We start from the raw sequence: 56860 nt of genomic DNA on the forward strand, positions 1-56860 counted from the left end.
GCGGCAACATGGAAAAATAGCGCGGAAGGACGCCGTCGATCCGCTTGGAGGCCGCCGCATATTTCTCGATCAGTTCCTCCCGGCTGGTCGCATAGAAGCGCGGATCGGTCCGCAGAAAGCGGAGCCAGTCGGCAAAGCTGCCCTTGAAGCCGGTCGAAGCGATCACCTCGTCCATTTCGGCCCGGATCCTGCGCACCTCCGATACGCCCAGCGCATGTATCTCTTCAGCCGTAAGATCCGTCGTCGTGTAATAGCGCAGCAGGAAGTCATAATAGGCCCGCCCGCCCGGCACGCTGGAAATGCCGAGTTCCCGGCGGGCTGTGGCGCGGTAAGGCCCATCGATATAGGCCAGCGCCGCCCGTTGCGCCGGGCGGATCTCGCCCTCGATCAGACGCTGCGCCTCGGCTGCCACGGCAGGAAAAGCCCGCAGCGGCTCCAGCATCGGATCCTCGGCGACTGGCCGGGCCAGCTGGTTGCGCAGGATTGCCACGGCCACGTCCACCACGATCGCCGGCTGCGTCCAGCCGGTCGCGACGCCGCGTTCCAGGTTCGCCTTCTGCTCGGCGAAATAGCGCGGAATGCCGCGCATCCGCTGAAGCCAGGCCCGGGCCTCCGCCTCGTCGCGCAGCTTCAGGCTCCGCGCCAGCGAATAGGGTGTATTGTAGAAGCCCTCATGCGCAACAAAGGCGAAGCGACGTTCGTCGAAATCGATTCCCTCGATCCGCCATCCGATCAACTGGCGCAGATAGGCGCGATTAACCCCCGCTTCCCCTGCCAGGCCCGCCCCGTCCAGGCCATCGAGAGCGGCGGCAATCCGCTGCAGTTCGGCCCGGCGATGCGCCATTCCGGCGGGGGTCTCGTCCGGCCAGCCCTCGCGCGACCGTGCGGGATCCGATCGGCCCGCCTCCATCGGATAGGCCTCTGCAAAGCGCTCATAGCGCTCGATCAGGTCCGGCAGTTCCTGCGCCTTCGCGCCGGTCAGCAGCAGGGCGGCGGCACACAGGGCAGTTGCCCGGCAGAAGCTTCGCGGGATCGCGGCAGAGGTCTCGGCAGCCATCCCGGTCAGTTCGTCAGATAGGCCATGGACATCATCAGCCTCGGCAGCAGGGCCGCGCCGGAATGGAAGCGAACCGGCGACGGCGCGCGCGGACACACCGAAAGCAGGTCGGGGTCGCCCCTGGCCAGCATAAGGGCCACTTCGCTGCCCAGCAGGCTGTTGGTCGCAATCCCCCGCCCGTTGCACGCCTGGATGGCGATCGCGCCATCGCCCAGATCATAGATTTCCGGCAGGAACGAGGTATTCACCCAGGCAAGGCCCCGCCACAGATAGTCGATCTCGGGATCGGGCATGGCTTCGAAATGCTGCCGCACCCGGCGCCGCGCCTCCCGGAACAGGGCCCTGTCGCCCCGGACGAGGAAAGAGGCCGGGAATGCGGAAATCATGTGCCCGTTGCCGTCCAGCCGGGCCGTGAACAGATAGGGCAGCTTGTCGGTAAAGGCGCCGCCGCGGGGCAGGATCGCCTGCCGCTGCGCCGTGTCCAGCGGCGCGGTCGCGAACTGAAGCACGTGCAGGGGCAATGTCGTCCGGCGCATCGCCGGATGCAGCGCCGCATTGCCGCCATTCGCCGCCAGCACAACGCGCCCGGCCCGCACCGCGCCACCCGGCGTCCGGCAGATCCAGCCGCCATCCTGCCGCGCAAGCGAAAGCGCCGGGCTGTCCGCATGCAGTTGCGCGCCCGCGCGCACGGCGGCCCGGGCCAGCCCGCGGACATAGGCCAGCGGGTTCAGGCTGCCGCCATCGGCAAAGTGCAGCGCGCCGCAATAGCGGTCTGCGCCGAACAGTCCGCGTGTTTCCGCGCCATCCACAAAGTTCACGTCAAAGCCGCGCGCGCGCCACTGGCTGGCATAGCCGCGCTGGCTTTCCGCCAGCGCCTCGGTATGGGCAGGCGTGTAGAATCCGTCCTGCCGCGCGTCGCAATCGATCTCATGGCGACGGATCAGGTCGAAGACATGTCGACCTGAAGAGCCAATCATCCGCGTCAGCCGCTCGCCCGGAACAGGGCCCAGCATGGACTGGATCGATTCCGGCGAATGGCGAATATAGTCGGGCGCGACAAGACCGCCGCTCTGGCCTGTGGCCCCGTCGCCCGGCTGTCCCGCTTCCACCAGCACGACGCGAACGCCCAGTTCCGCCAGATGCAGGGCCGTCGTCGTCCCCGCGATGCCGCCCCCGATCACCAGGATGTCGGTTTCGATCTGGCCGGAAAGCGGGGCGAGCTCGGGCCCTGTAGCCGACGTCGCCGTCCACAGCGGGCTGGTCACGCTGTCCCGATGCCCGCCGGCGCGTGCAATGCTTTGCTGCTGCATCACCGCTCCGTCACGGAAGCGAAGGAGGAACATATCGCGCCGGGGGGCTGGAAACCCGCCGCGATGCCCTCGACACGGGACATGGTCATAAACGCGAACTTTCCTGTTCACCCGGCTTGCGGGTGGTGAATCCTGTGTTTCAGATCGTGGATGAAACAGCCTGCTCCGTCCGGCCGACCCGTCGCGCGACGGCGACGAACAGCAGAACGAAACAGAGTGCGACTGGCGTGTTCATGATCATCGGCAGCGACATCTCGTTGTTGCCGACGATGGAAACGGCGATGAAGATGGCGGTGCCTTCCTGCCGCATCAGATGTTCGACCCCGATCGCGACATTCTCGCGCCGCGTGAAGCCGGCAAAGCGCACGATGGTCATCACCACCACCAGCATGATCAGGTTCAGCGACACCGTGATCCAGAACAGCGCGCCCAGATTCTCGCGCAGCACCGGGATCTGGTCATAGAGGATCACGCCGAACGAGCTGAACAGCACGAGGGTCGCCGCATTCTTCAGGTAGCGCTTGATCCAGATCGCGAAGTCCGGCTTCCAGGCGCGAACCGCGAAGCCGACCGAAGCCGGCAGCACGGTGATCGAGAAGATGTCCCAGAAGAAAGAGGCAAGCGGCACCTGCACATCGGCCTCCATCCCCATGAAGTGCAGCAGCGCGAAATGGGCATAGAAGGGGACGACGAAGATGTAGATCATGCTCAGGATCAGCGTCATCGACATCGACAGCGCCAGATCGCCCTTCGCCATGTCGGTGAACAGGTTCGAGAGCATGCCGCCCGGCGTTGTGGCAAGCAGGACAAAGCCGACGGCCAGAGCCGCCGTGGGCGCAACCGTCACCGCCAGCCCGATACCGATCAGCGGCGGGATGATCAGCATCGAACACACGCCGAAAACCAGGGCGCGCCTGTTCCGGAACACCTGGCGGAAATCGTCGGCCGTCAGCGAAAGTCCCATCGAAACCATGATCGCGACAAGCGATCCCGGCAGAAGCCAGTTCCCCAGCAGGGCCATCAGGCTCTCATAAGTCATGCCGGTATCCTCAGGCTGCTTCGATGGTCAGAAGGCAGGCGCCATTGCGCCGGATGGTCCGGCAGTCGGCCTGCGCCTTCGCCAGATCCTCGTCCAGGATGCGGGCGCACACATTTGCCTGGATCAAGCCGAACGGCATCAGCAGCCGGCCTCCCCCGCCATAGAACAGCCCGATGTCGTAGAATTCACCAGGCGGAAGCCCCTTGGTGCTGCCGGCCGCCAGATAGGCCAGAACGATGTCCCCCGCCTCGGGATAGGCAGTTGCGTTCTCGGCCGGGATCGCCGGTGTCGCCATTCCGGCCGGCAGTGCGCCCGCCGGCATCGGCACGGAAATTTCCGGTCCCGTCCATATCGCGTGCATCGCCTCGAACGTCGCCTTGCGTTCGGCCAGGTCCCACAGGAACGCGGTCGAGGCAGGCGCCGCCTCATCAAGCAGGCGGCACCGCGCCGACAGGCCAGACTTCGGCTCAACCAGTCGTATGATGCGCATGTCGCCCTCTATTTCCTGTCCGCCATCGCCAGATATTCCTCCTTGAGGAGCGCGATCGGCACATTTCCGTTCAGCCAGAGATAATCGTGGAAGCGCTTCAGATCGAAATTGCGGCCTTCGCGCACCCGGGCTTCCGCCAGGAATTCGGCGGTCTGCATCTTGCCGATCTGATAGCTGATCGCCTGGCCGGGCGAGGCCGCGAAGAACACGGCTTCCTCTTCGGCCGTGGCGCGGTCCATCGGCACCATCTTTTCCAGATAGTCCGCCGCCTGCGCGATGCTGAACTCGCCCAGCGCCAGCTTCACATCCACCTCGACACGCAGCGCGCGAAGGCGGGCGAAATTGTAGATGATTTCACGCGTCTTGGGGGCATCCGCCCAGAAGCCCGCCTGCAGCATCATCTCCTCGGCGTAGAAGCCCGTGCCCTCGTTGGCGCCGCTGTCATAATAGTGGCGGCGCAGCGGGTTCGGATGCTTCCAGCCAAGCGTCAGCTGGAAGAAATGCCCCGGCACGCCTTCATGCACGATGATCGGACGGGGATCGCGCGTGATGGAAAGGTTGAAATAGCCCAGCTTGGGCGAGGGCTCGGGCAGATAGACCGTCGCATTCTGTCCCACGCGAACCCGGCTGGTCAGATCGAACGTCCGCCCCAGCCAGCCGATCGGCGCCAGATAGGCGGGGAACGGCTGGGCGGTGTAGTGCCCCGCCCAGTCGGGAACGGTCAGCAGATTCTGGTCGCGCAGAAAGGCGCGGACTTTCAGTTCATCCGCCTCCAGCCTGCGGATCACGGCGTCGAGGGAATCGGCAATCGGCAGTTCGGGCAGGCCCGCATTCCGGTTGCGTTCCAGCTCCTCGAACAGAACGGATCGGGCCCATTCCTGCCGTCCCATCACCAGCAGTTCTTCAGGCGAATAGGGATAAAGCGCGACGCTGCCCAGGAAGTAGCGGTAGCTGTCACGCCCAACCGCCGTGCCCGTGGCGAGCCCGGCGCGCTTCGCCAGCAGATGCGCCCTGAAGTCTGCAAAGGCGGAAAGGGCCTTGGCCGAAGCCTTTCTCAACCGCCTGCGCTGATCCGGTGTGGCGTACGGCTCCAGCCCCGCCACCATCCCGTTCAGGCTGGCCGGCACCTCTGCAATCTGCTGCAGCGCCGCATCGACGAACGGACCGCGCATGTCGGTCAGGTTGGTCTTTCCGGCCGCAAGAACGGATGGCGCATTGTCCAGCAGCTGGATCACATCGTCGATGCGGGCCTGCTCCACGGGCGGCGGCGGCAGCAGCAGTTCGAATATGGGGTTCAGCGCCTGCGCCACATAGAAGTGCGGCTGGCGGCGCCATGCCGCCACATGGTCCAGCTCCCACCGCACGCGCGCAAGCGCTGATCCGACGAGCCTGTAGTCGACCTTTTCGGAGACGGATTGCGGCGCGCCGGAAAGCGAATTCCAGCGCGCCTCGAAGTCGGCCAGCTGCTTGCGCTGCCTGTCAACGGCCGCCGGAGACCAGTCCGGAACCCAGTCATCGGGCCGCACGATGCGTGGAATGTCGTCCGAAGTGGCAGGCTGCGTCGTCGCGCGCCATGCCCAGAACTCGGCGCCCAGCTGCTGCACGGCCTCTTGCGCGACCGCGACATGCGCGGTCAGCAATGCCGCCGTTCCGGCCAGAAGGGCAATCGACTGTCGCAACATCCTATTTCCTGTTTTTCACATTGCGGTCGAAGAAATCGATCATCTTCTTGAACGCGAACCGCGCCTGCGGAAGGCTGTCGCTCGCCCAGGCATGGTTCCCGCCCGGGATCGTCACCAGTTCGAACATCTGCTCGCGCTGGATCATGTCTTCGACAACGGCGATCGTGTCGGAATAGAGCACGACGGGATCGCGCGATCCGTGGATGATCATCAGCGGATCCCGGATGCCCTTGGCCTGATACAACGCCGACTGCGCCTCATAGCGCGCCGGCATGTCGGCGCCTTCCGGCGGCCCCATGATCCACATCTGCGAAGGATAGGCGTGCCACACATTCGTCGCCGGCGCCCCGGCGATGCCGGCGGCATAGACACCGGGCTTCTTCGCCAGCGACATCATCGTCATCAGGCCGCCATAGCTGGAGCCCCAGATCCCGATCCGCCTGGGGTCGGCATACCCCTTCTCGACCAGGTGCCTGACGCCGCTTTCCAGGTCGTTGATGTCCATCTCGCCATAGCTGTGATGCTGCGTCTGGTTGTGCTCGCGCCCCTGGCCCCAGGATCCGCGCACATTGACGTTCAGGACGATATAGCCCTGCGAGACGAAATACTGGTCAAGCCCCCAGGTCGGGTGCGCTCGGCGCCCCCCCCACTGGTTGCGCACCGCATCCGAATAGACCGAACCCACGATCACCGGATAGCGCTTCGAAGGATCATAATTGGCCGGCAGGCTCAGCCGCCCGATCAGCGGCATTCCGTCCACATGGCTCGGAAACTCGATGTAGCCGATGTTCGCCCAGGTCTGCTTGTGGAATTCCGGCTGCGGAGAGTTCGTCAGCCGGGTCGCCTTGCCGGGCTTCCCCGTGCTGATCAGGAACAGCTCGGGCGGGGTGTCGTCGTCGCTGAACCAGTCGGCGATGTGCCGGAAGTCAGGCGAATAGACCGGCTGGTGCGTGCCCGCCGCAGGGCCGCTCAGCCGTTCGACCTTCCCGCCATCCACGGCAACCCGATAGATCTGACGCTCGGGAATGTAGGATTCGTTCGCCGTGAAATAGAGCTGCCGCCCCTTGCGATCCACCTCGAAGGATTCGATCTCCCATTTGCCGCTGGTGATCTGCCGCGGGGCTTCGCCCGCCTGCCGCTGGTGATAGAGGTGCAGCCAGCCGTCACGGTCGGTCAGGATGATCAGGCCGTCGTCGCCGGGGGCCCAGGCCACCTTCCAGTCAGGCCTCAGATGCTTCGGCTCGCGGTGCTGATAGAAAGTCTCGCGCGCGCCGGAGGCCACGTCGAAGACATGGATGCTGTGCTCCTTGGCCTCCAGGTCAGAGCCTGAAACGAACAGCCGCTTGCCATCGCCGGACAGGCCATAGTCCCACACATGGTGCTTGGCATCCGGGCGTTCGAAATAGCGGACCTGCCCCGACGCCAGATTGGCAACACCGACTGTCGTCTTCGATGTCTCGTCGCCGGGAAAGGCGCGAATGACGCGGTTGTTCTGCAAGCTGCGCTTGGCATAATAATAGATATCGCGTTCGGGCATCGCCCTGTCGTCAGACTGCTGGAAGGCAATCGCCCCGCTGTCGTCGGACCATTGGAAATCCTGAACATAAATCTTGGGGTCGTCGCTGCCCACAATGCGTCGCGCGGCCTGATCGGCCCCGGCGGCGACATCGCGCACCCACAGCGTCCCGCCCAGGGTCACGCGATTGCGGGTGTCGACGGGATTGCCGGAAATGAAGGCAAGCCTCCGTCCGTCGGGCGAAACGGCCAGCCTGCGGACCGCCTGCTTGTCCGTCTCGACCTTGCGGATTGTGCCGTCCGCTTCCAGCAGGTGCAGTTGTCCGCCAAGGGTGAAGGCGGCCCGGCCACCCGCCAGGGCCACCGCCTGGGCGATGCCCTTCTCCTCCGCCTCGGGTTTGCTGTCCCGCCCCAGGAAGGTCAGCCGGGTCTTCTTGCCGGTCCTGATCGAATAGGACCAGATATCGCGGAAGCTGTAGCCTTCGTCATTCCACAGGAACAGCAGGGTGCCGCCATCCCGGGACCAGTTGTAGCCTTCGGGCGTGGTGCCGATCAGGCTCTTGTAGCGATACAGTTCATCGATCGAAAGCGAGGTGCCCGGCACCTTTGCGCCGCCATGAACCGGCGCATGCGGCCAGGGCCGGTCCTGCGCCACCCCGGGTGCGGACAACAGGGCCAGCGCCAGGGCGGCTCCGGCTGACCGAAGAAGGAACAGCTTGTTCATCTGGCGCAATCCTAGCTTCTCTCGACGTCACGTGCAGCCAGTGGCCGCAGCGAACGATGCCGCTGCGGCCACTGCATTTCCAATCAGAAGTTCGCCCGGAACCCGACGGTGAACCGGCGACCGATGGCGTCGTAGGTTTCCCGCTCATACAGGTAGAAGGGCGGTTCCTGGTCGAACAGGTTGTCGATGTTGGCGTAGAAGGTGACGTTCTTCTGCACCTCGACGCTCGCGCTCAGATCCAGATAGTGGATCGCGCCGGTTTCCGGAACGGCGAGCAGGGGCGGGGTTGCGCCAGAGGCAATCGCGCCGGCGATGCGGCCGTCCTTGGCCGAACCGATGAAGCGATGGCGCAGCGAAACCTGCAGCTGTTCGATGTCCCAGGTCAGACGCTGGGTGAACCGCCACGTCGGGTTGGCCGTCGAGCAGCTGCCGCCGCCGATGTAGCCCGCGCAGTTGACCGGGTTCGCGATCGGGCTGCCCTGCGTGATGGAATCGATCAGGTAGGTGCCCGCCAGGAAATAGCTGAGATTTCCGGCCGTCCCCAGGTCGTGGCGATAATCCAGACGGAAGTCGACGCCTGAGGTTTCCAGCTTCGCGATGTTCGCATTCAGCAGCGGCACGTCATACAGCTGACCATCCGGCGTGCGGTTGCGCAGCGGCTGGCAGAAGATGTTGCTCAGCGACAGGTTGGCGTTGCACGCGTTGATGACCGATTGCAGGCCACCACCGAACGAGCCGATCGCGTTGTCGATCTTGATGTTGTAGTAATCGACCGTCAGCTGCAGGTTCGGCACGAAGGCCGGCCGGATGACGGCGCCCACGGACCAGGTATCGGACGTTTCTTCCTTCAGGTTGGGATTGCCGCCCGTGATGGCGCGGATCTGCTGGTTTTCCTGCTGGAAGACATCGATGACCGTCGAGGGAACGCCCAGCGAGCTGATGCAGAAGTCGCGCTCGGCAGCCGTCCGGCCCGCGCCGGCATTGCAGAAGTCAACCGCTTGCGGCGCCGTGTTCGTCGCACCCGAATAGAGCTCGACCACGTTCGGCGCCCGAACAGCCCGCTGGTACAGGCCGCGGAACTTCAGGCCCTGGATGGGCGAATATTCCCCGCCCAGCTTGTAAGACCACACGCCGCCGGCCGTGGAGTAGTCCGAGTAACGCAGACCACCCTCGAAGGCGAGCAGCTCGATGCCGGGCCGGTCCGCCAGGATCGGCACATAAAGCTCGCCATAGACTTCCGAGACGTCGAACGATCCGGCCGTCGGGCTCAGGCCCGCCGAACGCGAAAGCGCCTTGCCCTGGACATAGAGCTGGTCCGGATCGAAGGACGAGCTTTCCTTCCGGTACTCGGTGCCGATCGAGATGCCGACATCACCGGCCGGCAGCGTGAAGAGCGTGCCGGTCACGCTGGCGCCAAGCTGCCTCTGCCGGATCGTCGTGATGTTGGTGAGATCGGTGGAGATATAGTCGATCATCGCGGGCGTCAGCGAATTCAGCCCGAACGGATTGAGGACGACACACTTGGGATCGGCCACGGCGCATTTGTACGGATTGTTGGGATCGGTCAGGAAGCCGTTGGCGAAGTTCTCGATCAGCACGCCGCCGCCCTGCACGTCGACAACGCGGGTCTGGCCTTCGTTGTAGAAGACTTCCCACTTCAGCCGGTCGGTCAGACTGCCCTTCAGTCCGGCCACGAAGCGATAGAAGTCGCGCGTCTGGTCGCTGGTGCGCGACCCGCCGTCCAGCAGGCGCCGGTTGATGTTCACAGGCACCAGATTGTTGCCGTCGGCATCCATGTTCGCGCTCAGGAAGCTGCGCAGCGTCGGATCCAGATAGGGGTTGCGCAGGTCAAGCTGGAAGCCCGGGATGAAGCCGGAGCTGCTCATCGGAACTGCACCCAGCGTCGAATTCAGCTTGCTGTGGACGTAAGAGCCTTCCCAGAACGCGGTGACCGCGTCGGAAATGTCATAGTGCCCGATGATCGAACCCTGCCAGCGCTGCATCGGCATCTGCAGATTGGTGTAGGGGCGGTCGTTGAACCCGTCGCTCGCGCGGTAGGCGCGCCAGCCTTCGGGCGCAAAGAAGATGCCGGCCGTGCCGATCGTGTTGCCATAGGGATCCCTCAGGCCGACAAGCTGCGGGCTGAAGATGGTGCCCTGCGGCGTCACGCCGTTGCCCGACGGGATCAGCGTCGGCTGGCCGTTCACGATGGCATCGGCCAGATAGACGGTCGCATGGGCCCGCTCGGAGCCCTTCACCTGCGCGCGATCGAAATAGCTGCCGTGGAACACGAGGTTGCCCCGCCCGTCGGCAAAATTGCCGCCGGCGGTGAATTCCATGTTGTAGCGCTTTGCGTCGCCCTTGCCGCTGATCCCCATCGATCCGCCGATTTCGAGCCCTTCGAAATCATCCCGCGTCACGAAGTTCACGACGCCGGCCATCGCGTCCGAGCCATAGACGGCGGACGCGCCGCCGGTCACCACCTCGACCCGCGAAATGAGGGACGGCGGGATCATGTTGAGGTCGACGACGCCATCCTGTGACGCGCCCACGATGCGGCGCCCGTTCTGCAGAACCAGCGTGCGAACGGTGCCCAGGTTGCGCAGATTGACCGTAGCGGACCCGTTGCCAGCGTTGGACTGCGCGCCGGCCCCCGCCACCGCCTGCGGCAGGGCATTGAGCAGTTGCTCCGTCTCGACGGCCGCAGACAGCCGGATTTCTTCCTGACCGATCACGTTGACCGGGCTGTTGGATTCCACGTCCGGCCGCGGAATGCGGGATCCGGTAACGACGATTGCCTCGTCATCGGCCAGCGCCGGCGCCGACTGGGCGTTGGCCGCCCCGATGGCCGCCATTGAAAGCAGCAGCGCCGTGCCGCCCTTCAATCCCGCTCGAATATCTGCAACCCGATTCACACCCATCATTCAATCTCCCTGAACTGGCACGTCCGCCCGAGACACCCATGGCAAGTCGACGTTGGTCGTCAATCAAACCGTGAACAGTCGCGTGATTTTGAGCATATCGTCCGAATGTCGTCAATTCCATTCTGTCAAAAATGTGAAATGGGGCATTTCGGACCTGTCGCGGCGCGGTATCCGCACGGCAGGAAATAACCGATCCCGACCACATTCCGATGCATATGACGTTGAATTAAAAACAATAAAAACTGATCCCGGACGGCGTTCGGTCCGCCTGTTCCGCGCGGTCCTTTGTATCCCCGGCCCCTGCGAACCCCGGCGCATCGGGGTCCGGACAGCCGAATTTAGCGCTTGACCGGGCGAATATGGCGACACATCATAACCATAATCACGCTTTTTTTATTATTTGTGCGGCCAGGAAACAGCTTCAGGCAAGCTGCACGAGGGAGGGATTATCCATGCGCAAGGCATCCATTCTGGCGATCGCGGCCCTGCTCGCGGGCGCTGCCGGCCTTGGTCCCCTGGCAACGGCGGCCGTTGCTGCTCAGGCGGCCGCCCAGCCTGCCGGACCGCCCGATGGAAAGGGCAGCTATCAGGATCTGGTCGCCCTGTTCGGCACGTTCAACAGCTGGAAAACCCCGCCTGCGGTGAACGGCGTGGTGGATTACAGCCCGGCCGCCGTGAACAGGCGCCGCGCCGAGCTGAAGGCCATGCAGGCAAAGCTGCCGGATTTCGCCGTCGCCCGATGGGATCGTCATCAGCAGGTCGACTATCTGGCGGTCCGAGCGCAGATGGACCTCGCCGATTTTACCCTCAACGTGACCCGGCCTTGGGCGCGCGATCCCGGCATGTATGTCGACGAACTGCAACGCCTCGCCTATGTCGATCTGCCGCTGAAGGGCGATGCGCTGACAGCCTATCAGGCGCGCCTGCGAACGATCCCCGCCTATCTTGCACAGGCGCGTGTCAACCTTGATTCGGTGGCCGCCGATTATGCCGATCTTGCCATCCACAGTCTCTCGAACGGCGATGGGGTCGGCCATGGAATGCCCTACCGCGCCACCGAGCCGGAGGGGCTTGTCGGCTGGTTCGATGATCTGCGTGCGCGTGCAGTCGTGCAGCAGCCGGAACTTCTGCCCGAGATCGACGCCGCCCGGCAGGCGATCGCAGGCTTCCGGGACTGGCTGATCGCCTCGCGCCCCGCCATGACGGCGCCGGCAGGCGTCGGCAAGGCCGCCTACGACTGGTTCCTCACCAACGTCCGCCTCATGCCCTATGATTCGGACGAGATCGTCACCCTGGCCGAGCGCGAACTCACACGGCACTGGGCGAACTACACGACAGAGCGGCACCGCAATCGCAACCTGCCCGAACTCCAGCTGCCGAAATCCGCGCAGGAATATGAAGCGCAGCTGGCGGGCACCGACGCGAAGATCCGCCAGTGGCTGCAGGCGGAAGAGATCATCTCCATCCCCGCCTACATCCCCGGCACCTATCAGGAGGTCGGCTTCAACGCGCCGTGGATCGTCCGTCCGAACGGGCCGATGTTCTGGGAGCAGGTGCAGTTCCGCGACGCATCGCCCGATCACCTCCACGCCACATTCCCCGGCCACCGGTTCGACGGCCTCACGGGGAAGCGCGTGACGCACCCGATCCGCCGTTACATCAGCGACAGCGGCCGCACGGAGGGCTGGGGCTTCTACCTCGAGGAAAGCGCCCTCCAGCTGGGGCTGTTCGATGATCGTCCCCGCACGCGCGAGCTCATCTACATCTTCGGCCTGTTCCGCGCCGCGCGCACCATCGGCGATGTCCGGATGCAGCGCAATGAAATGGGCGTCGGGGAAACGATGAAGTTCTGGAAGGAGTGGACGCCCTATCTCGACGATGATGTCGCCCGGGTCGATGCCGGCATCTACCTCCGCCGCCCCCCCGGCTACGGCATGACCTACACGATCGGATCAATGCAGCTGCAGAAGCTCCTCGTCGACCGCAAGCGCCAGCTCGGCGACAAATTCTCGATCCGGGACTATCATGATTACCTCATGAACACGGGGCGCCTGCCGGTTTCGTTGCTGCGCTACGACCTGACCGGATATGATGATGAAATCCGCAACTTCTGGTCGCATGTGCCCTTGGAAAAGGCGCTCGCCTCCGATCGCTAGCGGGCTTTCGCTGCGAAATAGCCACGCGGGAAGCGCCCCGCACAGGCATGGGGCAGGCCGAATCCGGCCACCCTGCCGATGCGGGCGCCCGGAATTCCCGCTGCCCCCCAGCGCCGGCCCCGTGGATGTCGTGCAGCCACAAGTTCCAAAGGGGGCTCAACCGCAGTGTCATATCCGGCGCATATGCGTCCGGGCCGATGGCCAGCTCCGCTTCCCAGCTGCGTGCGCAACGAACCGATCTGCTGCAATATGTCGGGCGGCGGGTGCGTGACCGCACCATGCCAGCACGGCATTGCTGGTGAGCTCGGCGCCATTGTCGCTGACGATCTTTCCGGGCTAGCCGCGTTGGGCGATCAGCCGGGTCAGCTCGCGCACGACACGGTGGCCCGAGATCGAGGTGTCCGGCACCGCTGCAACCATTCCCTGGTCACGTCATCGACTAGGTTGAGAACCCGGAACCGACGGCCCGGCGCCATCTGGTCATGAACGAAGTCGAGGCTCCAGCGCTGGTTCGGCAGGGCCAGCACCGGAGCCGGCGCTCTGGTGCCGACAGCCACGCTTGCGGTTGCGTCCGCCTCGGCCCTCAGCTGGCGGCCTGCTTGCTCAGCACCTGCAACAGCATCCTGCTCCACCCCTGCCAGCTGGCCTCCAGACCTGCCGCATCGATCACCTGTGCGTCGTCGCGGCGGCTGTGGTGCAGGCGGTGGGCGCCGACCGTGCTGATCATCCGGGTATAGCCGCGCTCCATGATGTGACGCGCCTCCCCGGAACTGTTCTCAACCGTGGCCGGGTAGGGGACTTCGTAGCCGGGAAGCCCACGCAGCGTCGGCCTGATCTGGTCGATCCAGCCTTCGGGGGCCAGCAGATAACGCTGGGCGTCGGTGGAAGGCAACGGCATCAACTGAGTGTCGGAAATCTCGTGCCAGTCCCGCGCGGCGAAGCCCGCGCCGATATGCACCCAAAGGCGAACCCGGTCGCGCGGGGGCGCGCGCTCCTGCATGAACTGGTCGCCGCCGACATATTCGCGCTCATGGCCGACAAAACCGGTGAACAACAGGTCGGCATCGGGCTGGGTATCCGCCAGCAGCCTTGCAAGCCGCAGGAAGGCCGCCACGCCCGACCCGCGTTCCCCGGCGCAGGAAAACCAGCCGGAAAGCGGCGTGCTCACGACGATGCTGCGGCCCCGCCCGGGGCGATGCGCGATCAGGTTGGCGGATTCCGCCTGAACCGGGGCGGCATCGATCACCAGCTGCGCTTCGTCCCCGCGCGCCGCCGCCGCGATCAGCGGCCGCGCATCGCGTGGCGCCACCACCAGTGTCGGAACGGCCGAAATCGGATGCTGGATCGGCGCATTCAGCGCCAGCGCGTCGGCGGAGGGGCCGCGCGTGATCAGAACCAGCCCCGCGCAGCCCGCCTCGAGCGCGGCGCGGATCGGCCCGGCCGTGCGGCCTTCGAGGATGGATGAATGGCGGGCATAGGGCAGCCGCACCACCGCGATCCGGCCGCGAACGGGAATCCGCCCGGCCTGATCGTCGGCCAGAACCAGCGGCGCACGCAGACCGTCCTTGCCGGTCGGGCAGGCGGGGTGCTGGGGGATCCCCTCGATCGTCGTGTCGGCAACGCGGATCAGGGCCTGCCGCACCGCATGATCGGGATAGCGGATCTGTTGACGATCGACCTTGAAGCCGAGTGCCGAGAAGCGACCCTCCATCCAGTCCACCGTGCGGAAATTGCCCGGCGAACCCGTGCGATGCGGGCCGAGCGAGGCATAGTGCAGGGCATCTTCCAGCAGGGAGGGCTGTGCCGGGCCGCTAACAGGTGCGGCGGTTGCGGCCCCGGCCAATGTCGAGGCCAGTCCCAGTGCCAGTGTCTGTCGTCGATTGAAATCGGCGGGCATACATCTTCCTTTGCCGGGTATATTCCATCAGGGCGTGACGCGCTTGTCCGTCCTGAAATCGAGGTCGGGCCGCTCGCCCACGAGAATGCTGCGCATCTGCGTCGCAGGATAGCCGCCCTCTGCGCCGGTTTTCGGCCGCGTCGCGGCGAAGGCCTGCATGGCGTCTCGCCAGGATGTGACATCGTCATACCAGGCGACCACGACATGGCTGTAGGCGCGCGGGATGGCCGCCGGATAGATCTCAACGCGGCGGCTTTGCCGCGCATCCGCAAGCGGCGCGGCGAAGGTCTGCCGCACCCAGGCCTCGGCGTCGGTCACACCATCGGGCGCACGGACGAATGCCACCCAGCGAACATAGGGGACGGCCTTGTCCGGCGTTTCTCCATCCTTCAGCTTGTCTGGCGGCAGCTTGACCGTCACCGTCTGCGTTTTCAGCCCCCTTGCCACGGCAGGGTCCGGCGGGGTGGGGGGATGCGCGGCCATCGCTTCGGGCGTGACACCAGCCCGGAACGCCGCGACGCTGGCGAAGCCGATCTCTGTCAGGCGGCCGTGCACCATGTTCAGCTGTCTCGCCTCCTCCGGCGTGACGCCATAGGTGCGGAAGCTGACATAGCGCGTCTGCCGGTTATCGGCGCGCGCCAGCGTTTCGGGCGCATGATAGGTGATGTACCAGCGGTCGATCGCCAGCAGGTCCACGCCATCCTGCGCTTCCACCATCACGAAATGCTGGATTGGCTGATCCTGCGCGCGCAGCGGGGCGGCCAGCAGGGCGATACAGGCGATCAACGCGGATCCGATGCGTTTCATGGTATGACCTTCATCGCGATCAGCCGCTGCGGCAGGCGGCGATAGCCGGTGGAAAACAGCAGATATTGTTCGCCGCCAGCTTCATAGGTCATCGGCGCGCCCAGCATGAAGTCGGGCAGCTCGATGGTGGCGATCACCTCGCCCGTCGCCTTGTCCAGCGCGCGCAGGCGCGGTTCGGCGGTCAGCCGGTCCTGCGGCCCCTCGCCCACGAACAGCAGGGTGCTGGTCGCCAGAATCTGGGCGCGGCCGAACGAGCCTGCATCGCCGGGATGATGGGCGCGGAACGCCGGCAGGCGGCTCATGCCCCGGCCGTTGGGTGTCATCCAGCGATGCTCGCCCGTGTGCATGTCGATGCAGGTGGTGCGGCCATAGGGCGGCTTCAGCAGGGGCATGCCGCGCGGGCCGCGTGCGATCACCCGTGCGCCGGCCACCTCGATCTCGGCATTTCCGGCCGTGCGAATGTCCCCCTTTTCATCGAGAGCGATCTGAAGCGGCACGTTGACAGAGGGAATGAACAGCCGGCCCGTTTCCGGATCGAAGGCCGCTCCGTTCCAGTTCGCCCCGCCGACAAAGCTGGGCATGATGATGGTCGGCATCATGCCGGGCGGGGTGAAGATCTCGCCATGGATATAGCCCGCCAGCGCGGTTTCCGCCTCGCGCCGAAGCTCGGGCGTGAAATCGATCAGATCCTCCGGGCGGACCCCCTGCCTGTCGAACGGCAGCGGCCACACGGGGTGCGGCTGCGTCGGGCTGGTGCGTTCCCCCGGCAGGGTGGAGGGCGGCGCGGGCCGTTCCTCCACGGGCCAGATCGGCTCGCCCGTTTCCCGATCGAACACGAACAGATAGGCGTGCTTCGTCACCTGCATGACGATTTTGCGCGGCCGTCCGCCGATGGTCACGTCGCCCAGAATGGGTGCGGCGGGCAGATCATAATCCCAGATGCCGTGGTGGACGGTCTGGAAATGCCAGCGCCGCTTGCCGGTCTCCAGGTCGATCGCGACAAGGCTGTCGCCGAACAGGCCGTCGCCGGGTCGGTCTCCACCATAGAAATTGTTGGTCGGCGTGGAAACCGGGGCATAGACGATGCCAAGCTCTGGATCGGCGCTCATCGGCGCCCAGACATTGGTGTTGCCGGTGGTGCGGTTGGAGCCGTCCTTCCAGGTGTCGGCCCCGAATTCACCGTCGAGCGGGATCGTGTGGAACACCCATTTCAGCTTGCCCGTGCGCGCATCGAAGGCGCGGATGTCGCCGCGCGGCATCAGCCGCCCGTCGGCGCGATCGTCGATGTATGAGCCGATGACAATCGTGTTGCCAGCCACCAGCGGCGGCGAGGTGACGCCATAGATACCCAACTCATCCGGCACGGGGCGGACCATGCCCACGCGGCGCAGGTCGACTTGGCCACCGGCGCCGAAACTGGCGATCGGCTTTCCGGTGTGAAGCGCAAGCGCCATCAGCCGCCCGTCGCCGGTTGCCAGGATCACGCGCGCGGACCGGCCCTTGCCCCACACCGCGACGCCGCGATGCACGAAGCCTTTCGTCGTCGTCGGGCCGCGCTTCCAGCTTTCCGGATCGAAGCGCCAGACCGTTCGCCCGCTGAGCGGATCGAGCGCAGCGACCTGCGACATCGCCGTGCTGGTGATCAGCAGCCCTTCGGCCAGCACCGGCGTGGACTGGAACTCGCCCGGCTTCAACTGCGGGTTGGCGGCCAGCACCTCCGCATCGGGAGACTCCCATGTCCATGCGACGCCCAGCCGGGCGACATTTGCCGGACCGATCCGGCTGAGGGGGGCATATTTTTGCGCGGCGAGATTGCCTGCGTAATGCCGCCACGGATAGGCCGCTTCCGCCGCGGATGTCCGCGCAGACAGTGGCAGGGCGAGAAGGGACGATCCGGCCAGTGCCCCGGCCAGCACACGGCGGCGGGAGAAACGGCTCTGCACGCCTTAAAGCCTCTCGATCGCGGGCGGCACCCAGTTGCCCGAGCGAATTTCCGCGCGCGGCACATAGGTCCGCAGCGAAACGCGCATCGGGCCATCGGGCATCGGCAACCAGTTGCCATCCGCCTCGCTGACGGGGTCGCGCGACAGGATGATGTCGATGGAGCCATCGGGGCGGCGCTTCAGGCCAGGCGTCCGCTCGGACACGGAATAGCGCCGGATGGGGTTCTCGACATAGAAATAGCGCCCGTCCGGTTCGGCAGCATACATGGTGAGCGACCAGAAGCCGTCGACCGGGATTCCGGCGGGCGGGATGCGGATGCGATAGCGCTTTGCTGCATCGAGCGGATCTCCGTGATTGTCATGCACGGAACTGAAATACATCGCCTCTTCCGGGGGCAGCGCGGCAAGGCCGCTGAGCGCGACGGCGGCGCGCAGCTTGTCGTTGCTGCCGAACGTGCCGACTTCGCCGGTGGATGCGGCCCAGCCGTTCACCTGGCGCACGGCGCCGGTGAATGCGGCGCGCAACCGCTCGATCGCAGCCGGGGTTTCCGCGCGCCACGCCGCCTGCAGAGCGGGCGAAAGCGCCGCGAAGCTTCCGGCGCCGCCGGGCCGCACACCCGCCTCGGCAAAGTCGCGCCAGCGCTTCGCCTCGCCCACCTTGTCGCTTGAACGGCTGAGCATTTCACCAGCGGCATCCAGCACCTGTGCCGGATCCGTGCCATCCACCGCGCGAACTTGTGGCGGGCGGACAGGGCCGCGCCCCGGGGGGGCGATGATCGCAAACTGATCTTGCAGTGCGTGCACGGCAGGCAGGTCTGCGGCCCCGCTGACCAGGATGCGGATCAGCATCCAGACGTCGTTCGTATCCGACCGTATCAGGGTTGCGCCGGCCGGCACCGTGCCGGACCAATCCGGCCCCACCAGCCAGAAATCCCCGCCTTTCCCGCCGGTCGACCGGGTGCCGATGGTGCGGAAATTGTCGGTAAAGGCGTTCATCAGCGTGACGGAGAAATAGCGATCGGTGATATCGGGAACGCGCAGCAGCAGCGGCCCGCCCGACAGATCGAAGAAGGCGGAACTGTAGATCGTGTCGTTGTTCGGCGCCGTCACCTGGCGCGCCGTCGCGTTGGCGAGCACACGGCGGTGGTAAATCCGGTTGAGCCTCTGATCGAGCGGCAGGTCGGGCGTGGCGTTCATGCCGATCCGCTGCATCGCCCGGCTGAATTCGAACAGCGCGTAAACATAGTCGAACGCTGGCGAGATCGGCCCTTGCGCGCTGCCCGCCGCCCATGCCGGGAGCGCAACGGCCAGCGCCGCGCCGCCGAGGAATCCGCGCCGACTGGCCCGCAGCCAGTCGTCGCTGCTGTTTGTCCACTGCAAGAAACGGCTCATTGCTTCACACCTTCTTCCGGATTTGCAGCCTTCAGGGCCAATTGCAGGAATGTCGCATCCGACCATCCGTCGCCCCCCTGCCGCGCCCGCAGGTCATCCAGCGACAGGCGGGCGAACCGCACCACCGTGATGCCCATGCGCTTCGACACATAGAGCCGCTGGTTGCCCGCGCCAGCCGCCATCAGCAGATCCGCGGGCAGTTCCGGCGCAGCGGCGAAATCCAGCCGGCCTGCCGCGCGCGGCAGGGCTGTCTGCCCGCGCAGGTTCGCCGGCAGCCACCAGCCAAGACCATAGCCCGGAAACACGGCAGAGGATTGATGGAACGCCGCCAGCCGTTCAGGCGCGATCAGCCGCTTGTCGCCGGCCGCGCCGTCCAGGCGAACCCATTCGCCAAAGCGCGCCCAGTCGGCAGGGGTCAGCGACAGGCCCTGCGGCATCAGCGGGTTGCCGTCAGGCGTGCGCCGCCACTGCTGCCCATTCAGGCCGATGGGATTGAATAGCCTGCGCGTCAGCCAGCTGGCCGGGTCATCGCCCGGCTGGCGCTCGGCAAGCTTGCGCCGCAAGACTTCCCCGAAGATCTGGAAGGGCGCGGGCCCATAGGCAAACTTCGTGCCCGGCGGCGTTTCCGGCTGCAGCAGGATGGCCTCCGCGAAGGAGGGGGGGAGCCCCACGACGCCCGAGATGCCCGACACGAGCGTCAGCAACTGGCGGATCGTGATAGACTGGCGCGCGGTACCGTCGCGCCATTCGCCGATCGTCTTCGAGACCGGTTCGTCCAGATCGAGCAGGCCATCCTCTGCCGCCAGCACCGCCATCGCGGCCGCGAAGCTCTTGGAGCCGGAATAGAGCGGATGCGCATCGCCCGCCGCCACCCCATCCGCATAGGCCGCACAGACCGGCCGCCCATCCTTCAGGATGAGAACGGCCAGCCCTTTGTGCGCATCCGAATAGGCGGCTGCGGCGGCGCAGGCCGGGCTGCGGTCGGCCGCAACCGCGGGCACTGCCGACACCGCCGCCACCGCCAGCAAGGCCATCCCCTGCACGACGGTGGTCAGCCGCGCGATCACCAGCGATAGCCGAGCTGGAAGCCCCAGTTGCGCGGCGGATTGAGACGCCGCGAACCGGCGGCGCGGAACACGTCATAGGTCGTGTCGAACAGGTTGGTTGCGAACAGGCCCGCCTCGATTCCGCTGAACTTCAGCGCGATCCGTGCATTCACCAGGTCGATCTTGTCCATGTTGAACGGCGCCGGGGCACCGGGCGCGACAAGATCATGAACGCCGCCGCGCTGACCGTTGTAGTTCAGATTGGCAAGCCCATCGACCTTGTCCGACAACGGGATGTTCAGCGTGGCATTGGCCGCGAACGTCCAGCGCGGAATCTGCGGCAGCAACTGGCCGTCGAACGGGCCGGAGGTGACCCTGCCCTTCTGATAGGAGCCGCTGCCGGACAGGTCCAGATTTCCCGCGCCAAGGTCGATCCGGGATGCGATCTCGGCTTCTGCACCCCATGTGCGAGCCTTGCCGGCGTTGGTGGAGAAGGTGACGGGCTGGCTGCTGCACACGGTGCTGCCGATGAAGCAGCCGTTGTTGAGCGGCACGATGATGTCGGAACTGTAGGTCTGGTAAGCGGCGACCCCGAAGGTGGTCGCGCGGCCCAGCCGGCCCTTCACACCAGCCTCGATCGAGGTGCTCTGCTCGTCATCGTAGGCGGCCGGAATCGGGATGGGCTGGGTCGTCGGGCCGAGATCCTGGTTGAAGCCGCCCGCGCGATAGGAACTGCCCACCTTGGCATAGACCGTCATCGCATCGCGAGGGCGCCATGACAGCGTGCCATTGTAGCTGAAGTTGCGCGTCGCCTTGCTGAAATCCACGACAAAGCCCGCCCCGCCAGAGGGCAACCCGGTCGCCAGATCATAGCGGCGGGAAGTCGCGCTCTTGTCGTCCCATGTCTGGCGGACTTCGCCGATTAGGTTGAACTGATCGTTCAGCGCATAATCCAGCGATCCATAAACCGCCCAGCTATCGAACGTCGTGCGCAGGGGCTGGCGATTGCCGGGCGAGGCATTGGCGACGGTGGGTGTGCGCAGGACACGCTGTTCCGAATTGGCGCGAAGCTGAAAATACTCGACGCCCGCCAGCCAGTTCAGCCGGCCGTCCATCGTGTCACCCGCCAGGTTCAGATCCTGGGTGAAGAATTGCGCATCTTCGTTTCGCAGCTGCGCCTGCCCCGGATCGACGGCAGCGGTGATCGTGCCATTCGCCCTCAGTTTCGCCAGAAGGACGGGATTGAGGCCATCCAGATCGAGCGCATAGTCGGCCTTGCGCTGGCGATATTGGGTAATGGAGCGCAACTGGGCGAATCCGAAGCGGTGCGTCACGTCGAGCAGGCCGCTGTTCACCTCCTGTCGGGAGAAGGCGTCGGTTGACCAGGGATAGGTGCGTTCGGGCTGGATATAGCCGACCGGGAAGCCCGCGCGGGGTGGATCGATGTAGGCCCGGAAGGAGATGGCTGGCACGATGCCGCGCCAATGCTCGCCGCGCACGACGATATCCGTATCTTCGTGCTTCCAGCGCAGCTGGCCCCGCACCCCGGTCGAATCGTTGCGGTCGAAATATTTGTCGAGGAAGTCGTTGTAGAAGAAGCCGCCGTCCTGGCGGACATAATCCACGCCCAGCCGGATCGCGACTTCGTCCGACAGCATGGAATTGACCGCGCTCTGGACCTGAAGCTGCTCGTTGCCCACCGCATAGCGCAGGGTGGCGAAGCCGCTGTTCTCGAACTCGGGCCGGGCAGAGACGATGTTGACGGCACCACCCACCGCATTGCGGCCATAAAGCGCGCCTTGCGTTCCGCGCAGCACTTCCACGCGGCCGACGTCGAACATGTCGATCCGCGCGAAGCTGCGCCCGGAAAAACCGCCGCCGCCGATATAGGCGCCGTCGCGGAACAGGCCGACACTGGGGTCGCCAGAGGTGCCGCGCGTGGTGGGCGAACCACGCAGCGAGATCTCGTTGGTCATCGCCGAACCGGTATCCAGAATTCGCACGCTCGGCTGGCCGCCCAGCAGCTCGACCGGTGTGGTCGCGCCGCCACGATCGGCAATGGCCGCACCATCCAGCACTGTCGCGGCCGCGGGAACGTCGATCAAACGCTCGGACCGCTTGCGCGCGGTGACGAGGATGTCCGCGGTCGCATCCTCCTCACTGGCGATCCTCGGCTCCGGCGCGGATTGCCCATAGGACGCCGCTGGGGCGACCAGTGCCGAAAAGACAAACAGCCCCGCACGACGAATCATGTTGTTTTCTCCCCAATGCTCCCTCTGCGCGCTTGGGATCTGTGCCACTTTACACGCAGGTTACCGACCGGTAGGTAACCAACTGGATTTAACTTGTCCAGCCCGGTAAGACAGGAAGCCCCGCGGCCAGCGGGAAGTGGCCGGCCGGATGAGGGAGGCGTGATGGACGGCGCGATGTGGCAAGACCGATTCCGGGGTGCGAGTGTGCCGATCGGTCGCCGGGAGCAAATCTACATCCGCGCAGCCGAGCTGTTCTGTACGCGGGGTTTTGCCGCGACATCGATGAGCAATATTGCCGACGCCGTCGGGATCACGAAGGCCGGCCTCTATCATTTCGTGCAGAGCAAGGAAGAATTGCTCTACACGCTGATGTCCTTCAGCATGGACCGGCTCGAACTTCTGGTGATCCAGCCCGCGAAGCTGATCGATGATCCCGTGCAGCGGTTGATCGCAATCGTCAGATCGCATTTGCAGATCGTGATGCAGGTGACGACACCTGTCGGCAATCCGCTGACGATCATCCTGGAGGAAACCGCCAGCCTCAGCCCGGAGAATGCGGCGAACCTGAAGGCACGCAAGGCAGGCTATTCCAGTTTCCTGCGCCAGACGCTGGAAGAGATTCGGGCAGAGGGAAGCCTGCGCGATGTGGACACGCGGATGGCCACCTTCGCCATTCTGAGCATCATCCTGCGGGTGGCGCGCTGGCACCGGCCGGATGGCCCGCTCTCGGTCGACGAGATCATCGATCAATTGTCGGCAATCGCCCTCAACGGCGTTCTGAAGGAAGAGCGGCTGACGGCACAGGCTGTTTTATCGTCATCAAACTGAACGCATCGCCCCATTCCGCAGGAGACCGGTCAGCTTTCGCCTGGTGAAATATCGGATCTTCTGAACGATTGTGCCCGCCTGGTGAGACCGCATTTGTATGTGGTTTAAGCATGAAGTGCGCGCGTGGCGGAACACGTATTCTGGCAATCCTAAACAGGAATCTTCCAGATCAAAACTGTCCAGGAAACGGGATGCAGGTCAAGTGCCAACTCGGGCCTCATCTTTCCCTCGACTCACGAGGCCCCCAAAAAGGGCTCACTTTCGGCCCAAATAGGGGTTTATTCAGGTGGCTTCCTCGGCAACGTCGAGGCATTTTTGCCATGTTTTCAGTATGTTTGGAAGCGTCGACGGACCCTGCCGGACGCGCTGCTGGTGACCCCTACGGGACTCGAACCCGTGTTTTCGCCGTGAAAGGGCGACGTCCTAGACCGCTAGACGAAGGGGCCGTACTTGCGGGAGGCGGCCGATTAGCGGCGGGCGGCTGCCGCGTCAAGCATTGTTCACGCGGCTTTCACGCCCGCGCCGCATCCTCCAGCTGCAACTGCGCGCGCGCACGGCCCTGCCATTCGTCGGCCGTCACCCGCCCGGCCAGGTGCAGCGGCTCCGTTCCGGCCCCCATCAGCATCTGCCCCAGCTCCCCTTCCAGCGCGCGAAAGGCGATTCCTTCCACCCGGCCGCCGTCCGGGCCGCTCGCCACGAATCGCAGATGTGTCTTCGGCTCCGTCCGGCCGACAGGATCGCACTTCAGCAGCCTGACCGGGCCCACGGCGACCCGCGGTGCCGGCCAGGCCTGGCCGTAGGGGCCGCAGGCTTCCAGCGCATGGGCAAGATCCGGCGTCACCGCGCGGGGCGCGACCGCGAGGTCGATCGAAAGCGTCCGCTCGCTCCCGGCGGCGGCCACGGCTTCCGCCAGATGCTCGGCCAGCCAGCCCGAAAAGCGATCCAGCTGCGCGGCCTCCACCGTCACGCCGCAGGCCATTGCATGTCCGCCGCCTTCGCGGATCAGCCCGTGTGCCTTCGCCGCCAGGATCGCAGCGCCCAGATCAACGCCGGGAATCGATCGGCCCGAACCCTTGGCGATCCCGTCCTCGCCCAGGGTCAGCACCAGCGCCGGCCGATGCAGCCGCTCCTTCACCCGCGCCGCCACGATGCCCACAACGCCGGGGTGCCAGCCCTGGCCGGAAACAACCGCCACCGGGCTGTTCGCCTGCGTCTCCAGCGCCTGCGCCAGTGCTTCCGCCGTCACGGCGGCCTCGATGGCGCGCCGTTCCTGGTTCAAACGGTCCAGCTCCAGCGCGATGGCGCCCGCCTCGTCCCGGTCTTCGCTCGCCAGCAGGCGCACGCCAAGGTCCGCCTGTCCCACGCGGCCGCCCGCATTGATGCGCGGACCCAGGTGAAAGCCAAGATCATCCGCCTTCGGCGCCCGGTCCAGCCTTGCCACGTCGGCCAGCGCCGTCAGCCCCACCGATTGCCGGCCGGCCATGCGCCGCAGCCCAAGCGCAACCAGCGCCCGGTTCAACCCCAGCAGCGGCACCACATCGGCCACCGTGCCCAGCGCCACGATATCCAGCCATTCGGAAAGATTGGGCTCAGCCGCGCCCGCGAAATGTCCGCGCCGCCGCAGTTCCCGGTTCAGCGCCACACCCACCAGAAAGGCAAGCCCGGCGGTGCACAGCATGCCGTGCGCCGAGGCGTCCGCAACTTCGTCCAGCCGGTTCGGGTTCACGATGCCCAGCGCCGGCGGCAGCGCGGTGGAGGCCTTGTGATGGTCCACCACCAGCAGGTCCAGCTTCGCCTCGCGCGCGGCTTCCAGCGGGCCGAATGCCTGGGTGCCGCAATCCAGCAGCAGCACCAGCTGCGCCCCCGCCTGCTGCAACGCCAGCAGCGCGCCGGCAGACGGGCCATAGCCTTCCAGGATGCGGTCAGGGATATAGGGCGTCACATCCGCGCCCAGCGCCCGCAGATGCCGCCACAGGAAGGCGGCCGAGGTCGCGCCGTCCACGTCATAGTCGGCGAACAGAACGATCTTTTCGTGCCGCTGCACCGCGTCGGCCAGCCGCCCCGCCACCACATCCATGTCGCGGAAGATGGCGGGATCCGGCAGCCAGTCCCGCAGGGTCGGCTTCAGCGTCCGCGCGATGTCGGCGGGCGCGCAGCCCCGGCTCAGCAGCAGTTGCGCCGCCAGTTCATCGACGCCCAGCCGGTCGGCCTCGCCCAGCGGCAGCGGGCGCGCGCGCCATGTCCAGGACCGGCCCGTGGCCGAACGCGATACATTGAAGACGGAATCCATCGCCTTCAAGTCGGCGGCGCGCCGCCGGGTGTCAAGCGCGGCTCAGGCCGGGTCGCCGCGCCTGTCGCCCTTCACCCGCCGCACGGTGCCGCTGCTGGCGCGCATCACGATGCTTTCGGTGGTGATCCGTCCGGTCTTGTAGCGGCGCACGCCTTCCAGCAGGCTGCCGTCGGTCACGCCCGTCGCCGCAAAGATCACGTCGCCCTTGGCCAGGTCTTCCAGGCGGTAGATCCGGTCCAGGTCCGTGATGCCGATCTTGCGGGCGCGGGCCTTCTCGTCCTCGTTGCGGAAGATCAGCTTGCCTTCGAACTGCCCGCCCACGCAGCGCAGCGCAGCGGCCGCCAGCACGCCTTCCGGCGCGCCGCCCGATCCCATGTAGATGTCGATGGTCGTATCTGGGTTCGTCACCGCGATCACGCCCGCCACGTCGCCGTCGGGAATCAGGTGGATTCCGCAGCCGATCGCGCGCAGTTCCCGGATCAGCGCTTCATGGCGCGGCCGGTCCAGCACGCAGGCGTTGATCTCGGAAGGGGCCACGCCCTTGGCGGCCGCCAGCGCCTGCACATTTTCCGTCGCCGTCTTCTTCAGGCTCACCAGCCCGTCGGCATAGCCCGGCCCGATCGCCAGCTTTTCCATATAGACGTCGGGCGCATACAGAAGCCCGCCCTCCTCCGCGATTGCCAGCACCGCCAGCGCGTTCGGCCCGGCCTTCGCGGTGATGGTGGTGCCCTCCAGCGGATCCAGCGCGATGTCGAGCTTCGGCCCGGTTCCCTGCGCCGATCCCACCTTTTCCCCGATGAACAGCATCGGCGCCTCGTCCCTCTCGCCCTCGCCGATCACCACCGTGCCGTCGAAGGCCAGCTTGTTCAGCGCATCGCGCATGGCCTCAACGGCGGCGGCATCGGCAGCTTTCTCGTCGCCGCGGCCCACAAGGCGGCTGGCCGCGATGGCGGCATATTCGGTCACGCGCACCATCTCCAGCACGAGAACGCGGTCAAGAACCTGGCTGGGCTTCAACTGGGAGCGGTCGGTCACGTGCGGTCTTTCCTGCTAGGTCGTTTCGGAATCAGCCGTCTGCGTCCAGGATCGGCATGAACAGGGGGGCGCCGGTGCTCGCCGGCAGGGCGGCCATGGTGTCGATGGCATGGCGCACGGCCTGCTCGCCCACATGGTGCGTCAGCATCACCACCAGGGCGGTGCCGTCGGGCGCGGGTGCGGGCTGGATCAGGCTCTCGATCGAAACGCCCGCGTCGCGCAGCGCGGCCGTGATGTCGGCCAGCACGCCGGGCCGGTCCTCCACCGTCAGCCGGATATAGAAACGGCCCTGCCGCGCCCCCGGCCCGGCGGGGGCAAGGCCGGCCAGCGCCATCGCCGGCATGGCGAAGGCGGGGCCACATTCCCCGCGCGCCACGTCGATCAGATCGGCGACAACGGCGGATGCGGTCGGCCCCTCGCCCGCGCCCCGGCCCATGAAGAACAGGCGGCCCACGAAATTGCCCTCGGCCGAAACCGCGTTCAGCGGGCCTTCCACGGCCGCCAGCGGATGGCCCATCGGAACCAGCGTCGGGTGAACGCGCTGAACCAGCTGATCGCCCAGCACCTGCGCCAGCCCCGTCAGCCGCACCTTGAAGCCCAGGGCCGCCGCCTGCCGGATGTCGGCCAGCCGGATGTCGCGGATGCCTTCCACCTCCACCGCGACGAAATCCGGGCGCGTGCCGAACGCCAGGCTCGAGAGGATCGAAAGCTTGTGGGCGGCGTCGATGCCGTCGATGTCGAACGTCGGGTCCGCCTCGGCATAGCCCAGCCGCTGCGCGTCCGTCAGCACGTCGGTGAACTCCAGCCCCTCCTTCTCCATCCGGGTCAGGATATAGTTGCAGGTGCCGTTCAGGATGCCGGTCACGGCCGAAAGCTCGTTCGCGGCCGCGCCCTCGCGCAGGCCCTTGATCACCGGGATCCCGCCCGCCACCGCGGCCTCGAACTTCAGCGGCACGGCGGCCGCCTCGGCCAGCTCCGCCAGCAGCAGGCCATGATGCGCCAGCATCGCCTTGTTCGCGGTCACGAAGGGCTTGCGCGCCTGCAGCGTCGCCCGCGCCAGCGTCAGTGCCGGGCCATCGGCCCCGCCCACCAGCTCCACCACCACATCCACATCGTCGCGTGCGGAAAGCGCGGTCGCGTCATCCTCCCAGGCGAAGCGCGCAAGGTCCACGCCGCGCTCGCGCTGGCGGTCGCGCGCGGAAACCGCGCTGACCACGATCGGCCGCCCGGCCCGGCGCGCGATCAGCCCGGCATTGGCGTCCAGCAGCTTCACCACGCCAGCGCCCACGGTCCCAAGCCCGGCAATCCCGACTTTCAGCGGCTCTGCATTGCTCATGCTGGTGCGGCGCCCCACATTTTCCGTTCGTTCATGTCAGCGGGCCTTGCCGGAAGTTGCCGCCTTAGGGAACCCCCCGCCATGGTGAAGAGCCATGGCGGAGACGCAACGGGCCGCCGAAGGGTCAGCCGTTCGCCTGGGTCGGCGTGTTCACGCCCATGGACTGCAGATACCTGCGCACGTTGCGCGCCGCCTGCCGCAGCCGCTGCTCGTTTTCCACCATGGCGATCCGGACAAAGCCTTCGCCCTCCTCGCCATAGCCCACGCCCGGCGCGACGGCGACACCCGCATGCGTCAGCAACTGCTTGGAAAATTCCAGGCTGCCCAGATGCGTCAGCGCCGGCGGCAGCGGCGCCCAGGCGAACATCGAGGCCCGCGGCGAGGGGATTTCCCAGCCCGCCCGGCCGAAGCTCTCCACCAGCACGTCGCGCCGCTTGTGATACAGGGCGCGGTTCTGCTCCACGATGTCCTGCGGCCCGTTCAGGGCGGCGCAGGCGGCCGCCTGGATGGGCGTGAAGGCGCCATAGTCCAGATAGGATTTCACCCGTGTCATGGCGGCGATCAGCTTGCGGTTGCCCACCGCGAATCCCACCCGCCAGCCGGCCATCGAATAGGTCTTGGAAAGCGAGGTGAACTCGATCGCCACATCTTTCGCGCCCTTCACCTGCAGGATCGAAGGCGTCGGCTTGCCGTCGAAGTAGAGCTCGGAATAGGCAAGGTCGGAAAGGATCCACACCTTGTTCTCCCGCGCCCATTCCACCAGCCGCTCATAGAAGGGCAGCTCGACGGTTTCGGCGGTGGGGTTCGAAGGATAGTTCACCACCAGCACCGACGGGCGCGGCACGGTGAACTTCATCGCCCGGTCCAGGCTCTCGAAATAGCGCTCGTCGGGCGTGGTCGGCACGGCGCGGATCGTGGCGCCCGCGATGATGAAGCCGAAGGTGTGGATGGGATAGCTGGGGTTGGGCGCCAGCACCACGTCGCCGGGGGCCGTGATCGCGGTGGCCAGGCTCGCCAGCCCTTCCTTCGAACCCATGGTGACGACGACTTCGGTTTCCGGGTCCACGTCCACCCCGAAACGGCGGGCATAGTAATTCGCCTGGGCGCGCCGCAGGCCGGGGATGCCCTTGGATGCGGAATAGCCGTGCGCATCCGGTTTCATCGCCACTTCGCACAGCTTCTCGATCACATGGGGCGGCGGCGGCAGGTCTGGGTTGCCCATGCCCAGGTCGATGATGTCCTCGCCCCGGGCCCGCGCGGCCGCGCGCATCCCGTTCACTTCCGCGATCACATAGGGCGGCAGGCGACGGATGCGATAGAAGTCTTCGTCCATGTTCATGTCCATCTGGCAGTGGGCCCTGTTGCCATGGCCCCAAAACGGAAAAAAGGCGAGCCCGGTTTCCCCGGGGCCCGCCTTCATCCATCCACATGGACATGGCAACCCGGGGCAAGCCGCCCCGGGCAGGGCAGCTCAGCCGGCCTTGGCGGCGGCCTTCGCGCGCTTGACGTCGGATTTCTGGATGCAGCGATCCTTCACCTTGGCGCTGCAATAGGGCAGCCCCGTTGCCTCGTTGGTCGGCGGCGGTGTCTGGGCGGATACGGCCATAGCAAACCCGAGGGCGGCTGCCGCGACGGCGCCCATGGCGATCATTTTCTGCATGCTACATGCTCCCACCTGTGCCGATCCCCCCCGGAGCGGCTTTGCACATTTAGCGCAGATACCCGCAGGCCGCCAAGATGAATCGGAGACTGCGGCGCTTGCGCCGCCCGCATCGCCGCTGCAATCTGCCCAGGCGGGAGACAGCGGATACCATGAAACAGTCAGACGACGGCGCACGGAATCAGGCACAGGGCGGGGCGGATGCCGTCGATCAGTTCGAACGGATGACGGAAGTGGCCGGAAAGGCCCAGCAGATGATGCTGGAATTCTGGACGGGTCAGGGCGGCGCGCTGTCCGCCGCCACGCCCGACGCAGAGGCGATGGCCCGCCTGATGGGGCAGTGGGAAGACTGGGCCCGGGCCTGGTCCGCCGCCGATCCGGCAAAGCTGGCGAAGGTCGGCATCGATTACTGGACGGATGTCATGAAGCTCTGGTCGGGCTTCCTGAAGCCCGCTGACGGATCCGCCGCTGATTCGGTGCCGCCCGCCGCCCGCAAGACCGACAGGCGCTTCCAGGGAGAGGCGTGGGAGTCCGCCCCGGTGTTCGATCTCGTGCGGAAAAGCTACCTGCTGTTCAGCCACTATGTCAGCGAAGGGCTGGGCGCCTTCGAGGCGCTGCCGGAACCCGAGCGGCGCCAGCTCGCCTTTCAGGCCCGTCAGTTCGTCGATGCCATCAGCCCCGCGAATTTCGCCGCGCTGAACCCGGAAGTGCTGGCGGAGGCCCGCGCGACCGATGGCGAAAGCCTGCTGGAGGGCCTCAATCACCTGCTTGACGACATGAAGCGCGGCAAGCTGACCATGACGGACGAGGCCGCCTTCGAAGTGGGCCGCAACGTCGCCGCGACACCGGGGCAGGTGGTGTGGGAAGGGCGGCTGTTCCAGTTGATCCACTACGCCCCCACCACCGAAAAGGTGCACGAGATCCCGCTGCTGATCTTTCCGCCCTGGATCAACAAATTCTACATCCTCGACCTGACGGCGGAAAAAAGCTTCATCCGCTGGGCCGTGGAACAGGGCCTCTCGGTCTATGTCGTGTCCTGGGCGCAGGGCTCCGAAGACCTGAAGGACATCGGCCTCGAGGATTATGTGACCGAGGGGGAGCTTCAGGCGATCGATCTCGTGCTGAAGGCCTCCGGCGCGCCGGCCACTCATGTCATCGGCTATTGCGTCGCCGGCACCGTGCTGGCCGCCACGCTCGCCTACATGGCCGCCACGGGTCAGGCGGAAAAGGTGCGCTCGGCCACCTTCTTCACCGCGCAGGTTGATTTCACCGACGCGGGCGACCTGCTGAACTTCGTCACGCCCACGATGCTGGATACGGTGGACCAGCTCGCCTCGAAGCAGGGCTATCTGGATGGCCGCTGGCTGGCCACCACCTTCAACCTGCTGCGTCCCACCGATCTCATGTGGAATTATGTCGTCAACAACTATCTGAAGGGAAAGGAATATACCCCCTTCGATCTGCTCTACTGGAATTCCGATCCCACCAATGTCCCTGGTCGCTTCATGCGCGAATATCTGGGCGGCCTCTACCGGGACAACAAGCTGATCCAGCCCGGCGGCATCGTGGTGCATGGCGTGCCCATCGATCTCAAGGCCGTGCAGACACCGGCCTACATCCAGGCCGGGCGGGATGATCACATCGCGCCGCTGAAAAGCTGCTTCAAGCTGACGAAGGCCTTCTCGGGGGAACATCGCTTCATGCTCGCGGGCTCGGGCCATATCGCCGGGGTGGTGAATCCGCCGGCCGCGATGAAATATCAGCACTGGATCCTGCCCGCGGGCGTCGAAACCCCGGATACGGCGGACGCGTTCCAGAAGGCGGCCACCGAAGTGAAGGGCAGCTGGTGGCCCGACTGGATCGCCTGGATCGCCCCGCGCTCCGGCGGGCAGGTGAAGGCCCGCGTGCCGGGCAAGGCGAAAGGCTTCCCGGCCATCGAACCCGCGCCGGGCCGCTATGTGAAGCAGCGCATCGCCTGAACGAGGTCCCCGCTGGCCCGCGCGGGAAATCCGGCCTAGGGCAGCCGCATGTCCGCCGGCCCCATCCTGTTCCTCGATTCCGGCGTCGGCGGCCTTTCCGTCCTGTCCGCCGTCACCGCGAAACTGCCCGATGCCCCCATCGTCTATTGCGCCGATTCCGCCGGCTACCCCTATGGCACCAAGGGCGAGGCGGAGGTGTCCGCCCGTGTCGCCGGGCTGCTCGGGCGGCTGGCCGAACGAATCCGCCCGTCGCTCATCGTCATCGCCTGCAACACCGCCTCCACCATTGCGCTCGGCCATGTCCGCCCGGTTCTCGACGTGCCGGTGGTGGGCACCGTCCCCGCCATCAAGCCCGCTGCGGAACTTAGCGAAACCCGCGTGATCGGCGTTCTCGGCACCGAAGCCACCGTGCGGCAGCCCTATGTCGCGGATCTCTCGGCCCGATTCGCGGCCGATTGCACCGTGCTGAAGCACGGCTCGTCCGCCCTCGTCGCCGCGGCAGAGGCGAAGCTGCGCGGTGAATCCGTGCCCGCGTCCGTCTATCGTGCCGCCCTCGATGGCCTTCTCGCCCAGTCCGGCGGAGACAGGATGGACATCGTCGTGCTCGCCTGCACCCATTTCCCGCTGGTCGAAGCCGAACTGGCGGCCGTCGCCCCCCGCCCCCTGCGCTTCGTCCACGGGGCAGCGGGAATCGCCCGCCGCTGCGCCCATCTGCTGGACGGCGTCGAATGGCCCCGGCCCCGGCCGCCCGGCCGCGCCATCTTCACAGGCGGAACAGAAGGGCTTGCGCCGCTCGTCCCCGCATTGCACGGCTTCGGCCTCACCAGCATCGAAGGGCTCTAGATGGACGACGCCGAACTGCTTCAAAGGATGCGATCGAGAAAGGCGCCGACCACGGCGCTCCTCGGCCTCGAACTGGAAGCCATCAACCAGGAAGCCGGCACCACCCGCCTCCGCATGGTCGCCCGGCCCGAATTCTGCAATCCGATGGGCAACCTCCAGGGCGGCATCATCACCACCGCGCTGGACGACGCCGCCGCGACCGCCGTCATCGCCAGAAGCGGCCGCCGCGTCGGCGTGCCCACCATCGAATTCAAGGTCAGCTTCTTCGGTCCGGCCCGCGTGGGCGAAACCTTCCTGTTCGAAGGTCGCGTCCTGAAGCTCGGCCGCACCATCAGCTTCGCGGAGGCCGACATGCTGGATCAGAAGGGAAAGCTGCTGGCGCGGCTGACCACAAGCTGCATGGTGATCGACGTGGACGGCCCCGGCCTGTTCGCAGGCGCAGACGGAAAGGTGAAACCCGAATGACCGACGAAATCCTGTTCGCGAAGCAGGGCCGCATCGGCCTGGTCACGCTGAACCGCCCGCAGGCGCTCAACGCGCTCACCCGGACCATGTGCATCGCGCTGCACCGCCAGTTGATGGACTGGGCGATGGACGATGATGTCCAGGCCGTGGTCGTCGAAGGCGCGGGCGGCAAGGCCTTCTGCGCCGGCGGAGACGTCGTCGCCATGCACCGCGACGGCAAGGCGGGCTCCCCCGATTTTCAGGGCTTCTTCCACGACGAATATCGCATGAACCAGGCCATCGCCCATTATCCCAAGCCCTATGTGGCGCTGGTGGATGGCATCAGCATGGGCGGCGGCGTCGGCATTTCCGTCCACGCCCCCTATCGCGTGGCGACGGAACGCACGCTGTTCGCCATGCCCGAAACCGGGATCGGCCTGATCCCGGATGTGGGCGGCACCCATGCCCTGCCGCGCTTCCCCGGCGAATTCGGCACCTGGGCAGGCCTCACGGGCGCGCGGGTGAGGGGCGGCGACTGCGTCGCCATCGGCTATTGCACCCATTTCGTGCCGTCCGCCGAAATCCCAGCCCTGAAGGAACGGCTGGCGAACAGCCATGAAAGCGTGGCCGAAGTGCTCGCCACGTTCGACAGCGATCCCGGCCCCCTCACCCTGCCGGCCCTGCGCGACGGCATCGATTACCTGTTCAGCCAGAACCAGGTGGAAGACATCCTCTCCCTTCTGGATGACGGCGACGACTGGGCGCAGGAACAAGCCGCCACCATCCGCCGGATGAGCCCGACCTCGCTGAAGCTCACCCTCCACGCCCTCCGCGCGGGGGAGGGGGCCAGCATCGAACAGTGCCTGAAGCTCGAATATCGCATGGTCTCGGCCATCAAGCAGGGCCATGATTTCTACGAAGGCGTCCGCGCCCAGCTGATCGACAAGGACCGCTCACCGAAGTGGAGCCCGGCCCGGCTGGAGGATGTGGACATCGCGCCTTATCTGGTCGAGCCCGAATGGGGCGATCTGCGCTTCGACTGAGGGCGGCTCAGTCCTCCTTCCGGTTCGCCGCCGGCGCCGTCACCCCCAGCGCCTTGAACACCCGCGTCAGGAAGCGTTCCTGATCCCAGGCGCTCCTGTCCGGCTGGAAGCCCAGCCGCACGATCACGGTGCGGGTTTCGGGCACGATCGTCACATACTGGCCGCCGAACCCGGCCAGTTCCATCGTGCGCGCCTTCTGCCCCGGCACCCCGCCCCGGAACCAGGTCTGGGTGGAATAGCGCCCGGCTGACAGCGCCGTGGGGGTGGACATGCGGGCCACCCAGTCTGCCGGCACGATCTGCCGGCCCTGATACTGCCCGCCGTCGGCCAGCATCAGGCCAAAGCGCGCCCAGTCCAGCGCGCCCATGAAGACGAAGGTGGACCCGATGAAATCGCCTTCCGCGTCCTGCTCGAACAGGGCGGAGCGCAGGTTCATCGGGGCGAACAGCGCGGTCCGGGGAAAGGCGTTCCAGGCGTCGGCCGGCAGCCCGGATTTCAGCCGGGCCACCCGCATCAGGATGTTGGTGTCGCCGCTCGAATAATACCAGCGCGCGCCCGGGGCCTCCCGCTTCGGCTTGGCGGCGGCGAACAGCGCAGCGGAATTCTCAGCATAGAGCATCCGCGCCGGATCGCCGCCCGCGCCATAATCCTCGTTGAAGTCCAGGCCCGATTCCATGTTCAGCAGATGATCGATGCGGATCGCCCGGCGCGGGTCATCCGGCGTTGCGCGCCATTCCGGCAGCAGGTCGGCGTCCGCCGGATCCAGCCGGCCCTCCGCCGCCAGGATGCCCACCAGCGCAGCCGAAACCGTCTTCGCCATCGATGCGGAATATTGCGGCGTCAGCCCCGTGAAGCCCCGCGCGCTCACCGACCGGATCAGCCGGCCCTGGTGAACGATGATGACGGATCGCGTCACCGGATCCACGGCCGGATTGCCATAGCTGCCCGGCCTGAAGGCGTCGGCGATGGCAAGATCCAGCGCCTTTGCATCGATGATTGCGGGCGGGTCGGCGGAAAGGGAATCGCCGTCCGGCCAGGGGCGCGGATCGGGCGTCAGCTGAACCGGCCGGCCCGCTCCCTTGCCGGGCCGCGCCACGGCGCAGCCAAGGCCCGGCGTGTGGCCCGCCATCATGAAATCCAGGCCTGCAAGGCCGGCGGTCACCTCGCCCTTTTCCCGGTCGATGCGCGTCTTGAACCAGCCCAGCCGCTCGTCCAGCGTGGATCCCAGTTCATGGGGGCGCACATCCTCCTCCGTCCGCCCCTGCACGAACACCGCCGTGCACATCGTCCGCGCGACAAGCCCGGCGGCGATGGGCGCGGCCTCCATCGTCTCCTTCACCTGTCCGCATCCGGTCAGCAGCAGAAGGGCGATGGCGGTGGCGTGGGGGATCAGGCGCATGCGCAGAAGCCTAGCGGCGGGGCAGCCGCCACGCCAGATGCCGGATCGCCCGTTCCGCCGCAAAGTCGCCCCTCGGTCAGGCCGCACCTTGCAATTCGGGCCCCGAACGTCCATGTAGGGCATGCCGACGTCGTTGAGACGAAGCTTTACAGTCTGTCGGAGCGCGCGATTCCCTCCGGAATCTTCCGCCTCCCCCTAGCCGCATCGCCTTCCTTTCATCGCATCAACTGCTGCCGGATTGTCCGGTCGCATGGCTATGTCTTGAAAGGACAGAACATGATTACGGGTACCGTGAAATTCTTCAACGCCGACAAGGGCTATGGTTTCATCGCCCCCGAAGACGGCTCGGGTGATGCCTTCGTGCACATCACCGCGCTCGAACGGTCGGGCATCGCAACCCTCGATCGCGATCAGCGCGTGACCTACGAGCTCGAGCAGGACCGTCGCGGCAAGACCGCGGCCGTGAACCTGAAGCTCGCCTGAGGATCAGGATGGCGAAGGAAGAACTTCTGACCCTGGATGGGGAAATCGAGGAAGTGCTGCCGGACGGACGGTTCGCCGTCCGTCTGGAAAACGACCATCGGATCATCGCCTACACGGCCGGCAAGATGCGGAAATTCCGCATCCGCTCGGTCGTGGGCGACAAGGTGATCGTAGAGATGACTCCCTACGATCTCGAAAAAGGCCGGATCATATTCCGGGAAAAGACGGTTGGCGGCGGCGGCCCCAGGCGGGGCAATTTCCGCCGCTGACCCCAACGTGAAAAAACAGGCGCGAACAGGCGCCATTGAAAGATCTATGCAGATTCAAATGACCCGCCCGGCCCTGGCCGGGCCCCGCGCGCCGGCCAAACTGGCCGCGCCGCGCTCGTCCCTCCCGCTGATCAGCCGCCGCGACCTGCGCCGGCTCGTCGCCGAGATGGTGGACTGAACCGAAAGGGCCGGGGTGCGAACCCCGGCCCTTTCTGCATCGGCGGGCAGCAAACGCCGCCGGACCCGCAAGCACCCTCGCATTCCTGCGATTGACACTTTTTCCCCGCGCGGGCCATGGCCGTGCGCGACAGGAGCCCCGCGCGGGCCAAGGCCGTGCGCGACAGGAGATTGTGTGATGGCGAACGAACCCACCCTTGCCGATTGGGAAAAGCTGGCCTCGAAAGAGGTGAAGGGCAAGGATCTCAACTGGCACACGCCCGAAGGCATCGTCGTGAAGCCGCTCTACACGGCCGCCGATGTCGCCGGCGATCCAGGCCTTCCCGGCTTCGCCCCCTTCACCCGCGGCGTCCGCGCCAGCATGTATGCCGGCCGCCCCTGGACGATCCGCCAGTATGCGGGCTTCTCCACGGCCGAGGAATCCAACGCCTTCTACCGCCGCAACCTCGCCGCGGGCCAGAAGGGCCTCTCCGTCGCCTTCGATCTCGCCACCCACCGCGGCTATGATTCGGATCACCCCCGCGTGGTCGGCGATGTCGGCAAGGCAGGCGTCGCGATCGACAGCGTTGAGGACATGAAGATCCTGTTCGACGGCATCCCGCTCGATCAGATGTCCGTCTCGATGACGATGAACGGCGCCGTGATCCCCATCCTCGCCTTCTTCATCGTCGCCGGGGAAGAACAGGGCGTCGACAGGAAATTGCTGGACGGCACCATCCAGAACGACATCCTGAAGGAGTTCATGGTCCGCAACACCTACATCTACCCGCCCGAACCCTCGATGCGGATCATCTCGGACATCTTCGGCTACACCAGCCGGGAGATGCCGAAGTTCAACTCCATCTCCATCTCCGGCTACCACATGCAGGAAGCCGGCGCGACGCAGGTGCAGGAACTGGCCTTCACCATCGCCGACGGCGCGGAATATGTGCGCTACGGCGTCGCCTCCGGCCTCGACATCGACCAGTTCGCCGGCCGCCTCTCCTTCTTCTTCGCCATCGGCATGAACTTCTTCATGGAAGTCGCCAAGCTCCGCGCCGCCCGCGTGCTCTGGCACCGGGTGATGACGAACCTCGGCGCGAAGGACGAACGCTCGAAGATGCTGCGCACCCACTGCCAGACGTCAGGCGTCTCCCTGACGGAGCAGGACCCCTACAACAATGTCATCCGCACCACGGTGGAGGCGATGGCCGCCATGCTGGGCGGCACCCAGTCGCTGCACACGAATGCGTTGGATGAAGCCATCGCGCTGCCCACCGATTTCTCCGCCCGGATCGCCCGCAACACCCAGATCATCCTGCAGGAAGAGACGGGCATGACGAAGGTCGTCGATCCGCTCGGCGGCAGCTACTACATCGAGGCGCTCACGCAGGAACTCGTCGACAAGGCGTGGGAGATCATCGAACGCGTGGAAGCCGAAGGCGGCATGGCGAAGGCCGTGGCGGCGGGCTGGCCCAAGGCCATGATCGAGGAAGCCGCCGCCGCCCGCCAGGCCCGCGTGGACCGGGGCGACGACGTGATCGTGGGCGTCAATAAATATCGCCTCGCCAACGAAGACCTGCTGGAAACGCTGGAGGTGGACAACACGAAGGTCCGCGAAGCCCAGATCGCCCGCATCAACAAGGTGAAGGCAAGCCGCGATCAGGCCGCGTGCGACGCCGCGCTCGAAGCGCTGCGCCGGGGCGCCGCCGCCCCCGCTTCCCTCGAAAACAACCTGCTGGCGCTCGCCGTCGAAGCCGCCCGCGCCCGCGCGACCCTGGGCGAGATTTCCGCCGCGATGGAAGACAGCTTCGCCCGCTACGCCACCGTCCCCACCCCGGTGAAGGGCGTCTATTCCGCCCCTTACGAAGGCGACAGCCGCTGGGCGCAGGTGGTCGAGGGCGTGAAGGCCGTCGAACGCCGCCTTGGCCGCAAGCCGAAACTGCTCGTCGCCAAGATGGGGCAGGATGGCCATGATCGCGGCGCCAACGTCATCGCCTCGGCCTTCGGCGACATGGGCTTCGACGTCGTCTCCGGCCCTCTCTTCCAGACGCCGGACGAAACCGTGGTGCTGGCGCTGGAATCCGGCGTGGACGTGGTCGGCGCCTCCTCGCTGGCGGCCGGCCACAAGACCCTGATCCCCGAACTGATCCGCGGCCTGAAGGCCGCCGGCCGCACCGACATCAAGGTGATCGCCGGTGGCGTGATCCCGCCGCAGGATTATGATTTCCTCCGCGATGCGGGCGTGCAGGGCATCTACGGCCCCGGCTCCAACGTGGTGGAATGCGCCGCAGACGTGCTGCGCCTGCTGGGCCACAACATGCCCCCCGCAGGCGCGACGGCGGAAATCGCGCAATAGGCCCGGCCTCGCCCCCCGCGCGGGGGGCGGGCAGACAGCCGACGGAGGAGGATCGACCATGTTCAGGATCGACAGCAAGCCCCGGGATCTCGGCGGCTTCACGGTCGGCCGCCTGCTGCCGCACCATAGCCGTCGCATGGTCGGCCCCTTCATCTTCTTCGATCATATCGGCCCGGCCGATTTCGCGCCCGGCACCGGCATGGATGTCCGCCCGCATCCCCATATCGGTCTTGCCACCGTCACCTATCTGTTCGAAGGCCGCATCCACCACCGCGATTCGCTGGGCTCCGATCTGGATATCGGCCCCGGCGCGGTGAACTGGATGACGGCCGGGCGCGGCATCGCGCATTCGGAACGCACCCCGCCCGATCTGCGCGCCGCCGGCCACAGGCTGCACGGCATCCAGAGTTGGGTGGCCTTGCCGAAGGCCGACGAGCAGGGCCCGCCGGACTTCGTGCATCATCCGGCTGATACGCTGCCCTCCATCGCCATCGACGGCGCGCGCCGCACTCTGATCGCAGGCACCGCCTTCGGCGCCGTCTCGCCGGTGAAGTTCGGCCACCCCTGCTTCTACATCGATGTGGAGGCGGCGCCCGGCGCCACCGTCCACCTGCCGCCCGAACATGCCGAGCGCGCCATCTATGTGGCGCAGGGCCATGTCACGCTGGGTACGGGCGAGGATGTGCGGGCGGGCACGATGATCGTCCTGCCCGACGGGGGCGGAGAAGCCAGTTTCCGGGCGGTCGAACCCAGCCGGGTGATGCTGCTGGGCGGCGCGCCGATGGATGGTCCCCGCCTCATCTGGTGGAACCTCGTCGCCAGCGAACAATCCCTGATCGACGCGGCAAAGGCGGAGTGGAAAGCGGGCCCCTTCGGCGGCCGCTGGCCCGAAATTCCGGGCGAGGTGGCGTTTATTCCCCTGCCGGAGTAGGGGCGGCCTTTGCTTTGCCCCTGCGATTCTCTACATTGGGGGTTCAGGAATCACCTTCGAGGAGAGACGACCATAAGACCGCCGATGTCGAGGCGCCCGATCGGGCCAGCCCCCCAGCCGTTGAACGGACCGCGCTACAATGAATGGATCACCGTGCCCAAGGTGCGCGTGATCGACGAGAATGGCGAGAATATCGGGGTGATGTACACCCGCGAGGCCTTCGCCATGGCGCAGGAAGTGGGCCTGGATCTTGTGGAAGTCAGCCCCAACGCGGACCCGCCGGTCTGCAAGTTTCTGGACGTGGGCAAGTTCAAGTACGAAACCCAGAAAAAGGCCGCCGCCGCGCGGAAAACCCAGCGGGTGCAGGAGATCAAGGAGATCAAGATGCGCCCCAACATCGACGATCATGATTATGAAACGAAGATGAAGTCGGTGAAGAAATTCATCGAAGAGGGTGACAAGGTGAAGCTCACGCTTCGCTTCCGCGGCCGCGAACTGGCCCACGGCCAGCTCGGCCTGAAGCTCCTGGAACGTGTCCGCGACGACAGCATCGAATATGCGAAGATCGAAGCCCTGCCGCGCATGGAAGGCCGGCAGATGCTCATGATCATGGCGCCCAAGCCCGTCTGAGCGCGCAAGCACACCCGGTTTGAGGGAGGGAGGCCGGCTCGGGAAACACCGGGCCGGCCTTTTGCTGTCCCCCTCAAACCCGGAAAGAATCGGTCCGGAACGGATCGGGGAAAAGGCCGATCCCCGCGCACAGCGCCAGCGGCAGCAGGATCGCGCCCTGCCGCCAACGGCTTGTCCGCTCCCGCGGCAACAGCAGCACCAGCCCGCCCGTCAGCATCGCCTTCAGCGCCAGTGGCGGCGTCAGCGGCGTGCCGTGCCGCAGCGAAGCGGCCCCCAGCGCGATCCACAGCGCGCCCAGCGCCAGTGCCGCCAGCGCGCCGGCGAACCGGCGCGGCAACAGCGCCATCAGCAGCGAAAGCAGGATGATCGCAGCCTCGGCCTTCCGCGAAAGGTCGGGCCAGTTGCCGCTTTCGAACAGCAGCCGCGGGGCAAGCGCCGACAGCAGCGCCACCAGCCAGATCTGCATCCGCAGCAACGCCCGTTTCGGATGGCGGAACAGCCCGCCTGCCAGCGCCAGCCCCAGCACCCCCAGCGACAGGTGGATGATCAGATAGGGCAGGGCGGGATCGGTCATTCGCTCTCCGGCGGCGGCGGCGGCCCTGTCTGACTTGCCGCTCGACATTTGTGAAGGGCTGGGGCAGTCCGCCGAAGCCGCTTCACCCCGGGCGGGCCCCTCACAGGCAGGAGTATCCATGCGTCAGCTCTGGCTCGGTTCCATCGCCCTGCTTGCCGCCGGCCCCGCACTCGCGGCCGAAGCATCGTCGCCCCTCTCCGCCGTCGCCAGCTTCACCGGCGACGATCTCGTCCTTCGCGGCGATCCCTGGCAGCTGGTCCCCGAAGCCCGGATGCCCGCCCTCCTCGAAGCGCGCGTCCCCGGCTCCGGCGCGGCTGCGCGCGGCATAAGGGGTGTCGCTGACAGCCGCACCCTCGCCCCGCTGGATCCCGCGGTCGGCGTCTTCGTCGATGGCGTGCCGCTCGGCCGGCTCGATGGCGCCGCCTTCGCCCTGTTCAATCTCGAAAGCGCGGCCCTTCATACCGGCGGGCAGGGCGCCGCCCTCGGGCGCAACAGCAGCGCCGGCGCGCTGGAACTCCGCCTTGCCGCGCCCGCTGGCGAATTCGGCGGCTTCGTCGGCGGCGCCTGGGGCGCCTGGGACCGCAAGATGGTGCAGGGCTCGGTCGATGTGCCGCTCGGCGCGCTCGCCCTCAAGGTCTCGGCCTATGTCTCGGATGACGACGGCACCGCCCGCAACCGCGTCACCGGCGAAAAGCTGAACGACGAGGACCGGGCCGGCGTCCGCCTCGCCGCCGCTCTCCGCCCGACGGACCGGCTGGGGTGGACGATCGCGGCCGCCTACACGCAGGACAAGGGGGAGAACATCCTCGCCTTCACCTGCAACCCGCTTGATCCGTCCGCCTGCGGCGGCCGCAGCGCCACCACCGGCATGGTGAAGGCGCGAATCCGCGGCGGCGGTCCGCAATATGGCCTGCCGGTCACCGGCGAAAAGGCCGATCAGGTGCTGGGCCGTGTGCAGGCAAGCACGCTCGTCACCTCCCGCCTCGCCTGGGCGACGGAGCCGCTGGAAATCGCCCTGATCTCCGGTTTTCTCGATTCGACGGACAGGTCCGGCCTCGATTTCGCGGACGGCCGCGGCCTGCCCGCCCCCGCCCTGCCGGATCCTCCGGTGCGCGGTTTCGTCAACGGCGGCCAGGCCCGCCTTGCCGACGCTTCCGCCCGGCAGATGAGCCAGGAACTGCGCCTCGCCGGCAAGCTGCTCGGCGGCGCGCTCGACTGGTCCGCCGGCGGCCAGCTCATCGACGGAGACGACCGGCTCGACGCCGCCGATCTGCAGACCGAGGAGGACGGCACCCCCACCGGCACGCCGCGTCTGCTGGCGGATCGGGTGATCCGCACCAGCCACCGCGCCCTGTCGGCCCATGCGAACGCCGCCTTCGCCAGCGGCCCGTTCCGGGTTGAAGCAGGCATCCGCTACACAGACGAGGAACAGCGCCTCACCTCGATCGCGCAGGCCGCCTGCGGCCCGGCGGGCTGCCTGTCGCCCGTGGCCGTCCCGCAGAAGCTCACGGCCGGGGTCTGGACCCCGCGCGCCGCCGCCAGCTTCGATCTTGGAAAGGGTGTCTCGCTCTTCGCTTCCGCCGCGCGCGGCTATCGCCCGGGTGGCTGGAACCTCGCCGCCGTCACACCCGCCGCCTTCGGCGCCTACGCCCCCGAAACCAGCTGGACCTACGAAGCCGGCCTCTCCGCCCGCGTGTTCGACGGCGCACTCACCGCCCGGCTTGCCGGCTTTTACCTCGTGGTGAACGACATGCAGGGGTCGGGCGCCGCCGTGATCGACGGTGTGCCGCAGTTCTGGGCCGGAACGCTGGCGGATTTCCGCAACAGGGGGGCGGAACTCGATCTGGAACTCCGCCCGCTCGAAGCGCTCAGCCTCACCGCCAGCCTCGCCCTGCAGGATGCCGGCTACCGGCGCACGGCGGCGGTTGACGCCCAGATCGCGCAATGCCTGGCGGGCGTGTCGGCGGCCTGCGGCATCGGCGCCGTCAGCCCGGCCGGGTCGCTGGCCGAACCCGCCTTCGCGCCCGATGTCTCGCTGGGCGTGGGCGGCCGCTACGACTGGCCGCTGCCCTCGGCGGGCATCATCCTCTCGCCGCAGCTCGATCTCCTGTGGCGCAGCAGCTTCCGCACCGATCCGGCGAACCTCGTCGAAGGCGCGGGCGCGCACCTGCTGGTCGATGCGGCGGTCGCCATCCGCACCGATGATTCGGCCTGGCTCCTCACCCTCAGCTGCCGCAACTGCCTCAACGAGGATCAGGCCCAGGCCAGCCTGTTCGGCTGGGCCTATCCGCAATCGCCCCGTAGCTGGATGCTCGCCGCCCGCCGCCGCTTCTGACAGCCCGCTTGTTCCGACAGCCCGCTTGGCGGGCGGCAGCGGCGGCGCTACGCTCGCACGCGTGACGAACCTGCTCCTTTGGGCCGCCATCGGCTATCTTCTCGGCTCGATTCCCTTCGGGCTGATCCTCACCCATCTGTCCGGCGGCGGTGACATCCGCTCGATCGGCTCCGGCAACATCGGCGCCACCAATGTGTTGCGCACCGGCAAGAAGGGCGTCGCGGCTGCCACCCTCCTGCTCGATGCCGGGAAGGGCGCGCTCGCCGTCTGGCTGGCCGGGCGCTACGGCCCCGAATATGCGGCGCTTGCGGCGGGCGCGGGCGCGTTTGCGGGCCATGTGCATCCGGCCTGGCTGAAATTCCGGGGCGGCAAGGGCGTCGCCACCCTTCTCGGCGTCGCCTTCGCCTTCAGCCCCTGGGCAGGGCTCGCCTTCGCCGCCGCCTGGCTGGGCGTCGCGGCGGCCACGCGAATATCCTCGGTGGGGGGCATGTCGGCGGGCTTCGCCGCGGCCGTCGCGCTCGGCATCGCGGGCCTTCCCTATGCGGGTGTGCTGGTCGCGTTGCTCGCGCTCTGGGTGTTGTGGACCCACCGGGAAAACATCGCCCGCCTGAAGGCCGGAACCGAACCCCGGATCGGCCGCAAGTCTTGAACCTGCCGCCCGCCGAACGGCTGGCCCGGCTGCGCCTCGCCCGCACCGAGGGCGTCGGCCCCGTCAGCTTCCGCCAGCTCCTCGCCCGCCACGGCAGCGCACTGGCGGCGATGGCGGAAACCACGCGGTCCTGGCTGCCCGCCGCCGAGGCCGAAGCGGAACTGGAAGCCGCCGCCGCCGCGGGTGCGCGGCACGTCCTTCTGGGGGAGGCGGATTACCCGCCCTTGCTCGCGGAACTGGCGGACCCGCCGCCCCTGCTGCTGATCGCGGGCGATGCCGCGCTCGCCGCCCGCCCGGTGGTCGCCCTCGTCGGCGCGCGCAACGCCAGCGCCGCCGGCCGGGCGCTGGCCTTCGAACTGGCACAGGCGCTGGGCGAAGCGGGCTGGGTGGTCGCCTCCGGCCTCGCGCGCGGCATCGATGCGCAGGCGCATCGCGGTGCGCTGCCCACCGGCACCATCGCCTGCGTCGCGGGCGGGGTGGATATCGCCTACCCGCCGGAAAACGCCGCCCTGCAGGATGAAATCGCAGCCGGCGGTCTCCTCCTCTCCGAACTGCCCCCCGGCACCGAGCCGCAGGCCCGCCACTTCCCCCGCCGCAACCGGCTGATCGCCGGCGTCGCGCGCGGCCTCGTGGTGATCGAGGCGGCATCGGGCTCGGGCAGCCTCATCACCGCCCGCCTCGCGGGCGAAGCCGGGCGAGAGGTGATGGCCGTGCCCGGCCATCCGAAGGATCCCCGCTCGTCGGGCGGCAACAACCTCATTCGCCAGGGCGCGACGCTCGTCGAAACGGCAGACGACATCCTTGCCGCCCTCAGCCCCTTCGCCGTCGTGGCGCGGGCGGAGCGCCCAGCACCGCGCAGCGCCAGAGCTTCACCGCGCAGCGCCAGAGCTTCACCGCGCAGCGCCGGAGCTTCACCGCGCAGCGTCGGGACTTCCCCGCGCCGCGCCACGGCGTCCCCACGCAGCGCCGCCCCGTGCGCCGACGGCTCCGAAGGCGGGCTCCTCGAGTTCCTCTCCGTCAGCGGGGTCGCGGTCGATGAAGTGGTGCGCGCATCCGGCCTTCCGGTTTCCGCCGTGCAGGCCGCGCTGGCCGACATGGAAATCGAAGGCCGGGTCGTCCGGCTGGCCGGGGGCAAGGTCGCAAGAGTCGCATAGGTTGCACACAGGGGCCCGGCGCGGCTATGCGCCCGTCCCCAGCACGGGGGTGTCCCCAGGAAGGATGGCAATGGATCTGGTCATCGTCGAGTCGCCGGCAAAGGCCCGGACGATCGAGGGATATCTCGGCGGGGGCGCCAGGGTTCTCGCAAGCTTCGGCCATGTGCGTGATCTGCCGCCGTCCGACGGCAGCGTCGATCCCGCACAGGATTTCGCCATGCGCTGGGAAGTCTCGGTGGATCGGCAGAAGCAGCTGAAGGCGATCACCGACGCCGCGAAGAGCGCCGACCGCGTCATCCTCGCGACCGACCCGGATCGCGAAGGGGAAGCGATCAGCTGGCATCTGGCCGAAGTGCTGCGCGCCAAGAAGGCGGTGCCGAAGGGCGGCATCTCCCGCATCACCTTCAACGCCATCACCAGGGATGCCGTGCAGGCGGCGATGGCGAACCCCCGCAGCATCGATCAGCCGCTGGTCGATGCCTATCTCGCCCGCCGTGCGCTCGATTATCTGGTGGGCTTCACCCTCTCGCCCGTGCTGTGGCGCAAGCTGCCCGGCGCGAAGAGCGCGGGGCGCGTGCAGTCCGTCGCGCTGCGCCTCATCGTCCAGCGCGAGCGCGAGATCGAGGCCTTCACCCCGCAGGAATACTGGTCCGTCGAAGCCCAGATGAAGGCCGCCTCCGGCCATCTGTTCCCGGCGAAGCTCACCGCACTGGCGGGCCGCAGGCTCGACAAGTTCGCCCTCCCCACCGAGGCGAAGGCGGAAGAAGCCCGCAGTCTCGTCGAGGCCGCCACCTTCTCCGTCTCCGCGATCGACCTGAAGACGGTGGTGCGCAACCCGGCGCCGCCTTTCACCACCTCCACGCTCCAGCAGGAAGCCTCGCGCAAGCTGGGCCTCGGCGCACAGCAGACGATGCGCACCGCGCAGACACTCTATGAAGCCGGCCACATCACCTACATGCGCACCGACGGCGTCTCCATGGATGGCGGCGCCATCGCTGCCGCGCGGGACATGGTGATGGAACGCTATGGCCGGGATTATGTGCCCGAACGCCCCCGCGCCTACACGGCCAGGGCCAAGAACGCGCAGGAAGCGCACGAAGCCATCCGCCCCACCAGCTTCGACAAGACGGCGCACGCCCTCCACCTTTCCGACATGGAGGCAAAGCTCTACGACCTCATCTGGAAGCGGGCCGTCGCCTCGCAGATGGCCTCTGCCCAGCTGGAACGCACCACCGTCGATCTCGTCGCGGACGACGGCAGCGCCGAACTCCGCGCAACCGGGACCGTCGTTGTCTTCCCCGGCTTCCTCACGCTTTATGCCGAAGGCACCGACGATCTCGATGACGAGGATGGCGCCCGCCTGCCCAAGCTGATGGCCGGCGAACGCCCGCACACGCAGGCCGTCACCAAGGCGCAGCATTTCACCCAGCCCCCGCCGCGCTATTCCGAAGCCAGCCTGGTGAAGCGGCTGGAAGAGCTGGGCATCGGCCGTCCTTCCACCTACGCCTCCATCATCCAGGTCCTGAAAGACCGGGAGTATGTGGAGCTGGCGCAGAAGCGCTTCCGCCCGCAGGAAAAGGGGCAGCTCGTCACCGCGTTCCTGGAACGCTTCTTCGAACGCTATGTCGGCTATGATTTCACCGCCGGGCTCGAAGGCCAGCTTGACGACATCTCGGCGGACAAGGCCAGCTACCTCCAGGTGCTGCGCGACTTCTGGGCCGATTTCCAGCCCCGCGCCGAAGACGTGATGGCACAGAAGCCCTGGGACGTGGAAAAGGCGCTGGACGAATATCTGGGCGATCACCTCTTCCCGCCCCGCGCCGATGGCGGCGACCCCCGCACCTGCCCCGGCTGCGGCACCGGACGGCTGGCGCTGAAGGTCGGCAAATACGGCCCCTTCATCTCCTGCTCCAACTATCCCGAATGCCGCTTCACTCGCCAGTTCGCCGGCGCGAACGGAGAGGATTCGGGCCCGCAGTCGCTGGGCGATGATCCCGCCACCGGGCTTCCGGTCGAGGTGAAGTCGGGCCGCTTCGGCCGCTATGTGCAATCAGGCGACAAGCGCAGCACCATCCCGAAGGACATGGCCGATCTCGATCTCGAAGGCGCGCTGAAGCTGCTCAGCCTGCCGCGCGAAATCGGCCTTCACCCCGAAACCGGCCTGCCCATTGTCGCCAATCTCGGCCGCTACGGCCCCTATCTGCTGCACGACGGCAAATATGCGAACCTGAAGGACACCGCCGACCTGTTCGAGATCGGCATGAACGCCGCCGTGGTGAAACTGGCCGAACCAAAGGGCGGGCGCGGCCAGCGCACGCCCGCCGAACCGCTCGCCCTGCTGGGCGCCCACCCGGAAACGGGCGTGGAGGTGAAGGTGCTGAACGGCCGCTTCGGCCCCTACATCACCGACGGCAGCGTCAACGCCAATGTCCCCAAGGGCACGGATCCGAAGGCGGTCACGCTGGAACAGGCAGTCGAACTGCTGGCCGAACGCGCCGCCCGCGCCCCCGCCAAAGGCCGCAAGGCGCCGAAGAAGACCGCAGCCAAGAAGGCCCCGGCCAAGAAGGCCGCTACCGGCAAATCCCCGGCGAAAAAGCCCGGGCCGGGCAAGAAGGCCTCCGCTTGAGCCTGCGGGGCAGCTTCTGGATTCATCCGGCATGACCAAGCCGGACAGGCCCCGGAATCCTCCGGCATGACCATGCCGGACAGGGAGGCGATCCTCGCCTTCATCCGGCAGACGCCGGGCGCCGTCGGCAAGCGGGAAATCGCCCGCGCCTTCGGCTTGCACGGCGACGCGCGCGAGGCGCTGAAACAGCTCCTGGCCGAGATGGAGGAGGAGGGCCTGCTGGAATCGGGCCCGGGCCGCACGCTCCACCGCGCCGGGCATCTGCCGCGTGTCGCCGTCCTCGTCGTCCAGTCGGCCGATGGCGCCCGCGTGATCGCCACGCCGGAAAAATGGGAAGGCGAAGGCCCCGCGCCGCGCGTCCTCATCGGCACGGGCCGCGGCAGGCCGGGCGCCGGCCGCCGCGAACGCCACGAGGCCGGAGACAGGCTCCTCACCCGGATCGAGGGGGAGCCGCCGAAATATCTCGGCACCATCATCAAGAAGCTGTCGAAGGGCCATGCAACCCTCATGGGCATCGTCCGCAAGGACGAGCGCGGCGCGCTGCTGCTCCGCCCGCTCGACAAGCGCGAGCGCCGCAGCTGGCCGATCCACCACGGCGCGGATGTCCAGCCCGGCGAACTCGTCCGGGCGGAACTGAAAGGCGCGGGCGCGCGCACCGCCGCCCATGTCACCGCCCGGCTGGGCGACCCGTTCGCCGCCAACGCCTCCCTGTCCGACATCGCGATCGCGGAAAAGGGAATCCCCGCCGAATTCCCGGAAGACGCCCTCAGGGAAGCGGAGCGCGCCGCCCGCCTCTGGGCCGGGGTGCAGCAGGGCGAGGATCCCAAGCGCGAGGACTGGCGCGACATCCCCCTCATCACCATCGATCCCGCCGATGCGCGCGACCATGATGACGCCGTCTGGGCCGAAGCGCAGGATCACGGCTGGACATTGCTGGTCGCCATCGCCGACGTCAGCTGGTTCGTTCTGCCCGGCAGCCCGCTCGACCGGCAGGCCTTCGATCGCGGCAACAGCGTCTATTTCCCCGATCAGGTCGTCCCCATGCTGCCAGAGGCGCTGTCGGCGGATGCCTGCAGCCTGAAGGCCGGCACGGACAAGGCCGTGCTCGCCGCCCGGATGGAGGTAGACCGCGAAGGCGAGATCATCGGCGCCTCCTTCCACCGCGCCCGTGTCCGGATCGCGGCCAACCTCGCCTACGAGGAAGCACAGGCCGTCATCGACGGCCGCGCCGACAACGCGCTGAAGGGGCCGGTCCTCGAACCGCTCTGGGCCTGCTGGGCCGCGCTGTCGAAGGCCCGCGCCCGGCGCGAGCCGCTGGAGCTCGACCTGCCGGAAAAGCGGGTGATCCTCGATGCCGAAGGCCGGGTGAAGGGCATCGCCGTGCGCGAACGCTTCGATGCCCACCGCCTCATCGAAGACATGATGATCGCCGCCAATGTCGCGGCCGCGAAGGCGCTGGAGGCGAAGAAGGCCCCGGTCATGTACCGCAACCACGAAACCCCCGGCCGCGAAAAGCTCACCAGCCTCAAGGATTATCTGGGCACCATGGGCATCAGCTTCGCGCTGGGCCAGGTGGTGAAGCCGGCCACCTTCAACCAGATCACGAAAAAGGCCGAAGGCCGGCCAGACGCCACGGAAATCGCCGAAGCCGTGCTGCGCAGCCAGACCCAGGCCTATTATGCCCCGCGCAACGAAGGCCATTTCGGCCTCGCGCTCGGCTCCTACGCCCATTTCACCTCGCCCATCCGCCGCTATTCGGATGTGCTCGTCCACCGGGCCCTCGTCAGCGCCTACAGGCTCGGCGCGGGCGGCCTGCCCGATGGCGCGGACCAGCGCTTCGCCGCCATCGGCGAACATATCAGCTTCACCGAACGCCGCGCGATGGAGGCGGAGCGCGAGACGCTGGACCGCTACATCGCCCGCCACCTCGGCGCCCATGTCGGGCAGGTGGTGCGCGCCCGCATTTCCGGCGTGCAGGCCTTCGGCTTTTTCGCAACGGTGGACGGCATCGGCGGCGACGGCCTCGTCCCCGTCAGCGCGCTGGGCGAGGAACGCTTCCGCTTCGACGAGGCCGGCCGCTATCTCGAAGGCAGCAACAGCGGCACCCGCTACGCCCAGGGTCAGCGCCTCGACCTCCGTCTGGAAGAGGCGGACCCCGTGACAGGTTCGCTGCGCTTCTCCATCCCCGGCGTGGAGCCCTCCGAACGCCACGCCCCCCGCATCCGCCGCGACGGCGGCAGGGGCGGCCCGAAGCGGGGCGGTCCGCCGCCCGGCGTCCGCCGGGGCCGCAAGCGCTGAGGCCCGCCCGCCGCAGCCCCTTCCGGGGTTGACCTCCGGGGTGATTCTGCCTTAAGGCCGCGCCCTTTCCCGGAAGGCGTCGCCTGCCGGGCCCGATTTTTTGTTTCGAGGACATCATGGCGAAGCCGACGACGGTCAAGATCAAGCTCGTGAGCACCGCAGACACGGGCTACTACTATGTGACCAAGAAGAACCCGCGCACGCAGACCGAAAAGCTGCTGTTCCGGAAGTATGACCCGGTCGCGAAGAAGCACGTCGAGTTCAAGGAAGCCAAGATCAAGTAAGCCCTCTGCGGGTCGGCGCCCAGCGCCGGCGCGCACGTCCGGCGAAACGATCGGCCGTCCTGCAGCCCCATCGGCCGGTCGGCAGGCGGTGAACGGCGCGGCACTGCCGCGCCTTTTCTTTTTGCGTCCCCCGCGCGCAGTCCGCGGCTTGGCCATCGGCGCCAGTCCGGCTACAGCCTCCCGCATGGATTCCACGCTCGCGCTCCAGGCCCTTGCCGCCATCATCGCGGATGATCCCCTGCGCGATCGCTTCCTCGGCCTCACCGGCTATGATCCGGCCACGCTGCGCGCCCGTGCCGGCACGCCCGACATGACGGCGGCCATCGCCGAATTCCTTTCCGGCCACGAGCCGGACCTGCTGAAGATCGCCGGCCAGCTCGGTGTCAGCCCGCAGGCGCTCCTGGCATGAAGCCGCTCCTCATCCTCGACTGCGACGAGGTCATCCTCGAATTCGCCGGCCCCTTCCAGCGCTGGCTGCATGACGCGCGCGACATCGAACTCCGGTTCGACAGCTTCGCCCTCCACGGCAACATGCGCCACCTGTCCGACGGCCGGCTGGTGGACATGCCGGAATTCCCCCCCCTGCTCGATGGTTTCTTCGCCGAAGGTCAGCATCTGCAGGTGCCCGCCGAACAGGCGCTGGAAACGCTGGCGGATCTGCGCCGCGCCATGGACATCGTCGTCCTCACCAACATCCCCGCCGCCTACCGCGACATCCGTCTGCAGATGCTGCACGGGCTCGGCCTCGATGTGCCGGTGCATGCCAACGACGGCCCCAAGGGCCGGATGGTGCAGGAACTGGCCGGCGGCCGCCGCGCCGTCTTCGTCGACGATCTCCCCCCTCACCACCAGAGCGCGGCGAAACATGCGCCGCAGGTGGGCCGCCTGCACATGGTGGCGGATGAACAGCTGCGCGGCCTGATCCCCGCCGCGCCAGACGCGCATGTCCGCATCGATCGCTGGGCGGATGCCCGGCACTGGATCACGGACTGGATGGAAGGAAACACCCCATGAGCATCGAAGCCCGAATCGCCGAACTCGGCCTCCAGCTGCCGGCCGCCGCCGCCCCGGTCGCCTCCTATGTGCCCACGGTCGAGGCAGACAACATGCTCTACGTCTCCGGCCAGATCAGTTTCGCCGCCGATGGCAGCCTGATCACCGGCCGCCTCGGCGCGGACATGGACGTGGCCGCCGGCCAGGCCGCCGCCGAACGCTGCGCGCTGATGATCCTCGCGCAGGTGAAGGCGGCATTGGGCGGCAGCTTCGGCCGGGTGGAACGGGTCGTGAAGCTCGGCGTGTTCGTGCAGTGCACGCCCGAATTCACCCAGCAGCCCGAAGTCGCCAACGGTGCGTCGGATCTGTTCGTGAAGGTCTTCGGCGAAGCGGGCAAGCATGCCCGCGCCGCCGTCGGGGTGCCCGCCCTGCCGCGTGGCGTGGCGGTCGAGGTGGATGCCGTCCTCCAGCTCCGCTGACGTGCCCCCCGCAGGCGGCGAAGCCACAGCCCGTCTCGTCGGCGCCGCGAAGGACATCGCGGCCGCCGATTGGGACAGGCTCGCCGGGCCCGGCAACCCCTTCGCTTCCCACGCCTTCATGACCAGCCTGGAGGAATCGGGCAGCGCAGTCCCGCGCGCCGGCTGGCAACCGCTGCACATCGTGGTGGACGGCCCGGATGGCCGCCCGGCCGGCATCCTGCCCGGCTATCTGAAGGCCCACAGCCAGGGCGAATATGTGTTCGATCAGGGCTGGGCGGATGCCTGGCAGCGCGCCGGCGGAGACTATTACCCGAAGCTCCAGCACGCCACGCCCTTCACGCCCGCCACCGCGCCCCGCATCCTCGCCGCTGATGGCGAAACCCGCGCCCTGCTCGTCGCCGCCAGCGAAACCGTCGTCGCCCGCAACGCGCTCTCCGGCGCCCACGCCACCTTCCTCGCCGATACCGACGCCGCCACCTTCGAAGCGGCCGGCTGGCTGGAACGCAACGACATGCAGTATCACTGGCTGAACGACGGCTACGCCGGCTTCGACGATTTCCTCGGCGCGCTCGCCAGCCGCAAGCGCAAGGCGCTCCGCAAGGAACGCGAAGCCGCCCTCGCCGCGATCGACGGGATCGACTGGCTGACGGGCAGCGATCTCACTGAATCCGCATGGGACAGTTTCTGGGAATTCTATCAGGATACCGGCAGCCGCAAATGGGGCCGCCCCTATCTCACCCGCCGCTTCTTCAGCCTGATCGGCGAACGGATGCCCGATCGCATCCTCCTCATGATCGCCCGCCGCAACGGCCGCCCCGTCGCCGGCGCGCTCAACTTCCTCGGCGCGGACGCGATCTATGGCCGCCAATGGGGCTGCACCGAAGACATCCCCTTCCTGCATTTCGAACTCTGCTACCATCAGGCGATCGACTATGCCTGCCGGCACGGCCTCGCCCGGGTGGAAGCCGGCGCACAGGGCCAGCACAAGCTCGCAAGGGGCTATCGCCCCGTCCTCACCCGCTCCATGCACTTCCTCCAGGATTCCGGCTTCCGCGAAGCCGTCGCCGGTTTCCTCGCCCGCGAACGCCCGGCCATCGCCTTCGAAGCGCAGGCGCTGGCGGAAAGTCTGCCCTTCCGCGAAGCCACGCCCGGCCCGCTTGCCTCCGGCACCGGCGGCCCCTAGCGTCCGCACACACCAATCAAAGGGGGGAATGTCACCATGGCCCGGCATCAGGGGGATTTCCGCCGCTTCGGCGCCATCGCGGCGCTCGCGCTGCTCGGAGCCTGCGCCACCACCGCCCCGCCGCCGCCCACCAGCATCGCGGTCGTGGGCGAACTCTATCCCGGCCTCGGCCTCGCCAAAGGCTATCTGCCGCGCGCCAGCCTGCCGGACAGCGCGGCCCTCCTGCCCGCGCCGCCGGCCCCCGGCACGGCCGCCCTCGCCGCAGACGAGGAAGCGTTTCGCGCCGCCATGGCGGCCACCCCCGAACGCCTCCAACGCGCCGCGGCGGATGCGGATCTGCGCTGGCCGCAGGCCGTCACCGGCTTCGAAGCGGTGCTGGGCGTCAGCCTCTCGGGCGAATCCACCCCCCACACCGCCATGCTGCTGCGCCGCGTCGCGGCGGATGCCGGCGGGGCCACCTCGGCTGCGAAAAAGGCGCACATGCGCACCCGCCCCTTCGTCGCCAACAAGGTTCCAAGCTGCACCCCGGCGGATGAAAAATTCCTCCGCGATGACGGCTCCTATCCGTCCGGCCATGCCGCCATCGGCTGGGTCATCGGCCTCATCCTCACCGATCTCGTGCCGCAGAAGCAGGATGCCCTGCTGAAGCGCGGCTATGATTTCGGGGAAAGCCGCGTCATCTGCCGCGTCCACTGGCAAAGCGATGTGGCCGCCGGCCGGCTGATGGCATCGGCCGCCTATGCCCGGCTCCAGTCCGATCCCGTGTTCGCCGCCCAGCGCGAACGCGCACGGGCGGAACTGGCAAAGCAGTTCTCCCGCTGACAGCGCACGCCATGGCCGTCTTCGATTTCAACCGCGCCATCGTGCGCCTGCCCGCCGAATCGGTCGTCAACGGCCTGCGCGCGGGCGATGGGGAAAGCCCCTCCTTCGAAGGGGTCCGGCGCGAACATGCCGCCTATCTGCAGGCGCTGCGCGCGGCCGGGCTCGATCTCACCATCCTCCCGCCGCTTCCGGACTATCCCGATTCCATCTTCGTGGAGGATCCCGCCCTCGTCTTCCCCGAAGGCGCGATCCTGCTGAAGCCCGGCGCCCCCACGCGCGTGGAAGAGCCGGCGTATCTCGCCCCCACCCTCCGCGACCTGTTCGAAACGGTGCTGGAACTGCCCGAAGGCCATGCCGATGGCGGCGACGTTCTGGCCCTGCCGGACAAGGTGTTGATCGGCCTCTCCGCCCGCACGGACGCAATCGGCGCCAGGGCCCTGATCCGGCAGCTCGCCCGTCTCGGCTACAAGGGGGAAATCGCCCATACGCCGCCCGGCACCCTGCACCTGAAGACAGCCTCGTCGCTGATCGACGCGGAAACCATCCTGTCCACCCCGGCCCTCGCCGAAACCGGCCTGTTCAGCGGCTACCGGCTGCTCCTCACGCCAGAGGGGGAGGAGGGCGCCGCCAATGTGCTGCGCGCCAATGCCTGCCTCCTCGCCGGAAACGCCTGGCCCCGCACGCTCGATCTGCTGGCCGCCCACGGGTCGGCCACGCTCGTCCCGCTCGAAACGGATCAGATCCGCCGCATAGATGCGGGCCTTACCTGCATGTCCCTGCGATGGCGCGCCGCAGCATAGGGCGCCCGGCCTCTACAGCCCGATGCACAGATATTTCATCTCCAGATACTCATCCAGACCGTACCTCGATCCCTCGCGGCCGATCCCGGATTCCTTCACACCGCCGAACGGCGCGACTTCGGTGCTCAGGATGCCGGTGTTGATCCCCACCATCCCATAGTCCAGCGCCTCCGCCAGCCGGAACACCCGGCCCAGATTCTGCCCGTAGAAATAGGCGGCCAGGCCATATTGGGTGGCGTTGGCCGCGGCGATCACGTCGGCGTCCGTCTCGAAACGGAAGATGGGCGCCAGCGGCCCGAACGTCTCCTCCCGGGCAACGGCCATGTCCGCCGTCACGCCGGTCAGCAGCGCAGGGCTCAGGAAGGTGCCCCCCTTCCGTTCGCCCCCCGTCACCAGCACGGCGCCCTTCGCAACCGCATCGGCGATGTGCGCTTCGGTCTTCTCCACCGCATCCATGTCGATCATCGGCCCGATATCGGTTCCGGCCGCCGCGCCGTCCCCGATCGTGAGCGACGCCACCCGAGCCGCCAGCCGCGCCACGAAGGCGTCATGGATTCCGGCCTGGGCATAGATGCGGTTGGCGCAGACGCAGGTCTGCCCCGCGTTGCGGAACTTGGAGGCGATGGCGCCTTCCACCGCCGCGTCCAGATCGGCGTCGTCCAGCACGATGAAGGGGGCGTTGCCGCCCAGTTCCAGGCTGATCTTCTGCACATTCTGCGCGGCGGCGGCATAAAGCTGCTTGCCGATCTCCGTGCTGCCGGTGAAGCTCAGCTTGCGCACCGTCGGGTTGGCGGTGAACTCGGCGCCGATCGCAGATGCGCTGCCGGTGATCACCGAAAGCAGGCGCGGATCCAGCCCCGCCTCCACCGCCAGCACGGCCAGCGCCACGGCAGACAGCGGCGTCGCGCTGGCTGGCTTCACGATCATGGGGCAACCGGCGGCCAGCGCCGGGCCCGCCTTGCGCGTGATCATGGCCGCCGGGAAGTTCCAGGGCGTGATCGCGGCTGCAACGCCAACGGGCTGCTTCAGCACCAGGATGCGCCTGTCGGTGGCATGGGGCGGAATCACATCGCCATAGGCGCGCTTCCCTTCCTCCGCGAACCATTCGATGAAGCTCGCGGCATAGGCGATCTCGCCCCGGCTTTCCCCCAGCGGCTTGCCCTGCTCGGCCGTCATGATCCGCGCCAGATCCTCCTGGTTCGCCAGGATCAGGTCGAACCAGCGCCGAAGGATCAGGCTGCGGGCCTTCGCCGTCTGCCCGGCCCAGGCCGGCATCGCGGCGGCCGCCGCCTCGATGGCCTCCGCCGCCTCCGCCCGCCCCAGCTTCGGCACATGCGCCAGTGTCGCGCCGGTCGCCGGGTTGCACACGGCGATGCCCCGCTCGTCCCCCTCGATCCATCGGCCGGCGATCAGGTTCGCCCCGCGCAGCAGCTCCGGGCGGGTCAGGGTCAACGTCATGGCAGGGCCTCCTCGCATCGGTTCCGGAAGGGGTGGAGTGGCCCATCCCCTTCGCGCAGGCAAGGCTGGCGGTCACGGCGCATCCCGCCGGGCAGGGCTATTCGGCCTGCTTTTCCTGCGTGGCCGGCAGCGTCTCGGCCGTTTCGGCCTTCCGGTCCGTGAAGCGGATGGCGATCAGGCTCAGTTCGTACAGGATCACCAGCGGCACGGCCAGCAGCAGCTGCGAAACCACATCGGGCGGCGTGAAGATCGCCGCGATCACGAAGGCGACAACGATGAAATAGCGGCGGAAGCCCACCAGCTGGTCCCGCGTCACGATTCCCGCCCGGTTCAGCAACACCAGCAGCACCGGCAGCAGGAACGCCACGCCAAAGGCGAACAGGAACTGCATGATGAAGGACAGATACTGGCCGACGGAGGGCAGCGCCTCCTGGCTCACCCCGCTGTTGCCCAGATCCCCCTGGAACCCCAGCAGGAACTTCAGCGCCGTCGGGATCGCCAGGAAATAGGCGAAACAGGCCCCTGCCACGAACAGGAAGGGCGTCGCCGCCAGGAAGGGCAGCAGGGCCGCCTTCTCCTTCCGGTAAAGCCCGGGCGCCACGAAACGCCACATCTGCGTGGCGACAACCGGGAAGCTCAGCATCAGCGCCCCGAAGAAGGCAACGCGCACCTTCACGAAAAAGGCCTCGAACACCTGGGTGAAGATCACCCGGTCCTGCCCGGCCGCCGCCAGCGGCCGCACCAGAAGGGCGAAGATCTGCTCGGCAAAGGCGAAACAGATGAAGAAGGCCAAAAGGATCGCCGCGACGGACCACAGCATCCGGGTGCGAAGCTCGATCAGATGATCGATCAGCGGGGCCTTGCTGTCGTCGATGTCGGGAATCATGGCAGCGGCCGTTCGGCCGGGGGAATGTCCGCGGCAGGCTGCGCGGCCGGGGTCTCGGCAGCCGGCGTTTCGACGGCAGGCGTTTCGGCGGCGGTGGCTTGTGCGACGGGTGCTTCGGCGGTGGCGGTTTCGGCCATGATCCGGCGGTTATGTTCCGCCCACTGCTTCTCCATTTCCTCCATCTCGGCCTGCCGCATCATCTCGTCGAAACCGGCGCGCAGGTGGCGCGTCATGGCGCGGGCCTTGCCGGTATAGCGCCCCAGCGTGCGCAGGGCGTTCGGCAGGTCCTTCGGTCCGATCACCAGCAACGCCACGATCGCGACGAGTAGAAGCTCGGTTCCGCCGATCTCGAACATGGGAAAAGCCGGTCAGGCGCCTCAGCGGGGCGCCTGATCCTGTG

At 67.3% G+C, this 56860-nt stretch carries 48 protein-coding genes, 1 tRNA gene and 1 pseudogene (2 of these 50 running past the window's edge); 24 read left to right on the forward strand and 26 right to left on the reverse strand.

Features of this window, described 5'->3' with window-relative positions; translation table 11 throughout:
* From ACW9TV_RS04130 to ACW9TV_RS04160, 7 genes are all read right to left on the reverse strand, one after another.
* A protein-coding gene (locus ACW9TV_RS04130; RefSeq protein ID WP_494304590.1) for a DUF885 domain-containing protein crosses the window boundary here: on the reverse strand, positions 1–1057 show its 5' portion. Its footprint begins 686 nt before the window's first position; the window shows 1057 of its 1743 coding nt (coding positions 1–1057); its start codon is at positions 1055–1057; the stop codon falls past the left edge of the window.
* Between the two features lie 5 nt (positions 1058–1062).
* Entirely contained in the window at positions 1063–2367 is a 1305-nt protein-coding gene (locus ACW9TV_RS04135) for an NAD(P)/FAD-dependent oxidoreductase (protein ID WP_494304591.1), read from the reverse strand.
* 139 nt (positions 2368–2506) lie between these two features.
* Positions 2507–3406 (reverse strand): bile acid:sodium symporter family protein, encoded by a 900-nt coding sequence (locus ACW9TV_RS04140; protein WP_494304592.1) that lies wholly within the window; start codon positions 3404–3406, stop codon positions 2507–2509.
* 10 nt (positions 3407–3416) lie between these two features.
* Positions 3417–3896: a DUF3830 family protein gene (locus ACW9TV_RS04145; protein ID WP_494304593.1), complete on the reverse strand. Its 480-nt coding sequence runs from the start codon at positions 3894–3896 to the stop codon at positions 3417–3419.
* Between the two features lie 8 nt (positions 3897–3904).
* Complete coding sequence (locus tag ACW9TV_RS04150) at positions 3905–5575, reverse strand: DUF885 family protein (protein WP_494304594.1); 1671 nt, start codon at positions 5573–5575, stop codon at positions 3905–3907.
* A gap of 4 nt (positions 5576–5579) precedes the next feature.
* Positions 5580–7817, reverse strand: coding sequence for a prolyl oligopeptidase family serine peptidase (locus tag ACW9TV_RS04155; RefSeq protein ID WP_494304595.1), 2238 nt, complete (start codon positions 7815–7817; stop codon positions 5580–5582).
* 83 nt (positions 7818–7900) lie between these two features.
* Positions 7901–10741: a TonB-dependent receptor plug domain-containing protein gene (locus ACW9TV_RS04160; RefSeq protein ID WP_494304596.1), complete on the reverse strand. Its 2841-nt coding sequence runs from the start codon at positions 10739–10741 to the stop codon at positions 7901–7903.
* 452 nt (positions 10742–11193) lie between these two features.
* Here ACW9TV_RS04160 and ACW9TV_RS04165 point away from each other — a divergent pair, with 452 nt between their 5' ends.
* Positions 11194–12897: a DUF885 family protein gene (locus ACW9TV_RS04165; RefSeq protein ID WP_494304597.1), complete on the forward strand. Its 1704-nt coding sequence runs from the start codon at positions 11194–11196 to the stop codon at positions 12895–12897.
* Between the two features lie 240 nt (positions 12898–13137).
* On the opposite strand, the pseudogene ACW9TV_RS04170 reads toward ACW9TV_RS04165, so the two are convergent.
* From ACW9TV_RS04170 to ACW9TV_RS04200, 7 genes and pseudogenes are all read right to left on the reverse strand, one after another.
* Positions 13138–13451 (reverse strand): annotated as a pseudogene (locus tag ACW9TV_RS04170) (DDE-type integrase/transposase/recombinase); the annotation flags it as partial.
* Positions 13452–13480: 29 nt separating this feature from the next.
* A complete protein-coding gene (locus ACW9TV_RS04175; protein WP_494304598.1) occupies positions 13481–14794 on the reverse strand; it encodes a hypothetical protein in 1314 nt (437 codons plus the stop codon).
* 27 nt (positions 14795–14821) lie between these two features.
* A complete protein-coding gene (locus ACW9TV_RS04180; RefSeq protein ID WP_494304599.1) occupies positions 14822–15601 on the reverse strand; it encodes a hypothetical protein in 780 nt (259 codons plus the stop codon).
* Positions 15598–17544, reverse strand: a complete 1947-nt coding sequence (locus tag ACW9TV_RS04185) for a pyrroloquinoline quinone-dependent dehydrogenase (protein WP_494304600.1) — start codon at positions 17542–17544, stop codon at positions 15598–15600. Before ACW9TV_RS04185 ends, ACW9TV_RS04180 begins: the two co-directional genes overlap by 4 nt.
* 3 nt (positions 17545–17547) lie before the next feature.
* Complete coding sequence (locus ACW9TV_RS04190; protein ID WP_494304601.1) at positions 17548–18936, reverse strand: DUF1254 domain-containing protein; 1389 nt, start codon at positions 18934–18936, stop codon at positions 17548–17550.
* Positions 18933–20003 (reverse strand): serine hydrolase domain-containing protein, encoded by a 1071-nt coding sequence (locus ACW9TV_RS04195; RefSeq protein ID WP_494304602.1) that lies wholly within the window; start codon positions 20001–20003, stop codon positions 18933–18935. Before ACW9TV_RS04195 ends, ACW9TV_RS04190 begins: the two co-directional genes overlap by 4 nt.
* Positions 20000–22234 (reverse strand): TonB-dependent receptor, encoded by a 2235-nt coding sequence (locus ACW9TV_RS04200; RefSeq protein WP_494304603.1) that lies wholly within the window; start codon positions 22232–22234, stop codon positions 20000–20002. The genes ACW9TV_RS04195 and ACW9TV_RS04200 overlap by 4 nt, the downstream gene beginning before the upstream one ends.
* A 282-nt stretch (positions 22235–22516) precedes the next feature.
* Here ACW9TV_RS04200 and ACW9TV_RS04205 point away from each other — a divergent pair, with 282 nt between their 5' ends.
* A complete protein-coding gene (locus ACW9TV_RS04205; RefSeq protein WP_494304604.1) occupies positions 22517–23062 on the forward strand; it encodes a TetR/AcrR family transcriptional regulator in 546 nt (181 codons plus the stop codon).
* 370 nt (positions 23063–23432) lie between these two features.
* Here ACW9TV_RS04205 and ACW9TV_RS04210 read toward each other — a convergent pair.
* The 6 genes from ACW9TV_RS04210 to ACW9TV_RS04235 all read right to left on the reverse strand — a co-directional run bounded on the left by ACW9TV_RS04210 (position 23433) and on the right by ACW9TV_RS04235 (position 29383).
* Positions 23433–23508, reverse strand: a tRNA-Glu gene (locus ACW9TV_RS04210).
* 65 nt (positions 23509–23573) lie between these two features.
* Entirely contained in the window at positions 23574–25352 is a 1779-nt protein-coding gene (recJ, locus tag ACW9TV_RS04215) for a single-stranded-DNA-specific exonuclease RecJ (protein ID WP_494304605.1), read from the reverse strand.
* Between the two features lie 42 nt (positions 25353–25394).
* On the reverse strand, positions 25395–26327 hold the full coding sequence (gene glpX / locus ACW9TV_RS04220) for a class II fructose-bisphosphatase (protein ID WP_494305029.1): 933 nt from the start codon (positions 26325–26327) through the stop codon (positions 25395–25397).
* Between the two features lie 91 nt (positions 26328–26418).
* On the reverse strand, positions 26419–27723 hold the full coding sequence (locus tag ACW9TV_RS04225; RefSeq protein ID WP_494304606.1) for a homoserine dehydrogenase: 1305 nt from the start codon (positions 27721–27723) through the stop codon (positions 26419–26421).
* Between the two features lie 124 nt (positions 27724–27847).
* Positions 27848–29056 carry an LL-diaminopimelate aminotransferase gene (locus tag ACW9TV_RS04230; protein WP_494304607.1) on the reverse strand — a complete coding sequence of 403 codons (1209 nt, stop codon included), beginning with the start codon at positions 29054–29056 and terminating at the stop codon, positions 27848–27850.
* Positions 29057–29194: 138 nt separating this feature from the next.
* Positions 29195–29383 (reverse strand): hypothetical protein, encoded by a 189-nt coding sequence (locus tag ACW9TV_RS04235; RefSeq protein WP_494304608.1) that lies wholly within the window; start codon positions 29381–29383, stop codon positions 29195–29197.
* Positions 29384–29535: 152 nt separating this feature from the next.
* Between ACW9TV_RS04235 and ACW9TV_RS04240 the strand changes: the two genes are divergently transcribed.
* Genes ACW9TV_RS04240 through ACW9TV_RS04255 form a run of 4 tightly spaced genes read left to right on the forward strand, consistent with a single transcriptional unit; the run spans position 29536 to position 33692 of the window.
* Positions 29536–31362, forward strand: coding sequence for a PHA/PHB synthase family protein (locus ACW9TV_RS04240; RefSeq protein WP_494304609.1), 1827 nt, complete (start codon positions 29536–29538; stop codon positions 31360–31362).
* A 48-nt stretch (positions 31363–31410) separates the two neighbouring features.
* A complete protein-coding gene (gene murI, locus ACW9TV_RS04245; RefSeq protein ID WP_494304610.1) occupies positions 31411–32205 on the forward strand; it encodes a glutamate racemase in 795 nt (264 codons plus the stop codon).
* The gene (locus ACW9TV_RS04250; RefSeq protein ID WP_494304611.1) at positions 32206–32670 is read left to right on the forward strand and encodes a PaaI family thioesterase; all 465 of its coding nucleotides are present in this window, start codon (positions 32206–32208) and stop codon (positions 32668–32670) included.
* Positions 32667–33692, forward strand: coding sequence for an enoyl-CoA hydratase/isomerase family protein (locus tag ACW9TV_RS04255; protein WP_494304612.1), 1026 nt, complete (start codon positions 32667–32669; stop codon positions 33690–33692). The genes ACW9TV_RS04250 and ACW9TV_RS04255 overlap by 4 nt, the downstream gene beginning before the upstream one ends.
* Before the next feature lie 7 nt (positions 33693–33699).
* Here ACW9TV_RS04255 and ACW9TV_RS04260 read toward each other — a convergent pair whose 3' ends face one another.
* On the reverse strand, positions 33700–35091 hold the full coding sequence (locus ACW9TV_RS04260; RefSeq protein ID WP_494304613.1) for a serine hydrolase domain-containing protein: 1392 nt from the start codon (positions 35089–35091) through the stop codon (positions 33700–33702).
* 276 nt (positions 35092–35367) lie between these two features.
* Between ACW9TV_RS04260 and ACW9TV_RS04265 the strand changes: the two genes are divergently transcribed.
* The 6 genes from ACW9TV_RS04265 to infC all read left to right on the forward strand — a co-directional run bounded on the left by ACW9TV_RS04265 (position 35368) and on the right by infC (position 39919).
* Entirely contained in the window at positions 35368–35574 is a 207-nt protein-coding gene (locus tag ACW9TV_RS04265; protein WP_494304614.1) for a cold-shock protein, read from the forward strand.
* An 8-nt stretch (positions 35575–35582) separates the two neighbouring features.
* Entirely contained in the window at positions 35583–35843 is a 261-nt protein-coding gene (gene infA / locus ACW9TV_RS04270) for a translation initiation factor IF-1 (RefSeq protein ID WP_494304615.1), read from the forward strand.
* Between the two features lie 46 nt (positions 35844–35889).
* A complete protein-coding gene (locus ACW9TV_RS04275; RefSeq protein WP_494304616.1) occupies positions 35890–36021 on the forward strand; it encodes a hypothetical protein in 132 nt (43 codons plus the stop codon).
* 177 nt (positions 36022–36198) lie between these two features.
* Positions 36199–38358, forward strand: a complete 2160-nt coding sequence (gene scpA / locus ACW9TV_RS04280; RefSeq protein ID WP_494304617.1) for a methylmalonyl-CoA mutase — start codon at positions 36199–36201, stop codon at positions 38356–38358.
* A gap of 58 nt (positions 38359–38416) precedes the next feature.
* Positions 38417–39289, forward strand: a complete 873-nt coding sequence (locus ACW9TV_RS04285) for a pirin family protein (protein ID WP_494304618.1) — start codon at positions 38417–38419, stop codon at positions 39287–39289.
* Positions 39290–39373: 84 nt separating this feature from the next.
* A complete protein-coding gene (gene infC, locus ACW9TV_RS04290; protein WP_494304619.1) occupies positions 39374–39919 on the forward strand; it encodes a translation initiation factor IF-3 in 546 nt (181 codons plus the stop codon).
* Positions 39920–39992: 73 nt separating this feature from the next.
* On the opposite strand, the gene ACW9TV_RS04295 is transcribed toward infC, so the two are convergent.
* Positions 39993–40493: a hypothetical protein gene (locus ACW9TV_RS04295; protein ID WP_494304620.1), complete on the reverse strand. Its 501-nt coding sequence runs from the start codon at positions 40491–40493 to the stop codon at positions 39993–39995.
* Positions 40494–40611: 118 nt separating this feature from the next.
* Here ACW9TV_RS04295 and ACW9TV_RS04300 point away from each other — a divergent pair, with 118 nt between their 5' ends.
* From ACW9TV_RS04300 to ACW9TV_RS04355, 12 genes are all read left to right on the forward strand, one after another.
* Complete coding sequence (locus ACW9TV_RS04300) at positions 40612–42828, forward strand: TonB-dependent receptor (RefSeq protein WP_494304621.1); 2217 nt, start codon at positions 40612–40614, stop codon at positions 42826–42828.
* Between the two features lie 61 nt (positions 42829–42889).
* On the forward strand, positions 42890–43477 hold the full coding sequence (plsY, locus tag ACW9TV_RS04305) for a glycerol-3-phosphate 1-O-acyltransferase PlsY (protein ID WP_494304622.1): 588 nt from the start codon (positions 42890–42892) through the stop codon (positions 43475–43477).
* The gene (gene dprA, locus ACW9TV_RS04310; protein ID WP_494304623.1) at positions 43474–44631 is read left to right on the forward strand and encodes a DNA-processing protein DprA; all 1158 of its coding nucleotides are present in this window, start codon (positions 43474–43476) and stop codon (positions 44629–44631) included. The genes plsY and dprA overlap by 4 nt, the downstream gene beginning before the upstream one ends.
* 70 nt (positions 44632–44701) lie before the next feature.
* Positions 44702–47257 carry a type I DNA topoisomerase gene (gene topA, locus ACW9TV_RS04315; protein ID WP_494304624.1) on the forward strand — a complete coding sequence of 852 codons (2556 nt, stop codon included), beginning with the start codon at positions 44702–44704 and terminating at the stop codon, positions 47255–47257.
* Positions 47258–47323: 66 nt separating this feature from the next.
* A complete protein-coding gene (locus ACW9TV_RS04320; RefSeq protein ID WP_494304625.1) occupies positions 47324–49555 on the forward strand; it encodes a ribonuclease R family protein in 2232 nt (743 codons plus the stop codon).
* Positions 49556–49671: 116 nt separating this feature from the next.
* Positions 49672–49839, forward strand: a complete 168-nt coding sequence (gene rpmG / locus ACW9TV_RS04325; protein ID WP_494304626.1) for a 50S ribosomal protein L33 — start codon at positions 49672–49674, stop codon at positions 49837–49839.
* 184 nt (positions 49840–50023) lie between these two features.
* Positions 50024–50248 carry a DUF3572 family protein gene (locus ACW9TV_RS04330; RefSeq protein WP_494304627.1) on the forward strand — a complete coding sequence of 75 codons (225 nt, stop codon included), beginning with the start codon at positions 50024–50026 and terminating at the stop codon, positions 50246–50248.
* A complete protein-coding gene (locus ACW9TV_RS04335) occupies positions 50245–50853 on the forward strand; it encodes an HAD family hydrolase (protein WP_494304628.1) in 609 nt (202 codons plus the stop codon). Before ACW9TV_RS04330 ends, ACW9TV_RS04335 begins: the two co-directional genes overlap by 4 nt.
* Entirely contained in the window at positions 50850–51311 is a 462-nt protein-coding gene (locus tag ACW9TV_RS04340) for a RidA family protein (protein ID WP_494304629.1), read from the forward strand. The genes ACW9TV_RS04335 and ACW9TV_RS04340 overlap by 4 nt, the downstream gene beginning before the upstream one ends.
* Positions 51289–52494, forward strand: coding sequence for a GNAT family N-acetyltransferase (locus tag ACW9TV_RS04345; protein WP_494304630.1), 1206 nt, complete (start codon positions 51289–51291; stop codon positions 52492–52494). Before ACW9TV_RS04340 ends, ACW9TV_RS04345 begins: the two co-directional genes overlap by 23 nt.
* 36 nt (positions 52495–52530) lie before the next feature.
* Entirely contained in the window at positions 52531–53316 is a 786-nt protein-coding gene (locus ACW9TV_RS04350; protein ID WP_494304631.1) for an acid phosphatase, read from the forward strand.
* An 11-nt stretch (positions 53317–53327) separates the two neighbouring features.
* Positions 53328–54116, forward strand: coding sequence for an arginine deiminase family protein (locus ACW9TV_RS04355; RefSeq protein WP_494304632.1), 789 nt, complete (start codon positions 53328–53330; stop codon positions 54114–54116).
* A 12-nt stretch (positions 54117–54128) separates the two neighbouring features.
* Here the strand turns inward: ACW9TV_RS04355 and ACW9TV_RS04360 are convergent, their stop codons facing one another.
* The 4 genes from ACW9TV_RS04360 to ACW9TV_RS04375 all read right to left on the reverse strand — a co-directional run.
* Positions 54129–55574, reverse strand: coding sequence for an NAD-dependent succinate-semialdehyde dehydrogenase (locus ACW9TV_RS04360; protein WP_494304633.1), 1446 nt, complete (start codon positions 55572–55574; stop codon positions 54129–54131).
* Positions 55575–55671: 97 nt separating this feature from the next.
* Positions 55672–56460 carry a twin-arginine translocase subunit TatC gene (gene tatC, locus ACW9TV_RS04365; RefSeq protein ID WP_494304634.1) on the reverse strand — a complete coding sequence of 263 codons (789 nt, stop codon included), beginning with the start codon at positions 56458–56460 and terminating at the stop codon, positions 55672–55674.
* Positions 56457–56816 carry a Sec-independent protein translocase protein TatB gene (tatB, locus tag ACW9TV_RS04370; RefSeq protein ID WP_494304635.1) on the reverse strand — a complete coding sequence of 120 codons (360 nt, stop codon included), beginning with the start codon at positions 56814–56816 and terminating at the stop codon, positions 56457–56459. The genes tatC and tatB overlap by 4 nt, the downstream gene beginning before the upstream one ends.
* A 21-nt stretch (positions 56817–56837) precedes the next feature.
* Positions 56838–56860, reverse strand: partial view of a twin-arginine translocase TatA/TatE family subunit gene (locus ACW9TV_RS04375; protein ID WP_494304636.1) — the 3' portion only. 211 nt of this gene lie beyond the right edge of the window; only the last 23 of its 234 coding nucleotides appear in the window; its start codon lies beyond the right edge, outside the window — the gene reads right to left on this strand; the stop codon is at positions 56838–56840.

It is taken from the genome of Sandaracinobacter sp. T42 (assembly GCF_059115405.1).

What these genes read in the sequence shown, in the direction of transcription:
- ACW9TV_RS04340 (WP_494304629.1), top strand. Translation starts at nt 50,850, where the DNA reads ATGAGCATCGAAGCCCGAATCGCCGAACTCGGCCTCCAGCTGCCGGCC.
- ACW9TV_RS04140 (WP_494304592.1), bottom strand. Translation starts at nt 3,406, where the DNA reads ATGACTTATGAGAGCCTGATGGCCCTGCTGGGGAACTGGCTTCTGCCG.
- murI (WP_494304610.1), top strand. Translation starts at nt 31,411, where the DNA reads ATGTCCGCCGGCCCCATCCTGTTCCTCGATTCCGGCGTCGGCGGCCTT.
- ACW9TV_RS04200 (WP_494304603.1), bottom strand. Translation starts at nt 22,234, where the DNA reads ATGATTCGTCGTGCGGGGCTGTTTGTCTTTTCGGCACTGGTCGCCCCA.
- ACW9TV_RS04300 (WP_494304621.1), top strand. Translation starts at nt 40,612, where the DNA reads ATGCGTCAGCTCTGGCTCGGTTCCATCGCCCTGCTTGCCGCCGGCCCC.
- ACW9TV_RS04180 (WP_494304599.1), bottom strand. Translation starts at nt 15,601, where the DNA reads ATGAAACGCATCGGATCCGCGTTGATCGCCTGTATCGCCCTGCTGGCC.
- ACW9TV_RS04240 (WP_494304609.1), top strand. Translation starts at nt 29,536, where the DNA reads ATGAAACAGTCAGACGACGGCGCACGGAATCAGGCACAGGGCGGGGCG.
- ACW9TV_RS04145 (WP_494304593.1), bottom strand. Translation starts at nt 3,896, where the DNA reads ATGCGCATCATACGACTGGTTGAGCCGAAGTCTGGCCTGTCGGCGCGG.
- ACW9TV_RS04160 (WP_494304596.1), bottom strand. Translation starts at nt 10,741, where the DNA reads ATGATGGGTGTGAATCGGGTTGCAGATATTCGAGCGGGATTGAAGGGC.
- infC (WP_494304619.1), top strand. Translation starts at nt 39,374, where the DNA reads ATGTCGAGGCGCCCGATCGGGCCAGCCCCCCAGCCGTTGAACGGACCG.
- ACW9TV_RS04205 (WP_494304604.1), top strand. Translation starts at nt 22,517, where the DNA reads ATGAGCAATATTGCCGACGCCGTCGGGATCACGAAGGCCGGCCTCTAT.
- infA (WP_494304615.1), top strand. Translation starts at nt 35,583, where the DNA reads ATGGCGAAGGAAGAACTTCTGACCCTGGATGGGGAAATCGAGGAAGTG.
- ACW9TV_RS04190 (WP_494304601.1), bottom strand. Translation starts at nt 18,936, where the DNA reads ATGAGCCGTTTCTTGCAGTGGACAAACAGCAGCGACGACTGGCTGCGG.
- ACW9TV_RS04335 (WP_494304628.1), top strand. Translation starts at nt 50,245, where the DNA reads ATGAAGCCGCTCCTCATCCTCGACTGCGACGAGGTCATCCTCGAATTC.
- glpX (WP_494305029.1), bottom strand. Translation starts at nt 26,327, where the DNA reads ATGGTGCGCGTGACCGAATATGCCGCCATCGCGGCCAGCCGCCTTGTG.
- ACW9TV_RS04165 (WP_494304597.1), top strand. Translation starts at nt 11,194, where the DNA reads ATGCGCAAGGCATCCATTCTGGCGATCGCGGCCCTGCTCGCGGGCGCT.
- ACW9TV_RS04345 (WP_494304630.1), top strand. Translation starts at nt 51,289, where the DNA reads ATGCCGTCCTCCAGCTCCGCTGACGTGCCCCCCGCAGGCGGCGAAGCC.
- ACW9TV_RS04175 (WP_494304598.1), bottom strand. Translation starts at nt 14,794, where the DNA reads ATGCCCGCCGATTTCAATCGACGACAGACACTGGCACTGGGACTGGCC.
- ACW9TV_RS04320 (WP_494304625.1), top strand. Translation starts at nt 47,324, where the DNA reads ATGACCATGCCGGACAGGGAGGCGATCCTCGCCTTCATCCGGCAGACG.
- ACW9TV_RS04265 (WP_494304614.1), top strand. Translation starts at nt 35,368, where the DNA reads ATGATTACGGGTACCGTGAAATTCTTCAACGCCGACAAGGGCTATGGT.
- ACW9TV_RS04235 (WP_494304608.1), bottom strand. Translation starts at nt 29,383, where the DNA reads ATGCAGAAAATGATCGCCATGGGCGCCGTCGCGGCAGCCGCCCTCGGG.
- ACW9TV_RS04285 (WP_494304618.1), top strand. Translation starts at nt 38,417, where the DNA reads ATGTTCAGGATCGACAGCAAGCCCCGGGATCTCGGCGGCTTCACGGTC.
- ACW9TV_RS04360 (WP_494304633.1), bottom strand. Translation starts at nt 55,574, where the DNA reads ATGACGTTGACCCTGACCCGCCCGGAGCTGCTGCGCGGGGCGAACCTG.
- ACW9TV_RS04255 (WP_494304612.1), top strand. Translation starts at nt 32,667, where the DNA reads ATGACCGACGAAATCCTGTTCGCGAAGCAGGGCCGCATCGGCCTGGTC.
- ACW9TV_RS04250 (WP_494304611.1), top strand. Translation starts at nt 32,206, where the DNA reads ATGGACGACGCCGAACTGCTTCAAAGGATGCGATCGAGAAAGGCGCCG.
- ACW9TV_RS04275 (WP_494304616.1), top strand. Translation starts at nt 35,890, where the DNA reads ATGCAGATTCAAATGACCCGCCCGGCCCTGGCCGGGCCCCGCGCGCCG.
- ACW9TV_RS04295 (WP_494304620.1), bottom strand. Translation starts at nt 40,493, where the DNA reads ATGACCGATCCCGCCCTGCCCTATCTGATCATCCACCTGTCGCTGGGG.
- recJ (WP_494304605.1), bottom strand. Translation starts at nt 25,352, where the DNA reads ATGGATTCCGTCTTCAATGTATCGCGTTCGGCCACGGGCCGGTCCTGG.
- ACW9TV_RS04260 (WP_494304613.1), bottom strand. Translation starts at nt 35,091, where the DNA reads ATGCGCCTGATCCCCCACGCCACCGCCATCGCCCTTCTGCTGCTGACC.
- ACW9TV_RS04330 (WP_494304627.1), top strand. Translation starts at nt 50,024, where the DNA reads ATGGATTCCACGCTCGCGCTCCAGGCCCTTGCCGCCATCATCGCGGAT.
- ACW9TV_RS04355 (WP_494304632.1), top strand. Translation starts at nt 53,328, where the DNA reads ATGGCCGTCTTCGATTTCAACCGCGCCATCGTGCGCCTGCCCGCCGAA.
- ACW9TV_RS04155 (WP_494304595.1), bottom strand. Translation starts at nt 7,817, where the DNA reads ATGAACAAGCTGTTCCTTCTTCGGTCAGCCGGAGCCGCCCTGGCGCTG.
- topA (WP_494304624.1), top strand. Translation starts at nt 44,702, where the DNA reads ATGGATCTGGTCATCGTCGAGTCGCCGGCAAAGGCCCGGACGATCGAG.
- ACW9TV_RS04135 (WP_494304591.1), bottom strand. Translation starts at nt 2,367, where the DNA reads ATGCAGCAGCAAAGCATTGCACGCGCCGGCGGGCATCGGGACAGCGTG.
- ACW9TV_RS04230 (WP_494304607.1), bottom strand. Translation starts at nt 29,056, where the DNA reads ATGGACGAAGACTTCTATCGCATCCGTCGCCTGCCGCCCTATGTGATC.
- ACW9TV_RS04225 (WP_494304606.1), bottom strand. Translation starts at nt 27,723, where the DNA reads ATGAGCAATGCAGAGCCGCTGAAAGTCGGGATTGCCGGGCTTGGGACC.
- tatB (WP_494304635.1), bottom strand. Translation starts at nt 56,816, where the DNA reads ATGTTCGAGATCGGCGGAACCGAGCTTCTACTCGTCGCGATCGTGGCG.
- tatC (WP_494304634.1), bottom strand. Translation starts at nt 56,460, where the DNA reads ATGATTCCCGACATCGACGACAGCAAGGCCCCGCTGATCGATCATCTG.
- scpA (WP_494304617.1), top strand. Translation starts at nt 36,199, where the DNA reads ATGGCGAACGAACCCACCCTTGCCGATTGGGAAAAGCTGGCCTCGAAA.
- ACW9TV_RS04350 (WP_494304631.1), top strand. Translation starts at nt 52,531, where the DNA reads ATGGCCCGGCATCAGGGGGATTTCCGCCGCTTCGGCGCCATCGCGGCG.
- rpmG (WP_494304626.1), top strand. Translation starts at nt 49,672, where the DNA reads ATGGCGAAGCCGACGACGGTCAAGATCAAGCTCGTGAGCACCGCAGAC.